This is a genomic window from Photobacterium toruni, assembly GCF_024529955.1.
Lineage (GTDB): Bacteria > Pseudomonadota > Gammaproteobacteria > Enterobacterales > Vibrionaceae > Photobacterium > Photobacterium toruni.
The window spans coordinates 173,015-230,685 of record NZ_AP024855.1 but is presented as its reverse complement, the minus strand read 5'-3'; the positions used below and the strand labels follow the sequence as shown (position 1 = coordinate 230,685).

Sequence of the window (57,671 nt, the reverse complement as noted above, 5' to 3'; positions counted from 1 at the left end):
GCATTTTATATTCTCTCAAAGGAGAAAAAAAAATGTGCAAAATCTATTGATTATTCCAAGGATAGTTTGTGATATATAATTCAATAGGATAGAGGCTATTTCTCTATCGAAGCGATTTTATTTTTTGATTGAATAAAGGCTAAGTACTCGCATGATTATGTCAAGTCAGGTCAAAAAATAATGAGTAATAATGTTACTACAAAAAGCACTTTATTCTACAAATGGTATGAAGAGTAAAGTGCTGTTGATTGTCGACAATTAATTATTTTTATTGTTCCATGTATCGACTAGCTGTGAAATTGATTGCTGTGCTTGTTTCCATTCTCGAGTTTGCATTAATGCATTGAATTCAGGCGTTGGTTTTTTTAATAATGAATCAAGAATAGTGACTTGAGTCTGTGGTAATCCATCTAATGCTTGTACTGCACCTTCACGATTATTACATAGCATAACCATATCACAACCAGATCGTTGAGCAGCTACGGCACGCTCACTATAACTACCTAATATATCAGCACCTTTCATATTTAGATCATCAGAGAAAATAACACCGTTAAAGCCTAAATCATGACGAAGTACTTGTTTTAACCAATATTCAGAGCCACTGGCAGGACGTTCGTCATAAGCATCAAATACAACGTGTGCTGGCATGATCCCTTGAAGTTTATTATTGCTTATTAAATCTGTGAATACGGTCATATCATGTTGCTTGATATTGTCACGTGAGTCATAGGGCGTTTCAAGATGTGAATCTGCAATAACACCGCCATGGCCCGGAAAATGTTTACCTGTTGCAGCCATACCTGCGGTAGTCATACCATCAATAAAAGCTGAAGCATAACGAATAACAGCAGATGGATTGTCAGAAAAAGCACGATCACCAATGGCTTTACAATCAAAACCTAAATCTAACACTGGCGCAAAGCTGATATCAATATCCATTGCCAGTAATTCAGCAGCCATTAGCCATCCTCCGGTTGTTGCAAGTGCTAAACCATTATTTGATTCTGCAAATGCACGAGCAGAAGGCAGTATAGAAAATTGCTCTCTAAAACGCTGAACACGTCCACCTTCTTGATCTACGCCAATAATAAGAGGGCGTTTTGCTGTTTTTCGAATATCTTTTATCAGTGCTCGAAGTTGATCGCGATTATCGTAGTTGCGAGCAAATAAAATAATGCCGCCAACAGTAGGGTGTTGAATAATTTCACGTTCTTCTGCATCAAGTTCATAGCTTGATACATCAAGCATTAAAGGTCCCATCAAGACACTCCAGCAAACAAATAGAACGAATAAATTATCATAGTTTGCTATAACCGCAATTTTTAATCTGGATTTTATTGTATTTTTTGCTTTCTATGATAGAAAATTAGCCAGTGATGTATATCACTTTAAATGGTAACTAAATGTAAGGTTATTTATCTGAATGTGATCTAAATCGTTTTAAGTGCGACTCAGGTTAATATAGACTACGCATCATTAAAAATTGATGTGGGATCAATAATGTCTTTACTTATTGCTATTGCTTTAACAACAGGTATTCTTTCTGGAATATGGGGCTGGGTTGCTGTTTCTTTGGGGTTACTCAGTTGGGGTGGCTTCTTAGGATGTACAACATATTTTGCTTTACAGCGTGATGGTCTTAAAGGGGTTGGGTTAAGTATTGCAACTAACCTTAGTGGTGTTTTTTGGGCAATGGTGATTATTAAATTATCAGCAATGATTCATTTAGAAATTATTGGCTACATCATTACAGCGTTTGTGGCATTTATGATGTGTGCGCAAGCAAAAAAACACTGGTTAAGCTTTATCCCTGGAACATTCATTGGTTCTTGTGCAACATTTGCAGCTGCTGGTAATTGGCAACTGGTTATTCCATCTCTTATTGTTGGTGTCATCTTTGGTTATTTAATGAAAACAACAGGCATATGGTTGCATGCAAAATTATCACCGAATTACGAACAAATAAATAGCTAAAATATATGCAGTGAATAAGTATTGATAATAAAAACGCAGAGCTTCGGTTCTGCGTTTTTAGTTTTGGATTAAAGTCTTTCAGCTGAAGATAGGAACAAAAATTCCCTGATGACTGGCACAGTATTTTTTAATACCAGGGCGGTGATTATCTTTGGTCGCCAGTATGCAAACTCGAATACCTTTTTGCACAAGATTTTCAGTGAGTGCTTGAATATTTTTGTGATTACAGCTTTCACGATCAGCATCGCGTCGACATAAATCAATAAATACATCCGCTACATCATCATGGTATAGAACATATTCTGATTGTTGCATTAATCGTAATGCTTTAAGGCTGAGTAATTCAGGATCATGACCGGTTTCAATAAGATATATATTACCATTACAATGATTCTGTTCAGTTAATAGTTGTTGAAATGCTACTTCTAATTCTTCAATTGAGTGTGCATTTTCGACTGCACTTAATCTGAAAAATTGTTCCCAAAATTTACGTCGTTCATCTACGGTTGTGAATTGTTGCTTAACGCGTTGGCGCTGTTGACCTGAGAATGAAGCAAGTAAATTTAGATTTTGAGGTAAATAAGTCTCTAAACGTTCACGTAAGTAACGCACTAATACTGGAGATGCACCACCGCTAGAGATCGCGACTTGAATGGGTGAGCGATCGACCATTGACGGCGTAATAAAATCACAAAATGTTGGATCATCCACAACATTAGTCCAAATTTTTAATGCATTAGCATCATGATAAATTTGATGATTAAGTGTCGAAGAATCCGTTGTTGCCCATACTTGGTCTGCCCCCTCTAGTTGTGATGCGTGATAAGGCTGATTAATATGCTTAATTAACTGTCGTTCAAGTAATATTTGTAAGTGTGGATGCAGTTGCGGTGAGACAACTGTAACGTTAGCATGCGCTTTTAGTAATAAATCCACTTTTCGACAAGCAACTTCACCGCCACCAATAACTAAAATTTGTTTATGATTTACTTTTAGAAATATCGGAAAGAAATCCATTTAATAATATCCATTCTAAATATCAACGTGAGCCTATTATTACGTAATACTGATTGATGGCAATATTGTATTTATTATTATTCATAAATAGATAGTTGTTGTTAATATTTATTACAAATTGATTCTTCTTCGGGATAAAGCAATTGTTATAAGTATAGCTAAAACTGTTAATGGTATATTTCCAGCTGTTTGTGGCTGAGTTGAAACTAATAATAAATTAAGATCTTGGTTTTGAGGATAATCATCGGCGATATCAAATGGATCATTGTTGTAATTAGGTGAATTATAGTGTGTGGCTAAGGAAAAATGAGGCAGGTTATCATATTGTTTTATAGAATTTTCAATCCAAGTACGTAATGATGCCAATTCAGTATATTGGCCGTGTAATTGTTGGTATTGTTGCGTTGGATTACGAAGTCTATGCTCACACAGAGCGCCGTTACTAACGATGCCAACGACTCGTAGACCAAAGTCACTATCGGCAACATGCTGTGGGTTTTGCCAAATTAACGGGCCACCTGAGTCGCCACTACACACATCTTTAATTAGACCATCTATATTGGAATCAGCACAAATAATTAGTGATTTGTTGGCTTGTAAGCCATTGCAATATTGATCAGGAACACCTGCTAAGGTTACTAGTTGTAATTGATTAGGGTAGTTGATATTAGTGTTATTATTTGATTTTCCCCAACCTGATGCAATAAGATTGGCTTTTGAGTTTTGATGTATTACCCAGCTATTATTGCAATATTGATCAGGAACACCTGCTAAGGTTACTAGTTGTAATTGATTAGGGTAGTTGATATTAGTGTTATTATTTGATTTTCCCCAACCTGATGCAATAAGATTGGCTTTTGAGTTTTGATGTATTACCCAGCTATTATCAAAAATATTATTAGCTGTTATCTGTTCATTGACTGATGCGATAATAATTGGTTTAGCGACGGTAAATAAAGATCGATTAACTCGGATAAGTGCAATGTCATTAGCAAATATTTCCTTATTATAATGAGGGTTATTTATTATATGGGTAATAGTGAATTTATATTTATCACCAAGTTGTTGTGTGTTTCGTTGAGGAACTGATGATGTTCCTGCAATAATATGTCGAATATAATTTTTGGTGCAATGAGCAGCAGTTATTAACCAATATTCATCAATAACAACGGCACCACATAATACAGCGGTTATATTTGATGATGTTATTGCTGCTTGCCAGGGTAATAATAATGGCGCATAAAGGGTGGCAGGATTACTGTTTATTGCTTTTGATGTTGATTCTGTGGCGAGAACAGCTGAATGATGAGAGCTTGTTATTATAAGAAGAAATAGTAATAAATAACGAATTGTATTTTTTTGTATATATAAACGCATTATTCTTCCCTATCTTACCTTATCCATTATTTTCAGTGTAGTTAGCTGATGATTATCTAGCCTTTAAAACTGTGATTAATGTTGAATCAAAAATGAGAATTCTGTGTATTTAGTCTTAATAATTGTTAACTTGATAACGGAAAATAGATGTATTTTTGATTATTATAAGAAATTATTTTTTATTTATTGATGGATAAATCGTGTTTAATCAATATATTGGTTTCGGTGTTGCAGGTAATTTTGCGGGGCATTTAGAACAAGCTGGTGAAGCGGCTGATTTTAGTACTGTTGCAGTAAAAGAAGTTACTCAACCTAAAGCTATTTTTCCTTTTTATTTACCGAATATTGATAGCGGGTTATTAGCAATATATCCATTGTCATCAACAAGTATTACGCCTCCTAACGATGCGGATAATCTTCAAATTGAACCTGAAGTAGCGCTTGTTTGTGATGTGGTATATACGGCTAGTGCTGATAATAGCCGTCAAATAGTATCAGCTTTAATTCCACGTCAATTTGGTGCTTATAACGATTGTTCAATTCGAAAACCTCAGGCAAAAAAAATCAGTGAAAAGAAAAACTGGGGGGTAAATAGTAAAGGAATCAGTGATCACCTTATTGGTATCGATCATCTTACTGCTGGTGGTGTTTTAGATAGCTACCGCATCGCGAGTTTTCATTGTCGTAATGACGAAGTGCATCGTTATGGTGAAGACAGTGCCGTGATTGATTACAGTTATTTTCATAAGACACTATTAGAGTGGATTATTGAACGAATGAATCACCAGCAAGATGCTGGACCCACTGAAAATATTGCTGAGTTATTAGCGCAAAGTCAGTATCCAACGCAAGCTGTGATCAGTATTGGAGCAACACGTTATACTCCGTATGGTGAAACCCATTTTCTACAAGCAGGTGATACAAGCATCGTCGTTGTTTATGATGGTAATCGCTATAATGCTGAAGAAATTATGCAAATGGCAATGACTCATGATTTGGCTAGTGGTGATGGTATGTCAGTATTAATTCAACAGGTTGTTACGTTGTAACGTATTGTTATTTATCAATCAAGATACCAACAAGGATCTCAATATATATGGCTGATTTAGTCGCAAATACTGCTGCCGTTATAGAAGCTGATCCTTTTAGAATGGCCTGTTTGCGTGCAGTGAAAAGCTTGCACTTACCTGATTGGTTTATTGCTGCGGGGTTTGTTCGTAATGCTATTTGGGATCACTTACATCATTTTCCAATGACAACTCTTAATGATGTTGATGTGGTGTATTTTGATCCTAATGATTGCTCATTAACGACTGAAGCGTATTACACTGCATTACTACAACAGCAACTCCCGATGGTTAATTGGGAAGTTAAAAACCAAGCAAGAATGCACTTAAAGCATCAGCATTTACCTTATAAGAATAGTGCTGAGGCAATTTCTCGTTGGGTTGAAATCCCTACATGTGTGGGCGTGCAGTTAACGGCTGATAATCACTTAATTTTTACAGCGGCGTATGGATTAGAGCATAACTGGTCATTACATGTTAGCATCAATCCACATTACCCAAGACCTGCCGTTTATCAACAGCGTATTCGAGATAAAAAGTGGCAGGTGTTGTGGCCAAGGTTAATGATTTTAACTGCGGAGTCTTTCTAAGGATTTTTTATGGTATCGCTTGTAAATAATATAGTTTCTGCTACATGGCTTAATCAGCAATTACGTGATAGTTCATTAGCTGCATCAATAGTGGTGTTAGATGCCAGCGCATTTATGCCTGATGTACCTCGTGATCCTCAACAAGAGTTTATAGATATTCGAATTCCAACGGCACGTTTTTTTGATTTTAATCATCAAATAGCAGCGCCAAATACTGATTTGCCCCACATGTTGCCATCAGCTGAATTATTCACTAAAGAAGTAGCACAATTAGGCGTGAATAATAGTAGTCATGTTGTTATTTATGATAGCCAAGGAATGTTTTCAGCACCGCGCGGCTGGTGGATGTTCAAGGCCATGGGGCATGATAATGTCTCAGTACTTGATGGCGGTTTTCCTGCTTGGCTCGCTGCAGGTTATGCAACACAATCAGGCGTACCTGCTGCTAATGTGGCTGGAGATTTTTGTGCTAACTATCGACCTAGTTGGGTGATTGATGCAGATACATTGTGCCAAAGGCTTGATGATACACGTATTCAAATTATTGATGCGCGTCCAACTGCACGATTTTTAGCAACTGTTAAAGAGCCACGAGTTGGGCTTCGTAGTGGTCATATGCCAAATGCGAAAAGTTTACCTTTTGGTGAGTTATTGGTAGATGGTCATTTTTTGCCTGTTAAGCAATTACAGCAGAAGTTTGATGCATTAAGTTCATCTGAACAACAGCTTATCTTTAGTTGTGGTTCTGGTGTTACGGCTTGTATTTTAGCTTTAGCTGCTCAATGCTGTGGTCGTGACAACCTTACTGTTTATGATGGTTCATGGACTGAATGGGGTGCGAATGAAAACTATCCGGTGGTTAAATAATCGGTTGTTTTTCAAATTGCAGCAGAAATAGCTGTGATTTAAATGGGCTTTTAGCGAGAATTTTCTGACTAAAAGCCTTTTTTGTATCTTAGCGAGTATTTCTGGGATTAATTTAAAATTTAGCGCTTGAAATTAAGCTGTTAAAACTAAGGTCTCAGTAATAAAACCATTATTGCTAATATAAAATTAAATTGTCGTTTTATTAACAAAACTTTCGTTAAGCAGTTCTTAATATAATATTAAGAAAAAGTAAAAGATAAGTACAATTAAGAGAAAAATAGTTCTTGCAATAAAATTATTAGTATATTCATGTATTCATTGAGTTATATACTAATAATTGATGAATAATTAACGTTGATATCCCTCTTTATTGTTAAAAGTCTGTATAAGATGTATCACCACATAAAATCATGATATAACGGTAATAAGACAGCAACGTATCGGTGTTATTTTACATAATTAATCACCATTTACGGTATGCCATGTATGGTAGGATAAAAATTCAAGGTTGGATATATGCTTACAGTAGCAACAGCAGTACCGAATAAAGCCATTTTGTCAGAGCGTATTCAAAAGCTAATTAACGGGCTTTCTAATGGGGTTTATGAACGTGAAGAAACCATTAAATTATGCTTACTTGCCGCATTGGCAGGTGAAAGTGTGTTTTTATTAGGTCCACCAGGTATCGCTAAAAGTTTAATAGCTAAAAGACTAATTCAAGCATTTGATAATAGTCGTTTTTTTGACTATTTAATGACGCGATTTTCAACGCCAGAAGAAGTGTTTGGGCCATTATCAATTCAAGAGTTAAAAGATAACGGTAAATATGTTCGTTTGATTGATGGCTATTTGCCTACAGCTCAAGTCGTTTTCCTCGATGAAATCTGGAAAGCGGGCCCCGCTATATTAAATACCTTACTGACTGTTGTTAACGAACGGACCTTTAAAAATGGTCAAGATATTCTACCAATACCAATGCGGTTGTTGATTACTGCATCAAATGAATTACCTGACGCAGATAGTGGTTTAGATGCGTTATATGATCGAATGCTTGTGCGCGTATTTGTTAATCGTATTCAGGAAAAACGCAATTTTAAATCAATGTTAATGGGCGATGGTGGAGCGTTAACTGCTATTGATCCCGCGTTAACCATTAAAGATGATGAATACCATAGCTGGCAAGCTCATATTGAAGATGTAACATTAACTGAACCTCTTTTTGAAAAAATATATCAGCTAAAATCAATGATAGAAGACCGTTCAGGAGAAAGCATTAAGCAAACAACAGATAGCGAGCTTTATATTTCAGATCGTCGCTGGAAAAAATCTGTGCGGTTACTTAAAGCCAGTGCTTTCTTTAATGGTCGAGATCAGATCAATCCGTTAGATTTATTACTATTACAAGATTGTTTATGGCATAGCCCTGAGTCACGTAATGTGATTGCTAGTATTATGAAAGAGTTTGCGACTAAGCATGCTTTTAATCAACAAGATGCTATTGCTGATGCTAAAGAAGCCCATGTCATTATTGATGATATAAATCAAGATATCTGTACCCAATTAGTTGTCACCTTTACTCGTGAAAGTACGATGCGTAAAGAATGGTTTAAATATAACTTTGCGACAGCAACGCGTTTCAATATCAATAACAATCCACGCATGATCAAGCTTGTTATGCTGCAATCGAATACATCAGTGTCAGAGCAAGAATTGGGTGATAGCCGGTGGGTGTATGTTGACGGTGATGAGTTTGATAAAAAAATTCGTACTGGAAAATGTGATATTTATGGCTTTGTTAATAAAAACAAAAAGCTATGTCGATTGCAATTTGAAATAAATGCAGAGAACCAATTGGTGATTAAAGATATTGCAAATCGTCCGGTTTTAGTTGGTGTGGCAGGTAATAAAGGTTTAACAGCCTCACAGCAGCAACAATGGCGACAAATGGTTGATCAAGCCATGGCTAAAATTACCGATTCTGAACATAATGTGATTAAAGCTCGTACTTCGTTCCATGGCGCATTACCGCATAATTTTATTAGTGGGGATTTTCCAGCATTGATAGAGCAGAGCCTTAATGATTGTATTGATAAAGTGGCAGATCTTAAATTAAGTACTGAAAGAAGTGCCTTTAGAATAACTCACATGGATGAGTATTTTTCTAAACAATGAGTGCTGGAATAAGAAAATACCGATGTATTGCTATGTGTGACGATAAATAAAGTAAAGGATTGATGCTTATGCCAGTATCGGAAGGGTTAAATTTTGCTTTGATGCTTGCAGAGTCAGGTATTATTGATACAGCAGTACATGAAATAATGGTTAGGCCGCAAATACTTATGGCAGCAGAAGCCAGTCCCGGTGTTAAAACGGCCATGAAAAATCAAATCATGAAATGGCGTGGTCAAATGATCACTAAAACAGCCAAGGGCACTGTTGTTGAGCAGTTTAGTGACGAGATTAATTTATATCAACAAGTCTGTACATGGAATAAAGAGTATTTTTTTTCCCATTCAGAACAAATCGTTAAGCAATTAGAAGGGCAATCTGCCTTTTATTTCAAAGCAAAAAGTTTATTAGCAAAAGAGCAGAATAAGCATAACCCTATGTTTCAGCGTTTTTTTTGTGATAAATGGTATGAATACCTAGCGCATGCATTGCGAGAGGCACAAGAGTCTGAAGTTGAAGAGCAGAAAGATCAGCTGTTAAAAGACTTATATCAACGTATTGAAACCATGAAAAAAATGGCGACAGTAACTGATGCTGGCGATGTCAGTAAAGCAGGACGTTTGTGGGATATGGCACAAGCCAAACTGACCAAAACAGATGTTGATGTAATGAAAAAAATCGCTGCATTCTTAAAAAAGAATGATGGTCTGCAAGAAATAGCCGAAAAATTAGGTCGTATGGCCAATGAAGTTGATGATCCGAATAAAGAGCGTGTAAAAGCCGAACACATGAAGCTGGTGGAAGAAATCAGTGACAATGTCACCGATGATATTGTCGGGATCCATGAAAGTGATGATTTAACCAAGTTATTACCTAATGAAGCGATGTTCTTAGCTTATCCTGAACTTGAGGTGGTTTTCTATAAGCACTTAGCGGATAAGCGGTTAATGAACTATCGTATGCAAGGTACTCAGCGTAAATTACGAAAAGTAAAAGCGTATCAGCGCCAAACTAAACAGGTTGATCAGCCGAAAGGTCCTTTTATTGTTTGTATCGATGCCTCTGGATCAATGTCAGGCTTTCCTGAAAATTGTGCTAAAGCATTAGCATATGGTTTAATGCAAATAGCACTTGTAGAAGAGCGCGACTGCTTTGTGATTATGTTTTCAACTCAGCAAATTACTTATGAATTGACGAAACAAGATGGTTTACATGAAGTGGTTAACTTTTTGTCATATTCCTTTCATGGGGGGACTGATCTTGGACCAGTATTGGATCAGTCAATTGATCTTATGGCTGAAGGGAAATACAAAAATGCCGATTTGGTTGTTTTGTCGGATTTTATTGCTCCTAGTCAGCCAGAAGCGATGCTAACGCGAGTACAAAAGTTAAAACAGCAGAAAAACCGCTTTCATGCTGTTAATTTGTCTAAATATGGTAACCCTGAGTTATTGGATTTGTTTGATCATTGTTGGTCGTATCATCCATCCACTTTAAGTCAACTTGGACGGTTGTTTAAACGACGCTAAGTGTATTTATTATTAGATATAAAAAGGAGTACCTCTATACTCCTTTTTCTTATTTAAGTGTATTTTTAATTATAAAGATTATTGTCGTATTATTTGATTTTAAAATATTCAGTTAACGCTTTTTTCCATTGGTTACTTTTACGAAATTGTAATAGTTCTCGGTTTATTTCTTCATCATAAGGACTGTTTTCACTAAGGACTATTCCGTAATTTTGTTTTTCAAACTGATAGGGTAATACTTCCAGTTGCTGAAAATTACCTTGGCTTTTGGCCATTTTTATTTGATATCTTAAAATAGCATCGTCATCGACAATCGCATTGATCTCGCCTTTATCTAAAGCGATTAGCATTGCCGCAACGGTGGCATAGGTTTTATGGCTAATACTATGGTTTGTTAAAAAGTCTGAAGACGTTGATGATTGTTTTGCACCTGTGATGACATTGTCTAAATCGTTAGGGCTTTTAATATCACTGGTAATAAGACCTAATGTGAATGAGCTTGCAAGTACCGCTGTAATACTTGCAATAAATAACGTTGTAAAGACTGCTAATAAAACGGTGATAACACGACCCGTTAATGTTCTGAATTCGTAATAGTTAAAAGGTCCTTTAGTAATAAATAATAACCCTAAAATAAAACCTTCAACTAATCGTGCAGATCGTGATTGCATTGAATAAAGCTTATCATTAACACGATGCTCAAGTAGATAATAAATACCACCCACTGTGGCTGCGGCAATTGAGACTATTAATAAAATTTGTAAGAGTTTTTTATTAAAAAGAAGGTGGGTAAAGGTATCCCAATGACTTTTTTGTTTTACGGCAATAGCGAGATTTGTCTCATAAAATGAGTGTGAAAAATCTAATATTTCTTCACGCTCAGGTGTTATGGAAATACAAGATAACCCAATATCTAGCTTATTATTGGCGACTTCTGCAAGTAGATCTTTAAGTGGTAAGACTTTAATGGTGTATTTAATATTGAGTTCAGTGGCAATATTATCCCACAGTAAAAATGTTAATCCTTGGTAATTATTAGGCTCATCCATTATCACAAAAGGTGGACAGGAATATGTTCCCACGCGCAATGTTTTACTGTTAATTGACGTGTCAGCATATGCATTAGAGCAAGAAAAGAGAAGTAAAACACCAAACGCTGTCAATAATAATGATAAAAAAGGAGAGTGAGGTGGCTTAGATGATGGGGAGATAGTTGTCATAACATCAATCCTAGCAAAGTGAGAATATACTGTAAGTATAAGTGCTTCTTTAAGAATAATAGATATTACAATGAGCGGCTTAATAGGATGTTTCGAGTCGGCCTAACATAATGAGGCGATATTTTTATAGGAAATATCGCTGTTAATTGTAATGTTAATCGCCCATATGATGATTGTGCGCTGCAATTGTGCGTTTTTTATGCGGTTGGTCATTAAGATGCTAAGGTTATTAGTGTTTAGCATGTACAATGCTGCGCTCAATTGTATTTGATTCCTGCGAGTAGCAAAGATGACCCAAAAGAAAGCCGCACAGCCTAAACAAGGCCTACATCCACGTAACCCACACCGTGCGCGTTATGATTTTGCGACACTAACCCAATCTACACCTGAGTTGGCACAATATGTTAGTGAAAATGCTTATGGTGATCTTTCCGTAAACTTCTCTGATCCTCTCGCAGTAAAAACCTTAAATAAAGCGCTGCTAAAGCATTTTTATCAAGTTGATTACTGGGATATTCCAGCGGGTTTTTTGTGCCCACCGATCCCTGGCCGTGCTGATTACATTCATTATATTGCCGATCTATTAGCACAATCTAATGGTGGTGCTGTTCCACAAGGTAAAGGTGTTCGTGGTTTAGATATCGGTATCGGCGCTAACTGTGTGTATCCGATCATTGGTCATCGTGTTTACGGCTGGCAGTTTGTTGGCTCTGAAATTGATAAGTTAGCCGTTAAGTCAGCTAAATTTATTGCGGCTAATAACACAAGCTTAAAGGGTGCGATTCAGATTCGTCTGCAAAATAATGTTGATAATATCTTTACTGATATGATCAATGAAGAAGAAGTGTTTGATTTTACCATGTGTAATCCGCCGTTCCACGGCTCAGAAGCGGAAGCAATGGCTGGTTCAGAACGTAAAGTGCGTAACCTTGCCTCTAACTCAAGCAAAAAGCGCCAAGCACATGGTCGTAGTAATAAGCTTTCGGCATTTAATGCCAAATCAGAATCTACAACGCCAGTGCTTAACTTTGGTGGTCAGAGAGCCGAGTTGTGGTGTACAGGTGGCGAAGTTGGTTTCATTAAAAAGATGATCAACCAAAGTGCGACCAAAGCGACACAGTGTTTCTGGTTCACAACACTGGTTTCTAAGAAAGAAAATCTTGGTGTTATCTACAAGCAGCTTGAAAAAGTCAGCGCATTCCAAGTAAAAACCATTGAAATGTCACAAGGGCAGAAAATCTCGCGTGTTGTTGCATGGACATTCTTAAACGAAGAACAGCAAGCAGAATGGCAAGCAGAACGTTGGGCGTAATGTTTCAGTAATATAAATCAGTATTGATAATAAGCGACCTTGATGGTCGCTTTTTTTATGGCTGCTATTTAGTCATGTTTCATGAACTAGAAACGTCTTTGAGGAAACTTATTTTGATGTCGTTGTATAGAGTAAATCGATAAGTTCATTTTCTGTTTCTGGTATTTTATGTAGTTCAAATTGAGGTGAGTCTCCCCCTTTAAGCATGTAAGCCGTTGTTGTTCCATGATCGTGATGGAACCATTTACCATTTAGACAAATATCTGTATAGCATTTAGGATCTTGTTTTAATTTCATAATACCTCCGTCTTATGGTGTTACTAAATTAACAGTAGGAGAGTATTCACTGGCATGTAATGATTTAGATCAATATGTTGCGACAATGTTAATTTTATGGTGTTTATTTTTTATTGTTTCTTTGAATTCGATGCGGACTTATACAGAAAATAAAGTTGTACAACGTTATTTTATTGGCTACATTTATTGTACAACATTTAACAATTGTACAACCTTAGTGTGGGGTTTGGAGGCGACATGGGGATTCCTGTTGGTATTAGTGCTTGTGTTTTAGGGCAGAAAGTTCGTTTTGACGGTGGGCATAAACAAAGTCGTTTTGCTGTTGAAGAGTTAAGTGAATATTTTGATTTCACGCCAGTATGTCCTGAGGTTGGTATTGGAATGTCGGTACCTCGGCCCGTGATCCGTTTACTTGATAATGGCATTGATGTCCGTCTGGTTGATAGTAAAGATAATAGTATCGATTATACCGATAAAATGATGACGTTTAGTGATGCCAAAATCCAAAGTTTTCAATCACTTTGTGGGTATATTGTCTGTGCTAAATCACCGACATGCGGTATGGAAAGAGTCAAATTATATCTTGAAAACGGTAATACGGTTCCAGGGGGAAGTGTTGGCGTCTTTACTCAACAATTAATGTTGAAAATGCCTTGGTTGCCAATAGAAGAAGATGGCCGTTTACAAGATCCTGTTTTACGTGAGAATTTTATTTTCCGTATCTATGCGCTTGATGATTTATACCGCTCTACAGCGAAGGGTATAACTCGCGATAATATTATTAAATTCCATTCACGTTATAAGTTGTGCCTGATGGCAAATGATCCGCAGGCTTATCGTTCATTAGGGCGTTTTGTTTCTGATATCTATAAATGGGATGATTTGAATGCTTTTTTTGTTGAATATCGCCTGTTATTTATGGATGCATTAAAGCAAAGAGCCAGCCGTAAAAATAACACTAATGTATTAATGCATATTCAAGGTTATTTTAAACGTGATTTGGATAAGCCTCAAAAAGCAGAGCTACGTGATGTGATTATGCGGTATCGCGAAGGTCTCTTACCATTAATTGCTCCTTTAACGTTGATTAATCATCATTTGGCTGTTTATCCTGACAACTATTTAGCTAATCAAGCATATTTAGAACTTTACCCTGAAAGTTTGAAGTTACGTTATGCATTATAAGTAGTGAAATATTCTTTATTTTTTAATTGTTATTTTAGAGAGGCTTTATGGAAAACCTTACTGACACTAAATTATTTGCTATCAGTGAGGTTTCTGAAATAACAGGGGTCAATGCGGTAACATTAAGAGCATGGCAACGACGTTATGGGCTTTTAGTTCCTCAACGGACACCTAAAGGCCACCGTTTATACACTGAGGCTGATATAGCCAAGATCCATCTGATTCTCGATTGGTTAGCAAAAGGGGTTTCTATTGGCAAGGTGAAACCGTTATTGGTGGGTGGTTGCGATCCTGTATTACAACAATCACAACCATTAGATATAACGGCTGATATTATTTGTGCGGTGCAAGTATTAAATGGCTTTAAATTAGAAAGATTGATCAATGAAGCATTGAAAATATATCCGTATAAGGTCATTCAACAGCGTTTATTACCAGAAGTGAGTGCTGTGATTGAACATCAAGATAATCCGTTAATTACGGTGCAAAAAAGCTTGTGGTCATCAGTTTTAACTGTTTGTTTTATTAACGTTATTACCAAGATTAACGATGAAAAAAAACTGAAATGTTTGTTGATAAGTTTTGATCAACAGACTGACCATAGTATTTGGCAGCAAGGATTAGCATGGTGCTATAAAGGTGACGGCGTCACTATTATGACCAATTTATCAGGTCGATTAACGGGCATTTCAGCTTGTATCCGTGAACGAAATATTAAAGATTTAGTGGTGGTGGGCGAGACAAAATTAAGCCGTCATCAATTAGCCGATATCGAAATGGTAGAACAAGAAACAGGCGTGACGTTACATTTTGTGGGCAGTATAAAAATGATCCATGGGCAATAATGAGTGATAGCTATAAATAAGCTATGAATACAATCAATACAATCAGAGTCGTCATTAATAGAACCATTAATCGAACGGAAGAATTGTACCGAAGGAGACAGCAATGAATCTTGCGCCTCAATCAACGACGCCCGCCGTCGAGCATGCACTGTTATGGCTACGCGCTGATTTGCGTGTTACTGACAATACCGCTTTAAATCGTGCGATAGCATCAGGTTTACCCGTGATTGCGGCTCATATTGCAACGCCAATGCAGTGGTATCAACACCATATTTCAGGGCGACAGATTGATTTAATTGAACGACGGTTAAGGGTTGTCAAACAACAGCTTAAAGATATCAATATTCCTTTGTTAACCCTTGAATGTGACGATTTTCAAGCAGTGCCAGACACTATTATAAACCTGTGTCAGCAGTATCAAATTAAGGCCGTTTATTGTAATCGTCAGCATCCTTGGAATGAAAAGCAGCGTGATCGTGCAGTAGAGCAAGCGTTAATAGCACAAGATAAACAATGGCATTGCAGTGATGACTATTGCGTTTTACCACCAGGCAGCGTGTTAACAAAGCAGCAAGAAATGTATAAGGTATTTACGCCATACCGTAATGCGTGGCTAAAACAATTTTTAAGTAATAATTATCAGCCCGTTACAAATAGTAATAAAGTAATACTGAGTCAACAGTGTTTGAGGTTACTTAACGATAACATTGATACTAACAGTAAGATTCATGCCTTCAATTATAACAAACAAGACAGTGTTTTATGGCCTGTCGATGATAGTGCTATTCATCAACGGTTACAGATGTTTTGTGAGGACAAAGCTGAGTATTATCAACAGCAACGTGATTTTCCTGCTATTGATGGCACCAGTTGTCTTTCACCCTATTTAGCTATTGGTGCAATATCTGCTCGTCAATGTCTAGCTACTTTGATCGAAATGTTACCGCAATCTATTGAAATAAATAAAGATAATGGTGCTTTTGTCTGGTTAAGTGAATTAGTGTGGCGTGAGTTTTATAACCATTTGTTAGATAGTGATGATCGTTTAAGTAAAAATCAGCCTTTTCAACTATATACTGATAATGTGCAGTGGGTAGAAAATCGAACTCATGTGAATGCTTGGCAACAAGGTCACACCGGTTTTCCGATTGTTGATGCAGCAATGCGACAGTTAGCAACAACGGGGTGGATGCACAATCGGTTGCGGATGATAACAGCCAGTTTTTTAACTAAGGATATGTTGTGTGATTGGCGGGTTGGTGAACAGTGGTTTATGCAACAGCTAATTGATGGTGAGTTGGCATCCAATAATGGCGGTTGGCAATGGGCTGCATCAACGGGAACAGATGCGCAACCGTATTTTCGTGTATTTAATCCTTCCACACAAAGTGAACGATTTGATCCAAAGGGTGAATTTATTCGTCAATGGATCCCTGAACTTGAATCTGTTCCTGATAAATATATCCATACACCTTCATTATGGTCTGGTTTTGATTGTGTGGATTATCCATTACCGATTGTTGATCATAAACAGATGCGACTATTGGCTATCGACAGTTATAAGCAAGCGAAAATCAGCTATGACAGTCAGCAAGAGGAATAAACAAACATTATTATATAGGTGAGGGCATCGTCATGGTTACGACTAATAACGCGGTGATCAATACGTTTATTGAGGTTTATTGCCAGTTAAATAAAGAGAACTTATCACTGCTTGATGGTGTTTATCATACTGATATTGTGTTTGAAGATCCTGCTCATAACATTGTGGGTATTGAGGCATTACATCATTATTTCAAAACGCTTTATAGCAATATTAATTATTGTCATTTCACGATTAATCACGCCGTTGTTGAGGATAATAATGCGTTTTTGCAATGGACAATGACTTTTTCACATCCACGCCTTCAGCAAGGCCAACAGCGAACCTTAGAAGGGTGTACCCAACTCACTATTGAGCAACAACGTATTATCTATCATCGTGATTTTTTTGATTTAGGGGCGATGTTATATGAAGGGTTACCCGTTATTGGCCAAGTAATTAAGCACATTAAAGCGAGGTTAGGCCAATGAAAAAAGTACTTATTACTGGTGCAAGCTCAGGCATTGGTCGGCAATTAGCAATTGATTATGCTAATAATGGCTGGCAAGTTTATGCCTGTGGACAAAACCAGCAGCGGCTTGAACAGTTAGTTATGGAGTGCGTAATGACTGCTGGTGGAGAAATTATCCCATTAGTCTTTGATGTCACTAATACCAAACAAACTCAACAAGTCTTAGCTCACATTGACGCTTTACCGAATCTTATTATTTTAAATGCGGGAACGTGTGAATATATCGACAATGGCGTGATTGATAGTCAGTTATTTAAGCGTGTATTTGACGTTAATTTTTTTGGCATTATTCACTGTTTAGATGCGATGCAAGATCGCTTTACTCCTCAAACGCATTTGGTCTTTATTAGTTCATCCGCGGCTTATACCGCTTTGCCTCGCGCTGAAGCATATGGCGCTTCAAAAGCGGCGTTATCTTATTTAGCAAATGGGTTAGCAATTGATTTAAAAGATAAAATCAATACCGTTACTTTAGTTAATCCCGGGTTTGTTGCTACACCTCTGACAAATAAAAATGACTTTCCAATGCCAATGATTGTCAGTTGTGACTATGCCTCACTTAAAATACGCCAAGGGGTTGATAAGCAACAAGCAGAAATACATTTTCCAATAAAATTTACCTTATTATTGAAAGCAATTGCTTTATTACCTCTATCTGCTCAACGGATTATTATTCAACGAATGACAAGGAACGCGTCATGAAAATAGCAATTATAGGATCGGGTATATCAGGGTTAACCTCTGCATGGTATTTACGTCATCAACACAATATTACGTTGTTTGAAGCCAATGATTATGTTGGAGGACATACTGCAACGGTTGATGTGGAAGTCAGCAGTGGTCAATATGCGATTGATACGGGATTTATTGTATTTAATGATCGCACATACCCTAATTTTGAGCAGTTATTAGCAGAACTTGATATTCAAGGGCAAGCGAGTGAGATGAGCTTTAGTGTTCATAATGAAAATAATGATCTGGAGTATAACGGGAATAATTTGAGCTCTCTATTTGCTCAAAAAAAGAATCTATTTAATCCTCAATTTTTCTATTTTTTGTATGAAATTACTAAGTTTAATCGGCTGGCAAAAAAGACGGCTAATGAAGATATAGAGCAACAGCAGACGTTAGGTGAGTTTCTGCAACAGCATCAACTGAGTGAGTATTTTACTGAGAATTATATTTTACCGATGGGGGCTGCGATTTGGTCATCATCATTGGCAGATATGCGTAATATACCGTTAGGGTTCTTTCTGCGTTTTTTCTTAAATCATGGTTTGCTTGATATTGTTAATCGTCCACAGTGGTATGTGATCCCTGGTGGTTCACGTGAATATGTAAGACGGATGTTGGTAGAGATAGCACCATTGGTTCGATTAAATTCTTCTGTACAGCAGGTGAGTCGTATTAATGGGAAAATACAGATTACGGTTAACGATAGTGTAGATGTTTTTGACCATGTTATTTTTGCATGTCATAGCGATCAAGCATTAGCACTACTAGCGGATAGTACCGTTAATGAACAACAGATATTATCAGCCATGGCGTATCAAGATAATGAGGTTGTTTTGCATACAGATGCCAGTATTTTACCTGAGACTCAAGCCGCGTGGGCTGCATGGAATTACCATTTACCGCGTACTAATAATGATTCATACCATCAACTTCCTGCTTTGACTTATAACATGAACATTTTACAAGGGATTGATGCCCCAGAGACTTTTTGTGTAACGTTAAATCAAACGCAAGCAATCGACCCGAGTAAAATTTTACGCCAATTTACCTATGCTCATCCAGTGTTTAACCTTAATAGTATTAAGGCTCAACAACAACGACACTTGATTAATGGTCTCGAGAACACATGGTTTTGTGGCGCTTATTGGTATAACGGTTTTCATGAAGACGGTGTAAAAAGTGCACTGGATGTTATTGAGGCTATTATTCATATCGGTTCTGTTAGTCAGGCATCATCTAGAAAAACAACACCTATTGAAGCCGTAGATATGGCGGTTAATCGTGGGCAAGATTATGCACACTGATAATAGTGGTATTTATAGTGGTCATGTTCGGCATCGACGTTTTACTCCAGTATTGCACCGTTTTCGCTATTCAATGTTTATGGTGTACCTCGATGTCGATGAAATTGATGCGTTGTGTGACAAGGTAACGGGATTTGGACGGTCATGGTTTCATTTTGCTCGTTTTCGTCGGCAAGACTACATTGGTGGTGCTGATAATATTAATCTCGCGGTTGAGAATAAAATCTATGCATTAACTGGTGAGCGTATCAGCGGTAAGGTCAGTATGTTGTGTCACTTACGCTATGGTGGATTATATTTTAGTCCGTTGAATATGTATTACGTTTTTGATCAGCAAGGTTGTTGGCAATATGTTTTGGCAGAAGTGAGTAATACGCCTTGGAATCAACGTCATTATTATGCAATCCCTGCTAAGCAATATTGGCAACAAAAGCATTTTACTGATGATAAGGCATTTCATGTTTCACCGTTTAATCCAATGGATCAGGATTATGTTTGGCAATTATCTGTCCCTGATAGCATTGTGAAGATTCATTTAGAGGTGCATTCTAAAAAAGATAGCTTTCATCGAGAGGGTGAAAATGCGATTGATGAAAATGGCAATCATAAAGAAGATATTCCAATAAAGGTCTTTGACGCCACATTAGCAATGCAAAAGCAGCCATTTACTACCGCAATATTATTACGACATTTGTTGGTGACACCAATAATGACGATTAAAGTCATCGTTGGAATATATTGGCAAGCCTTTAAATTGTGGCGTAAAGGAGCACCCATTTATGATCACCCTCATCATGACAATAAATAGTAAGGGAATAAACTATGCTTAGAAGTGAGTTAGAACCAACAACATCAGCCCGTTTATTTAGCCATGATCGATCGCGTCGATTAATCTTTAGTTTATTGCAGCAATTATCAAATGTCGGTTTAACGCTGTCTGAGCATGGCGGAGAGACCCATTTCTTTGGTGATAAACAGGCAAGTTTGCAGGCCAGCTTAACCGTTATTAATCCATATTTTTATAAACGTTTATTAACAGATGGCAGTATTGGTGCCGGTGAAGCTTATATTGATGGCTGGTGGGATAGCCCTGATTTAACCAATGTAATACGTATTCTTGCACGTAATATGGTTATGCTGGATAAAATAGAAGCTAAAGTCGGTTGGATAACCCATTTAATCGAACAGCTTAAGCATTTTTCTCGAAGAAATAATCTTACCAATGCTAAAGATAATATTTCAGCGCATTATGATTTAGGTAATGATTTATATCGTCATTTTCTTGATGACAAGATGTTGTATTCCGCGGGTATCTATTTATCGGCATCAGATACGCTTGCTCAGGCTCAAATCAATAAAATGGCAAGATTATGTGATCAATTACAACTGACTGAACACGATCACTTATTAGAGATTGGCACTGGCTGGGGAGGAATGGCAATTTATGCTGCCGAGCATTACGGCTGTCATGTCACTACGACCACTATTTCTGAGCAACAATATTTATGGGCGCAAGAGAAAGTAAAACAAGCAGGTCTTGAACATAAGATCACCTTGCTACTTGAAGATTACCGCGATTTAACGGGTCAATATGACAAGTTAGTATCGATTGAAATGATTGAAGCCGTCGGTAAGCAGTATCTATCTACCTATATTAAAAAGTGTCAGTTATTACTTAAACCCAATGGACTCTTTGCTATTCAAGCAATCACCATTGCAGATCAACGCTATGAAAACTACAGCAAAAATGTTGATTTTATTCAAAAACATATTTTCCCAGGTGGTTTCTTACCATCAATAAGTGCATTGCAAGCGCAGTTAACATCTTATAGTGATTTTGTAACACGAGATATTAAAGATATTGGTTTAGATTATGCGAAAACATTAGCTGATTGGCACGTTATGTTTAATCAAAATAGTGAGGCTTTAAACCATTATGGTTATGACGAGCGGTTTATGCGTATGTGGCGCTATTATTTCTGTTATTGCGAAGGGGGATTTTTAGAGCGCAGTATCAGTACTATTCAGTTACTTGCTAGCCGTCCTCAGTGGCGTGAGTAATGAAATATATCGCGATAGGCCTCGGGTTCAATCTATTTTGGTTGTTAGCGGTATGGGGGCAATACCAGTATGTAGGTATATTAATCGCACTCTTAATCGGCTGCTGGCTGTTTTATCATCGAAGTTGTCCGTTTGCGTTAATGGCAAGTGTTGTCGGTATCTGTGGTGACTATGTACTGTGTCAAATGGGTGTAATGCAATTTCCGTTATCACCCAATCCATTATTTGCCCCTTTTAGCTATTTTATACCTTTATGGCTAATCTTATTATGGTTTGGGTTTACCTCAATGGTGTGGATTATGCGTGAGCAACTACAACGACTGCCTATATGGAGCGTTGTTATCGGCGGTAGTCTTGGCGGTGGATTAAGTTACTGGACAGGACAAACGCTAGGTGCAGTTATATGGCCTCATGGAGAGCTTATTACCTTTATGGGTATTACCATGGTTTGGAGTCTTTATAGTGGTTATTTGCTGTGGTTATTGCAGCTAATGAGTAAACGAGGAACAACATGAAAGCTTACTGCATCTTATTACTGTTTGTTATCACGTTTTCTACTTCACAGGTACAGGCATCATCATGGTTTACATGGCCAACAGTTGGTGAATCCACCTTAAAATGGGGCTGGTGGAAGATCTATATTGCTCAACTTAAAACACCGTCTGGAAAATATGCTGCAAGTGATCCCAATTTGGCGCTGATTATTCGTTATTTGCGTGATATTGATAAAGAAGATCTTCTTTCGGCAACGGATAAGCAATGGCAACATTTAGGTATTCCATCACAACAACGGCAGCAATGGCTAAGTGAGTTAGCGCAACAATGGCCAAATGTGAAGCAAGGCGATAGATTGGTTTTTGTAAAAAATGCTACAGAGGGACGTTTCTATCAAAAAGATAAGCTATTAGGAAAACCATTGTCTTTGGCATTAAGTAACGCCTTTATCGCTATTTGGTTATCAACGAACACTGCATACCCTAAGTTACGGTTGCAATTAATTGGTCAGTAAGAATTGGTCAATAACAAATAAGATACGATCGTAAGTATTATTCTAAAACGTTAAAGAGGAACATATTATGTATTCTCATTGTATTTATCAGGCTAAGTATAAAACATTACAGTGGTTACTTGGCTGTATCTTGGTATTACTATTAAACGGTTGTACTGCATCAATTGATGATTATGAACACACAGAGCCTAAGTTTGATTTATTTCAATTCTTTGAAGGGCAAAGTCACGCATGGGGAATGGTGCAAGATTATAAAGGTCGGCAAGTACGTCGGTTTGATGTAGAACTTAATGGTGTTATTACAGGAAACCAACTTGTTCTTACTGAAGATTTTATTTTTGATAATCAACAAACGCAACAGCGAGTATGGACGATTACTAAACAAGATGATGGTCGTTATTTTGGTACAGCTGATGATGTTGTAGGTAAAGCTGTTGGTTATGAAAAAGGTAACGCATTATATTGGCAATATGTATTGACCGTAGATATTGATGGATCACCATACCATATTAATTTTGAGGATTGGATGTTCTATCAACAGGACGGTCAATTATTTAATGTCGCCAAAATGAAAAAATGGGGTATTACTGTTGGTAGTGTGACGCTATTTTTTCAAAAGTAATTATCGTATTGAATAACGTATTTATCTATAAAATAGGTAAATATGGATGATCAAGATCCATTAAATGATCCCTCTAGCCATTATCATCACTCTTTTTAACACCCAACGAATTAATAACGGCATTTTGTCAGAGTCAGCTTCTCGAGTATATTTTACAATGGCAAGCGCAACATCGGGTTTGGCGTGTTTTTTTAAGGCGCGATAAATAATTTTTCGAATGGGCATTTGATCATTATTTGAAATATTAGCAAGTTGACGAAATAAGGGTTCATAACCTTTTTTAAAGAGGAAGTGTTCAATATCTTTTGCAGGAAGTACGGTTAAACGCTCACGTTCACTGTCATTATTTAATAATGTTCTGACTTTATCGGCATATTTTCGCCCAGCAGGATCGCCATCAGCCACGAGATGCCATTCAATTCCTAATAAACGGGCAAGTTTAATCAATGGCTTAATACCGCTTTGTGCAAATTCAATTACATGGATACCTTCAGCTGCAAGATTGTAGCCGATAAGATGTGCCATCTCATTAAATAACCATACTTCAGTTTCACCTTCAACTAACAGCCACACACGGGCATAAAACGCACTAGGACGATGCATACGAACATGAAAAGTGACTTTACGAATATCATCTTTGTTTAATTCACCATTATTGACTCCATGGACAACGGTTTTCTGTGGTGTACGTTGTAGACGTTTAATTGCAGTAAGTGGAACAACGCTTAATAATTCAGGGCTATTGGTCGTTAATATTTTTTGCATTGGCATATTTTGTATAAACGCCCATGCTTGATGAAGCATAATGGGATGTAAACGACCTTCTGGATTTTCTAAAATTATAATTGGTCGTGAAATACGTTTTAGTTCAACAGGACCGCGAGCACGAATATAAGCATTTAATAACCCCATTAAAATCAATTTTGCTTGTTTGGACATTTTTGGCTGTACAAGTTGATCAAACGGGTTCAGGCATTGATCGTCGTATTGGTTGTGTTGAGGGTAATAGGCATGAGATCGCGCTTTTGTACGAGTGTGTGGCGTAAAAGCAAAGTAATGATCAACTAATGAACGCAATGTATTGATGCTACTTTTTATTTCAGCTGCGCTAACATGCCCTGGCTGTGTCATTAAACGACGACAAGTATTATCAAGACGGCGTTGAATTCGCGTTGATTCAGTGATCTTGGCTGGTGGCACTATTGACGTATTATGCTGAGTTGTCGCTTTAGGTTGTTCATATTCTAATTGGCGAGCATCTTGAATTCTAACGATAGGGTGTAATACCATTAATTGGCGTAAAAATTTATTCGTATCAGGATGTTCAATAATATGGCCGTCAGCATGTAAAAAATGGCGATGGGTGATTATTTTATCATTTTCGATATAACTATTAATTTGGGTATAAAGATGTTTTAAATTATCTTGTTCTATCCAGAAAGGATCAAAAGCTCGATAACGTCGCGCGCGATATTCACCAGAATAATCTTCATGCCAGCGTAACACTATTTGTAGTGAAGATGTGCGTTGATGACCAATAGCATGATCAATATGAAAGTCTGAGAACTTTATTTCGTAAAAATCAGCGCTTGGACACAACGCTAAACTTAGTGCATCAAGTAGTGATGATTTTCCCCATGCATTTTCTCCAATAAGAACAGTTAATTCATCAAATGACAGTGATAGTCGTTTGATACCTCGAAATCCTGCGACCTCTATGCGTTCTAAATGCATGAACTTTCCTCATTCTTTCTTTACAACATAGCGTAGAGACTATAAGAAAGGGATCGTTTCGCTCACATTATTGATACAATGTTTAAATTAAAAAAGTTACTATACCGAGCATGAATATTTAACGAAAACAATTATAAAGGATAATCCTATGGCTAAAATTATTCATTCAATGATTCGTGTTATTGATCTTGACGCATCATTAAAATTTTATAAACAAGCATTAAATTTAGATATTGCAGAACGACTTGATTTTGATGGTTTCAGTTTGGTTTATTTACGTAATGACGAAAATGATATGGAACTTGAATTAACATGGAATCAAGGAACGACAGAACCTTATACTCACGGTACAGGTTATGGGCATATTGCTATTGCTGTTGATGATCTTGACGCTGAATATCAAAAATTAGTTGAGCTTCAATATAATCCAGCAGAGATTAAAGAATTTTTTCGTGAAGGCGTACTATTGGCTAAATTCTTCTTTGTTCAAGATCCAGATGGTTACAAAATAGAATTTTTACAACGTCATGGTCGCTATCAATAATGCGCAAATAGTATAATATCTACTGAGTGAGATTTTCGTTAGGGTGTTAATGAGATATTCACTCAGTAATTTTATTTAAAAGAGGTGTATTTAATAGAGATCTCATTTTTATGTCGTTTTATGTAATCTTGTTTCTTATTTAATGACGATCTTTATTTTTGTAATGCAGCGAGCGTTATAAATCAGTCGTTAGTTGATCCCGATGGTTCTGGAGGAACTGAAATTATTATGACTGTTAATCACGCAGCAACAATCACTTTTGCTCATATCAATGATACACACTCAAACTTTGAGCCTTCTGCGATTTCTTTATCACTCTCGCCCAATGTATTAAATACTGAAACATCGGTTTATGCCAGTTGTGGTGGTTTTTCTCGTATTTGTACAGCAGTAAATGATGTTAAACATGACGCTTTATCTCATAAGCGTGAATTTATGTTTTTACATGCGGGTGATTGTTTTCAAGGCACATTGTATTTTTCTCTATACAAAGGGATGGCTAATGCGGTTTTACTGAATGCTATTGGTGTAGAAGCAATGGCATTAGGTAATCATGAGCTTGATATGGGCAATGATATTGTTGCTGATTTTCTTGATCACACAACATTTCCACTATTAGCGGGCAATTGGGATTTATCGCAAGAAGATCAAACTAAACGTAATCCATTGCGAAATAAAATCAATATTTATGCTTATGATAACGTAACCCAATCAGCTCACTATTTGATCAAAAATGTTCATGGTGAGCCGATCGCTATTTTTGGATTAGCGATTGAAAATATGGCTGGTATAGCAAGTCCCGATCCTGATACGTCTTTTCATAATGTTGTTACGGTAACAAAAAATACGATCGCACTTCTTAAAACGAAAGGCATTAATAAAGTTGTTGTTTTAAGTCACTTAGGTTACGACAGAGACCTATTATTAGCACAAGAAGTTAATGGTATCGGTGCTATTATTGGTGGACATTCACATACCATGCAAGGTGATTTTACAAATATTGGTTATGGTAAAACTGATACTTATGCCCAGATGGTTAACAATACTTGTGTGGTGCAAGCGGGCTGCAATGCATTAGCGCTTGGTCAACTAACTTTAGTCTTTAATGCTGGTGGCTATGTGGAAAGTGCAACTGGGTGTAATCAATTATTACTTGGGCGTAAATTTACGATTGATGCAGGACGTACTCAATATCTTGATCATGATAATCATAACAAAGTCCGTGATTATTTACAGAGTCAGCAGAACATTCGGTTTGTGATGAAAGACCCGCATATAGAAGATATTCTTAACCAACACTATCGTCCCGCAGTACGGGCATTACAAACGGATAAAATTGCGCGTATTAATGAACCGTTGCGTCATATTCGAGTGCCGGATGCAAAAGGGGCAAGTGATATTGCACCATGGGTGGTAAAAAGCTTTGTTTGGCAAGCAAGAGAATTAGGCCACCATATTGATTTTGGTATTCATAATGCTGGTGGCGTAAGGTGCTCATTTAATCCAGGAGAGATCACTCCAGCAGATGTATCCGGACGGTTATTGCCGTTTGCTATTGGTATTATGATGTATAGCGTAAAAGGATTGCGTATTCGTCAAGCATTAGAAGGCGCGATCGATAATGCAACGAATAATGATATTGAAGGGACGGGAGACGGTAGTTTTCCTTATGTGGCAGATTTGCGTTATGTGTATCGTTGTGGCGCACCAAGTGGGCAACGGATTGAAAAGTTAGAATATTACACTAATGGGCAATGGATGATGGTTAAAGATGATGATATTTATACCTCTGTATCATCAGGATATACCGCAACAGGAAAGGAAGGTTACGCACCGTTACTTGATTATGTAAAAGAACCTCAAGCATTAAACGTAACAATGGCTGATGCTTTTGAAGCCTTTGCAAAGCAACATGGTGACTTTAATAAGCCAAGTGAAAATCTCACTGTTTTTCTTCCATGTGATAGCGACAAAAGCTGATTTTTAGGATTAGGTTATCTAATCCTAGTCGCTAAATAATGTCATTATTCATGATGGTTAATGTTACGTTATCATACATAAAATCTTATGAGTAACGGCTTAATCCAAAGAGGCAATATGGCACAGGTATTTGATTTCGATTCGATTCCAACATCAGTAATGAATGATAAAAAAACATACTCGTTGACGTTTACAGGTCTACTCGTTCATGCTCGTGATATTCTACTTAGTCGTTCAGTTTCAAAGTCAAAAGTGCGTAATATCTCTGATTTACCGTTACATATTCAAAAAGATATCGGTTTTTATCGTTAATATCATTGAGATAGCAGTTTACCGATAAGATAACAAACCAGCCAATGTGCTGGTTTTTTTATGCCTGTAACAATGGCATATCACGATAATTAACGTTCTAATTTGATGATGAAGTATATTTTGCTTTAATCCTTAATATAAGATGGTGTTATTTTTATAAAGCAATTTATTACCGTAAGAAAAACAGATAATATTGATATTTTTGGTATTAATGTAACTTATTAATAAATGTATTAAATAGTATTAAGCAAAGACACTATCAAGCTGATGCTATGAATGAATAAGATGAGGCGATAATGGGATTATTTTCTTGGATTTTTGGTAATAAATCAGTGGTTGAGACTGCGACAGTTGAACCTGTTGAATATAAGGGTTATTTGATTTATCCCGAACCGCAAAAGGAAGGCGGGCAATTTCGTATTGCGGGACGGATATGTAAAAAAACGGATGACATAATGCAAACACATCACTTTATACGTTCTGATATTTTACCATCTCGCATTGATGCTGAAACATTTATGCTTAAAAAAGCACAAATGTTCATCGATCAAACAGGCGATCGAATGTTTAAATAAATGCAGATATACAACATATTTCATTGCAATCGTGTTGTTTGCTGGGTATCTTAATTTAGGACTAAAAATCACCAGTTAAATGTTGTGTTTTTGTTAATTTATAAGTGTTTTGAATATATTTAAATTAATATTGATGAAAATATTAACTGAGTTATTTTTTGTGTTTAGTTACTATAACTAACTTTTTGTAATACATGTTTTTTTAACCTCTTTGTCACGGATGAAAAGGTGTTTATATTTCAATATAAAATGACGGTAATGTTATTTATTAATGAAATTTGTAGAATTTTTTGCTTTTAACTGTAAAAAGCTTGCTATTGCTTTTAAGGTTAGATACAAAATATTCATCTATAGCCAATGTTCAGGGAATAATAATGCAGATTGGTGTACCAAAAGAGGTCCTCGCGAATGAAACGCGAGTTGCTGCCACACCTAAAACGGTTGAGCAGTTATTAAAAATGGGGTTCAGCGTTGTTGTTGAGCAGGGAGCTGGCGTATTAGCAAGTTTTGATGATGCTGCCTTTGAAGCTGCAGGCGCAGAAGTTGCGACGACTGAAGTTGTATGGCAAGCCGATCTTATTTTAAAAGTCAATGCTCCACAGGTAAACCCTGTAACGGGTGTTGACGAATTTGAATTAATTAAAGATGGCGCGAGCTTAGTGAGTTTTATTTGGCCGGCACAAAATGCTGAGCTATTAGCTAAACTAGCCACAAAAAATATTAATGTAATGGCAATGGATTCTGTGCCGCGTATTTCACGTGCACAAGCCTTAGATGCATTAAGCTCAATGGCGAATATTGCAGGTTATCGTGCTGTTGTTGAAGCAGCACATGAGTTTGGTCGTTTCTTTACTGGGCAAATTACCGCTGCAGGTAAAGTACCACCGGCTAAAGTTTTAGTTGCGGGTGCGGGTGTGGCTGGTTTAGCTGCTATCGGTGCTGCGGGTAGCTTAGGTGCTATTGTTCGCTCGTTTGATGTTCGCCCTGAGGTGAAAGAACAAGTTGAATCAATGGGCGCTGAATTCCTTGAAGTAGATTTTAAAGAAGATACCTCAACCGGTGATGGCTACGCGAAAGAAATGTCAGATGAATTCAACCAAGCGGCTGAGCGTTTATATGCAGAGCAAGCAAAAGATGTTGATATTATCATTACAACGGCACTTATTCCTGGTCGTCCTGCGCCTAAATTGATCACTAAAGAAATGGTTGACTCAATGAAGTCGGGCAGTGTTATTGTCGATTTAGCAGCAGCTAACGGCGGTAACTGTGCTTACACTGAAGCTGATAAAGTGATCACCACAGCTAACGGCGTGAAAATCATTGGTTACACCGATATGGTTGGACGTTTACCGACTCAAGCTTCACAGCTTTACGGTACTAACCTGGTTAATTTATTAAAGCTGCTGTGTAAAGAAAAAGACGGCAACATTGATATTAACTTTGATGATGAAGTACTACGTGGCTTAACGGTGATCAAAGCCGGTGAAGTTACGTGGCCTGCGCCACCAATAAAAGTTTCAGCTGTTGCTCAGAAACCTAAAGCAGTAGAAAAAGTACAGCCTAAAAAAGCAGAGCCAATGTCACCGATTAAGAAATACGGCATGATGGCGGCTGGCATAGCATTATTTGCTTGGGTTGGTCATTACTCTCCGCCTGAATTCCTTGCTCACTTTACGGTATTTGTACTGTCATGTGTGGTTGGTTACTACGTAGTATGGAATGTTAGTCACTCTTTGCATACACCACTTATGTCAGTAACAAATGCAATTTCAGGCATCATTATTGTAGGCGCATTACTCCAAATAGGACAAGGCTCCGGTATTGTTTCCGTGTTGGCTTTTGTTGCTGTTCTCATTGCTAGTATCAATATTTTTGGTGGTTTTACTGTCACTAAACGCATGCTAGAAATGTTTCGTAAAGATAAATAAGGAGTAATACATGTCTGCAGGAATCGTACAAGCGGCATACATTGTTGCTGCCGTATTGTTTATCATGTCACTTGCTGGGTTGTCCAAGCAAGAAACCGCACGAAAAGGTAACTATTTCGGTATTGCGGGTATGGCTATCGCACTGATTGCAACCATTTTTGGACCTGAATCACAAGCGACAGTTTGGATCATTCTAGCGATGATCATTGGTGGCGCAATTGGTATTTTCTACGCTAAAAAAGTAGAAATGACAGAGATGCCAGAGTTAGTTGCAATGCTTCACAGTTTCGTGGGTATGGCAGCGGTACTGGTTGGTTTTAATACATTTTTACATCATCAACCGTTAGAAGGCGCACTATTAAACATTCATTTAGTGGAAGTTTTCCTTGGTGTATTCATCGGTGCAGTAACCTTTACAGGCTCACTTGTTGCTTTTGCTAAATTGCGAGGTCTGGTGTCATCATCAGCACTACAATTACCACATCGTCATAAACTTAACCTTGTCGCATTACTTGTTTCTGTCGCATTGTTAGTATGGTTCGTGAAAGCTGAAGGCTCAATGGCAGCATTGATTCTAGTAACACTGATTGCATTTGCATTTGGTTACCACTTAGTTGCTTCTATTGGTGGTGCTGATATGCCAGTGGTGGTGTCTATGCTTAACTCATACTCAGGTTGGGCAGCAGCGGCCGCTGGTTTCATGCTTGCAAATGACCTTCTGATAGTAACGGGTGCTTTAGTTGGTTCTTCTGGTGCAATTCTGTCTTACATTATGTGTAAAGCAATGAATCGTTCATTTGTTAGTGTTATTGCCGGTGGATTTGGTTCAGATGGTGCAGCTCCTGCATCAGATGAAGAGTATGGCGAGCACCGAGAGACAACGGCAGCAGAAGTCGCTGAATTATTAAAAGATGCGAAGTCTGTGATTATCACTCCAGGATACGGTATGGCTGTTGCACAAGCGCAATATCCAGTGCATGAAATTACGGATAAATTACGAGCACAAGGCATAGACGTTCGATTTGGTATTCATCCTGTTGCAGGTCGTTTACCAGGTCATATGAATGTATTACTTGCTGAAGCAAAAGTGCCATACGATATCGTATTAGAGATGGATGAAATTAATGATGATTTCCCTAAAACTGATGTGGTGTTAGTTATTGGTGCTAATGACACCGTAAACCCAGCCGCGATGGAAGATCCAAATAGTCCAATTGCTGGCATGCCTGTTCTTGAAGTATGGAATGCAAGTAATGTTATTGTATTTAAGCGTTCAATGAATACTGGTTATGCTGGTGTCCAAAACCCATTGTTCTTTAAAGAGAATAGCCAAATGTTGTTTGGCGATGCGAAAGCATCATGTTTATCTATTCTTGAACATTTATAAAAAGATAAGTAGTATCAATAAAGCCACTCAAGTTTGAGTGGCTTTTTTTTTCGATGAACAATAAATGTATTTTTTAATTTAAATGTCACAGCTAAAGACTCTTGATTCAAGTAATTGTCACTCTGACATTTTATTGACAAAACACTGTTCTATAATGTTAAGCTACGAGCATGAAAACGTATGTGTTAGTCTTGTCTTTATTCTTTTCTGCAGCATCATTTGCAGAAGCTCAAACATTTCCAGAGCGGTTAAATGCGGTTCGTTCTGATTTGTTGAAACATAAGTCTTTAGCAACATATGATTTTCGTAAGCTTCAGAGTTCATATCCGGGGCCGCTATTAGAGCCTGAAACGTTATTGCCACAAACCGATGAATATCCTCTGGATGCATTACGTCAGTTGTACCATAATTCGTTAAACTGTAAAGGACCATGGCCGTTATCACCATTGGTGACTCAACCAGTTGTATTTACTCGTGCTATTTGTTTTAAAACAACCTTACCGCCAAGTTGGTTTGTGCGTTCAGGATATATTCATCCTGGTGGTGGTAGTTATGCATATCGCTATATTCAAAAACATCCGGATATGGCGGAGAAATACAGTAATTATTTGCATATAAAAGAGCGTCCGATTGCTGCTGCAACAACGATTTTAGGACGATTGCAGCGAATGAATAATGTTGAAATTCATGCGTTTATTTCAGGTGCTCAATTTTTCATATCAAATAGTGAGCTTTGGATTCGTAATGATAATGAATACCGTGTTTTTGATAAAATAACATGGATGGCAACATTTGAACGCTATCAGTTACATTTTAAACGTTTAGAGAAAAATGATTTCTGTTTGGCAAAAAATGGCAATATATGTTGGCGTGAAAATAATAAATCTCATATAACTTATTATTTATTAATAGGTTTGCTTGTAACGAATGCTGGTTTGTTATTAAGTTGGATTATTTATCGATACCAGATCCGTCGTCGTACGATGGAAGAGCGAATGTTAGTATTACAAATATTAACGCATGAATTGCGAACACCAATCGCTAGTTTAGCCATGACGGTGGAAGGTTTTCGACGTCATTTCGATGAATTACCAGAAGAATTATATGATGAATTTCGTCGTTTAACTGATGACTCTCGTCGGTTACGTCAATTGGCTGAAGCAAGTAAAGATTATCTTCAAGCAAATCAACAACAGTTAAGTGTTCAAAACGTTGAATCGCTCAATGAATGGCTTGGTTATCTTACTGAAAAATATGACGTTATACTAAAGTTGGAAGATGACAGGAGTATTTTAGTTAATATTTATTGGCTTGGTACTTGTATTGATAATCTGCTGTCAAATGCGCATAAATATGGCGTAGTGCCAGTTAGCTTATCAGCATCGTATAAAAATGGAACGTTGAAGTTGGTGATTCAAGATGAAGGGCAACTTAGTGCCAAAGATTGGTCACGTTTAAGAAAACCATTTGTTAGCTCTCAAGGCTTAGGTCTGGGTTTGACAATTGTTGAATCAATGATTCATAGAATGGGGGGACGAATGAAACTCATTGGTCCACCTACAACATTTATTTTGGAGATTCCGTGTGAATCAAACTCTGCTACTGGTTGAAGATGACCGTAACCTTGCTGATGGTTTACTCGATAGCTTAAAGCAAGCCGGATATAATTGTTTATATGCTGATTGTGCTACTAAAGTAGGCGCTTTATGGCGAGATGCCGATCTTGTTGTTCTGGATCGTCAATTACCTGAAGGTGATTCACTTGATTACTTATCCGGTTGGTTAAAAAAGAAATATGTTCCTGTTATTTTATTGACAGCGATGGTTTCAATTAACGATAAAGTGATCGGGTTAGATTCTGGGGCAAAAGACTATTTAACGAAGCCTTTTGCTGAAGAAGAGCTATTAGCTCGTGTTCGAGTACACTTGCGTGGCGAAGATGGTGATATAGCTGCCATTAATATTATTACTGTCGGTAATATTATGATTAATCAAGAAAGCCGTGAAGTTTTCCATGGCAGCGATAGTGTGACCTTGACACGAACAGAGTTTGAATTGCTGGTATTTTTAGCTAAAAATGCTGGTCGTGTATTTACTCGTGATGAACTATTAGATCAAGTGTGGGGTTACAACCATTACCCAACAACGCGTACTGTTGATACTCATATTTTGCAATTACGTCAAAAATTGCCAGATATTGAGATTGAAACATTGCGTGGTGTTGGATACCGCATGAAGCCATAAGGTTTAGGTACTGTATTCCATGAGAATAAACAAGCCCAAACGTTGGCTTATGGGATTATTGTTAGTGCACTCGACGTTATTTTCTTCGAGTGCATTTGCATCATCTGATTGGTTTATATCTAAAGATCTTTATACGATGGCGCATAAAGAATTACTTGAAGATGACACTGCTGCTGTTTTTCAAACGATTATTCAAGCATGGCAACAATCCCCTAATAGCGTAAAAGCTAACAACCTCAATCAACTACTTAATTTAGCTGTTCGTGAAGATTGTGGACATAGTCTTGAGCGTAAAGTCTTACCTCGCTGGCTACCAAAATTATCGATTGAGCGTCAAGTAGAGCAGAATCTTAATCAGCAACTATTGAAGATTTCTGTTGTTGGCCTTACGCGTAGCAATATTACGAATATTAGTCTGACAAAGTGGCCTAATAAACCGTTATTACAAGGCACACCATTTATTGATGATGGTGGTTTTTTTTCTGTTGAAACCCAGCATTTAGACAAGCCGGTTTCTGCTGGGTTGTATAAGCTTTCAATTACAGCAGATAACAAACCACCTTGGGTTGATTGGATAGTTTTAACTGCCCCCGTAGATAAACAAGAGATTAGCTGGAAAGATAGCAAAACGTGGCGTATTGATAATATTAGAAAAAATAGCGGTAATTGTCCCTCTCCAATATTAAATATAAAATTGTATGATCTTAAAGATGCAATATGGCGTGTTATCTGGAGTCAAGATTTTGATTCAGATTGGCCAACAACATTGCCCAAATTAAACGTTTCAGATGGGCGTTATTGGCTCAGTGTTGGTGTAGTAAAAACACGTTGGCAAGGTGAGATTTCGATTTTAGATATTCAACGTATAACGCGCTCTGTTGATTATATTGGTGATTATAATTAGATCATTCATAAAAAATGGCTATCACATTATTTTTATTTTTTTGATTAAAATAATGTGATAGCCATTTTTTTCTTTAAATTCATGTAAATAAAACTAATTCTAGAAAATATAGAAATAGCGCCATAAACATGTATAATTTATGTATGTTTATGGTGAGGTAATATGATGCAAATTATAGATCGAGCAAAAGAAGAAAAAATTCCCCCGTTATTTCGACTCGCATTTCGTCCGTTTTTCATTGGTGCAGCGGTTTATGCCGTTATTGCAATAGCATTGTGGGGCTTGTTTTGGGCTGGCAATACGCATATTAGTCAATTTATGTATGGTAATCCGCTATGGTGGCATAGCCATGAGATGCTATTTGGATTTGCAGGAGCAGTTATTGTTGGTTTTTTATTGACGGCAGTACAAACGTGGACAGGCCAAACTGGAGTAAAAGGGGGCAAATTGGCTTTCTTATTTAGCCTATGGCTTATTGCTCGTTTAGGACTGATATTTGCTACACCAAGTTATTTATGGATGGTTATTGATTGTGCTTGGATCGTTGCCGCAACGATTTTTTTAGCGATACCTATCATTAAAGTTAAGCAATGGCGTAATATGTTTTTCGTGCCCGTTCTTATCCTGTTTATGCTATTAAATGTTAAATATCACTTAATGGTACTTAAAGTGATTCCTTATGACTTAAAAGCCACAGCATTAACAACACTAACCATTATTGCTGCAGTAGTGTTAGTTGTCGGTGGAAGAGTGATTCCATTTTTTACCTCACGAGGCACGCAGACGGCAACGATATCGCGTATTCCAATGCTTGAATATGCTGCATTGATACCTATTTGGATTTTACTAATACTGACTATTTTTCCGATTACCATTTCAGCAAACGTATTAGCGATCATCTATCTTATTGCTGCTATAACTAATTTAGGTCGCTTATGTCGCTGGCGTAGCCATAAAACAATAACTGTGCCGTTATTATGGTCATTACACGGGGCTTATTTATCAATGATCATTGGTTTAGCTTGGCTTGGTGGAAGCTATATTAATCATAATATGAGTTCAACTATTGGTATTCATCTTATCGCCATTGGTGGTATTGGTGCGATGATCCTTGCAATGATGGCACGAGTTTCATTAGGGCATACCGGTCGTAAATTACAAGTCGGACGCTGGATGATTATTGCATTTATCAGTTTGTTTGGTTCATTATTAGCACGCACATTATTGGTTGTTATGATGCCCGTTGCTACCGTTGATGCTTATATTATTTCTGCGGTTTTATGGGTGATCGCATTTAGTATTTTCACAGTAGTGTATTTCCCTGTATTGACGAAAGCACGTGTTGATGGGCATCCGGGCTAATTTATATTCAGTGTGGATAAACAGTGACTTTGTATCACTTTACTTCTAAAATACTTACCCGTTTACGAGTTAAGAAGAATGATATGTATAATCACACGCCGACATTAACGCACTCAGAGCAACAAGAAGCAGCAGAGCGTATTCATGATCTTATGGCTAATGGCATCAGCAGCGGTGAAGCTATCATGATTGTCGCTAATGAGATTCGTGAAGCGGATATGAAGCGTCGTCAAGCAGAGGGTGAACTTTCGGCTGATGAAGAAGAATAACCCAGAGTTATCATTCGTAACTATCTAATAAATAAAAAGAGCTGAAAGGCTCTTTTTTTATTTTTGAATAATTTTATTTCAAATAAATGACTAGTAACAAGGAATGTATTACTTCTACAATGAACCAATATAATAAGAAAGTGTTGAGGAAATATTAATGGATAGTCGTTATTTAGCTGCACAAGAATTTGCAAAAAAACGTCATGGTGAGCAGAAATATGGCGACCAGTCTTATGCGGTACACCTTAATACTGTTGCAAATCTTGCTCAACCTTTTGGTACTGATGCCATGATTGTTGCTCAATTACATGATGTTATTGAAGATACCGATACGACTTTTAATGAATTAGCTGATCGGTTTGGTTTTATTATCGCTGATGCTGTTAATTATGTAACTGATGTAAAATTAGAAGATCGCGCTAAGCGGAAATTAGAAATTAACCATCGGTTAGCTGCTTTAAGTGTAAAAGAAGATGCTGCACGTCTCGCATTAACTGTAAAAGTTTGTGATCGTTTAGCCAATGTACGCTCAAGTAGTGAAAGCTCACCACGCCATTATAAAATGTATCAACATGAGCATTCTGCATTTAGAGAGGCAGTATACCGTCCTGGTCTTTGTGATGATTTATGGAGAGAGTTAGATGCACTCATTATTGGTCAACCTGAAGCAATATTATGTAAGTAACGTTTTTACTTTACGAAAAAATAGAGGCCTAACATTGCGTTAGGCCTTTTATTTTTCATCCCTACAGAGCATCTTGGGGTATTGAATCAGTCGATATCATAAATTGTCGGGATAGGTTGGCGTTTATGCTGTGTTACACGATAAATACTGACTAGACGTTCACGAACAAAATCATCAACAGGTTTGCCTTCAAGGAAATCATCGATTTGATCATAAGTGACCAATAATGCTTCTTCATCGGCTTTTTGTGGTGCTAGCTCTTCTAAATCTGCAGTAGGAACTTTAGCTACAAGGTGTTCAGGTGCGCCTAAGTGGGCTGCAATACTACGAATTTGACGCTTATTTAACCCAAAAAGAGGAGCAAGATCACAGGCGCCATCACCAAATTTAGTATAAAACCCCGTAATATTTTCAGCTGAATGATCTGTACCAATAACAAGCCCGCCCACTAATCCGGCTATTTCATATTGGGCGATCATACGTGCGCGTGCTTTAACATTGCCTTTTACAAAATCAACTTTAGCTGCATTGGTTGGCATTAATGTTGTGCTTTCTAGTCCTAGTAACGCACTGTTATGTAACCCATCAACGCCAGCTTTGATATTAACGCTTACAGATTGGCTCGGTTGAATAAATTGTAAAGCGTGTTGTGCCTCATCTTCATCTTGTTGCTCTCCATAAGGGAGACGAACTGCGATAAACTGATAATCATTACTTGATGTTGTTGTATTTAAATCATTGATAGCAAGTTGTGCTAAACGGCCACAAGTTGTTGAATCAACACCTCCGCTAATGCCAAGCACTAAAGATTTACAACCAGATTGCTGAAGTTTTTTCTGGATGAAAGCAATACGGCGCTGGATTTCAAATTCAACATTGATAGTTGGAAGTACACGCATCTGTTCACGGATAAGTTGTTCCATGGGTCATGAATCCTTAAGGCTTTTGCCCAAATATTAATCATTTAAAACGACATAACGGAAAAATGAGAACTCAGCCATTACACCTTTATCAAAATCATGCGATAACTCTAACTAAGGATCAATGCTCAAGTATAAATTTATTTAAAATAATGCCGTTTTAGCGTAAAAACAGTACGATACTAAAGAATATCGCTTAAACAAGGTTATATATTTAAACAGTTTGCAATAAGAGGTTAGTGATTGAAAAATGAAACAGACTCTGGCAGTTTTTGGTAGTGCATTTAATCCTCCGAGTTTAGGCCATTGCTCGGTGTTAGAGCGATTAGGTCAGTTTGATAAGGTGTTATTGCTTCCAAGTTATCAACACGCATGGGGGAAAGTGATGCTTGATTATGAAGCTCGTTGTGATCTTGTTCGTGCATTTATCAGCGATATTGGACAAGCTAACCTAGAATTATCTACATTAGAACAGAAAATTGCTATTGGTGATAATGCAGTCACAACATTTGCAGTACTTGAAGCGTTACAATTAGAGTATCCAGATACCAATATTACTTTTGTTATTGGTCCGGATAATTTTTTAAAATTTAATCAATTCTATAACGCAGAACATATTTTAAAACGCTGGCAGATTATGGCATGTCCAGAAACTGTTCCAGTACGAAGTACTTTAATACGTGAAGCATTAGCAAGTAATAATGATATTAGTCAGTATACGACGCCAACGGTTAAATTCATGCTAATGAACGATGAACGCTTTCTTTTTACTCATTAATGTATGGATATTCGACATTGCGTATGAATAAAATTAACGCCTTGATACTTATCATTATGAGTAACTTAATTTATTCATCGTGTGCTTATGCTCTTCCATGCGATTTGACGTCAAATTATACGATAAACACTGATAATCAATTATTTCAGTTTAATGCTTCCACATGCCAATTATCGAATAATATTGATAGCATTCCTTTCATACACATTAAAAATGACGCTTACTCTCAAACTCAACGGTTTAATGATTGGAAGCAAGATCAGGTTGATAATGGTGGTGAGTTTTGGAGTCATTGGAGCGATGACTTTGCTGATCCGCCTGTTTTAACTGAATATAATGATTCAATGTATTATGGATTGGGATTTTGGTTACCAAGAAAATATGATAATGACGATGTTGAAAATGTGCTGAGTGCAGAGCAGTGGGTGCTAAATCACGGTGTTCAAATGAGCTTAGGTTTTGGTGATCCTAATAGTAATAGTACTCGTGTACGGTTAGATTATCGTTGGCATACCAAGAGTGATGTTGATGATGGTATTTCATTACAGGTACATGTGCCGCTTAATTAGAAAGGAAGCTGTTGCCAGCTAAGATCAAACTAAAATATGCCCATATTAACAATGGGCATTATTGAGAGTAACGGGCTTATTGTTGAAAGGACTGGCCTAAAATAGGAATCGCAAGCGCATCAAGCAGCACTTCTGATGTATTTAGTTGTGCTGCGATTTGCGGTAATTTTCTTCCAGAGCGAATTAACTTTATCGCTTCTCGCATGATAAGGCAGGATTCAAATTCTTTTAATGTCATGCACAATACTGGCTCTATTGCTTGAATCGCTGACGTATCAGTTACTTTATGACCATTAAGCAATAAAGCTAGTGCACTATGATATTGTTTGCTAATTGCAGGTGATAACGATTGGGTCGAGGCTGATAAGTTTGATACTTGATCTGCTATGACTTTGAGTAAGCGTCCTTCTACACCATCCCAATCATGATTTTCAATAGGTTGTTTTTCAAGTTCAACCAATAAAGCATTAAGTAGTGGTGTAACGATAAAAAAGCCAGCATCATGGCATAATGGTTGTCGCAGACGAATTGAAAACGCGACTTTGAAAAAATGTGTGCCCGGTAAAATGGTTACGGCATGTAAGCAATCAAAGGGAACCCAAAAGCCATGCCCTTTGGACACTAAATGCTCATGTTTACCTAGCCGTATTAATATGCTGCCGCTAGTAACAACAATAAAGTAGGCGTTGTGGCTTTTACGACGAGAACCAACGGAAAGAAAAGGGTGCTCGTTTTTAGAAAACTCAATGGCTTGTTTCATAATGTCTCTCTAACTCGATATCTCACACATATTCGGCTGTTTTTATTACCTCGTCAACATCACATAGGCGACAATAGTCAAAATCAGTGTATCATTAGTCACTTTTACATTAAATTGTAGTTTTAATAATTAATAGTGGTTGAATTTTCAACAACATAATGTGGTTAGACCTCCAACCATTTCCCTTATCGACGTAGGTTATTTGGTAAAACAATATTTATCAGTAGAATAGCCGAGTTATTTCAAAATGAAGCCTTATTGTGTGTATAGATAACGATATTTATAAAGAAATCCGCCCTTACAACGATAACGAAGTTAAAGGGGCGATTAAACGCCTGATTGATGACAGAGATTTTATCAATGCTATTCTAAAATACCGCTTTCCTCATGCTTCAGGTATGTTTGGTTGGCTGCTTATCCCGTTAATAAAACGTATTCTTGTTAAAAAATGGTCAAATGTGACTAGCGTTAAAGACGTGCAAGATTATGTCGCTAAATATATGCGCGCAACCATTGATCATTCATGTGATGGTGTAACAACAACGGGGTTGAATAATCTTGATCCAAATAAAGCCTATTTATTTGTATCGAATCATCGTGATATCGCAATGGATCCAGCAATGGTAAATTGGTGTTTATTCAATGATCACTTTAGTACTGTTCGTATTGCGATAGGTGATAATTTACTTAAAAAACCCTGTGCGACTGAATTGATGCGTTTGAACAAGAGTTTTATTGTTAAACGATCATCAAAAGGTCCTCGTGAGTTAATGAAGTCATTAGGCTTACTTTCTAGCTATATTTCACATTCTTTAATGACTGGAAACAATATTTGGATAGCACAGAAAGAAGGGCGAGCAAAAGATGGTAACGATAAAACTGATCCTGCTATTTTAAAAATGTTTTTTATGGAAGGGCGTAAGCAGAAAGTACCATTTGCTGAGTTTATGAGTGGTTTAAATATCGTTCCTGTTGCAATTTCATACGAAAATGATCCTTGTGATTTAGCGAAAGCACAAGAGCTTTATCAAAAAGAAACTACAGGTACATATGAAAAGTCCGAATTTGAAGATATTGAAAGTATCGTTCAAGGTATTGTCGGTCAAAAACGTCGTATTCATATTAGCTTTGGTGATGTGATCACCGACGCGCCTGAAACACCAGATGAATTAGCTGCAATGATTGATAAGCAAATAACTGAAAATTATCATTTATTCCCATCTAATTATATTGCGGCAAATATTGAATCTGATCAAATAACGGCAGAAGAAGAGCAATTATTTGCAGAAAAACTAGCTGATCATCCGCAAGGTGTGCAAACAATTTTACGCCAAATGTATGCTTTTCCTGCTCAGAAAAAGCAGCATCTAGAATAAATGAAACGCATTTGTTTTAAGACCAATAACGCGGTAATGACTACCGCGTTGTTGTTTTTGATTATAACTGCGGTGATTTATAGGGTGCTTGTGCCATACGCTCTGCCATAAAATCAATAAAGCAACGCACTTTAGGGGCGAGGTATTTTCTACGTGGATAAACCGCATAAATGGGTAAATCAACGGTTGTTTTCCATTCGGGGAGTAGCTGAATTAATTTATGACTTTCAAGTTCATCAGTCATTAGGTAGGTTGATAAATAAGCAATACCTAAGCCACTGACTGCCGCATCTAACACGGCAGGTGCATTATCTATGCGGTAATTACCCCGAACACGAATTGATTGCTGTACACCATCACGAGAGAAAGCCCAGTTAACATACTTACGTTCTCGGCTTTGGTAAGTAATGCAATTATGGTGGCGTAAATCACTGGGTGTTTCTAGCTGGCCATGCTGAGCAATATAATCAGGTGATGCAACGACGATAAAGTCACAATTTGCTAATTTTCTTGCCACCATACCTTCCGGTGGATGTTCATGAATCGCTATCCAACAATCAAATCCTTCCTCTAATAAATTAGGCCGATGATCAAATAGACTAATTTCTAACTCTAGTTCAGGATTACTTTTTTGAAATTCAGCTAAAGCCGATGTGATGTGGATATTGCCAAAAGATTGAGCAATTCCAATTCTTAGCACCCCTTTGATTTCATTGCGATAACCTGCCACCATTGCTTCAGCTTCATTAACAGTATCAAGTAGTTGTTGACCATAATCGGCATATTGTAAACCAATTTCAGTTAAAACGACGGTCCGTGTACTACGCTGAACTAATTGACAACCTAAGCGTTCTTCTAAATAGCGTACTTGCTTACTTACTTGAGATTTAGATATACCTAATCGCTCTGCTGCTCGAGTAAAATTTTGTTCATGGCCTATTGCTGCCAAGATGACCATTTGTTGAAGATTTTCTAACATAAGCATCGACTCTGAAGAGAAAAGCAAAGTAGAAAAACGGTATATGACTTTGCTTGTTATTACATAAGAAGAATATGATTTCTATGATAGAGGATTATGTTCATTATGAAAATGAGAGAGTGTAATAAAGCGATGAATCATCGATATTAATAATAATGTATATCTGTACAAACGATTTTAGTAATAGTGTAATAGTCATTACAATCAGGTCTTCACTATAGGAGATGTGATTAATGGTAACGGTTTTTTGGCAGTTTTTAATGCTAGGGATGTGTAGTTTTGGCGGCCCAGCGGCACACATAGGTTATTTTCAGCAAGCATTTATTATAAAAAGAAAATGGCTTACTGATGAAGATTTTACACAAGCTATTGCGTTATGTCAGTTTTTACCCGGACCTGCAAGTAGTCAACTGGGTATGTATATTGGTTATAAAAAAGCAGGTTATTTAGGTTCGATTGCAGCTTTTATCGGTTTTACATTACCGTCTTTTGTTTTATTAACTTTTCTCGCCGTTGCAAATAATGAATTTGGTCATGCAGTTATTGTTGAGTATATTATTATAGCTGCGAAATTATTAGCTGTAGTGGTTGTTACAGATGCATTGTGGGGAATGATAAAAAAGAATTTAACGTCAATTACAACTGTTATCACGGCATTATTAACAATGGTATGGTTAATATTTAGTGATGGCTTATTGGGACAAATAGTTCCTATTATTATAGCGAGTATTATTGGGTATTTATGGTCATTTAAAACACAACCAGTACTTAATCAACAGCTAATAAAACCCATTCGACCTCATAGTGGATTACTCGTTACTTTTTTGAGTTTATTTGTCTTATTACCATTCATTGTAACTGCAAATGGTAGTGTGAATTTATTTACTATTTTCTATCAAGCGGGCAGTTTTGTTTTTGGCGGTGGTCATGTGGTATTGCCATTATTACAACCAATGCTCGATGGGATGATTACGGATAATACTTTTTTAAGTGCTTATGCTTCTGCGCAGTTAGTACCTGGGCCAATGTTTACTATGGCGAGTTATTTGGGGGCTTCGGCAATGCCCTCTACGCCTCTTTGGGGAAGTTTAGTTGCGACCGTTGCTGTTTTTCTTCCAGGTAGTTTACTCTTATTCGCTTTTCTTCCTGCGTGGAAAGCGTTATTTACTCATCCTCGATTAACTTACGCAATTTTATTAATAAATGCTTGTGTCGTTGGTTTATTAGGCAGTGCATTTATTAATCCGGTAATAACAAGTTCAATTAAATCAGTTTCAGATGTTATAGCAATTGTTGCTGGATATATTTTAATCAAAAAATGGCGATGCCCTGTATGGATGTTAGCGATCGTGTTGTTTATATATGTTCTGATAATCAAGTTATAACTAAATAGAGCGTAATGCTCTATTTTTTAAAATCACTAACGCACTATAACTTTATAATTGTAATAAAAATAACCACCACTCACACAATTAAAATTAAGTAAGGTTAAATTCAGAAATGCTTGCTAAAATAAATACTTTTATTAATTGAATGGGTAAGATGGATACAAACCAAAGAGTACGTTCAAACATCACAAACTATGATGTATTACGGGCGGTAAAAGCTGAAATTAAACAAAGTGAACGTCGTATTACTCGACGGATATATACTGTTGCGATTTTATCCGTTGCAACGATTATATTTGTACTAATGCTGATTATTAGTAGTCAAACGCCAACAACAAGAGATTATGCGGCAGAAGCCATGAAACGATCTTTTGAGGCAGAAAGGGCTGTAAAAATGATGAATGAGACAGTTAATCCCCATTATTTAGAGCAATCAAAAGATAGCCAATAAAAAGCTCTTATAAAAAGAGCTTTTTATGTAACACGGCTATTTATTACCAATCTAAAACTAATCGATGATTTTTAATTACTAATTCAGGTTTGGTTTTTTTCAGTAATGATTGTTCTATTTCATTATCATTAAGTTTATACACTGGTTTGGTTGATAAGATTTGGCTCAAGAAAGAAACAATAGGGGTGATAACCGGTTTTGTTAATACATTATTTAACCGCTGGGGCGTAACGTCTAATGATTCAATATTGAGATTTTTTAAGTAAATAGCACCTTGCTCTTGGTTATAATAGGGAACAGCACTAAAATTGGCTTTAATTGATATATTTTGGGTGGGTTGTCCCATTAACTCTAAGTCAGCTGTTGCCGTTGCCACGACATTAATTTTATTTTTTGCAACACGTCCAATTCCTACTTTTATATTATCAAATTTACCGGTGGCATAGGCTAGACCTTGAATGCCAACGGAATGATTAAATTGGGTTTCTTTATTTAAGTAAGATTGCATTTCATTTTCAGTTACACCGTAACTAGCACAACCAGTAAAGAATAAGACACAACCTACAATTAATAATAATTTTAAACGCATAACAAGCCTTAACGATGACGATAAAAGAACACTTAATGTTTAGATAATAGCAAAAAATCTATCATGCAGTGTCAGCAAATAGTATCGAGATATCGTAGTTATCGCGCTGTAAATACTTACGAAGTTTTTTTAATGAAATAACTTGTAGTTGGCGGACTCGTTCACGTGTTAATCCTACTTCATCTGCAACTTCTTGAAGGGTTTGTGATTCATGCCCGAGCAGACCAAAACGACGGCAAATAATTTCTTTATCACGAGAAGGTAAGCTGTCTAACATAGAAGATGTTATATGGTTAATCGTCATCGCATCTAAATAGGCATCAGGCTGAAGTTCTTTATCGTTTGTTAAGAAGGCAGAAAATGATTGTGAATTAGCATCATCATTAACGGTTTGATCATAAGATATAACAGGAGCATCGTAAGCTAAAATAGTCGTAATACTATTAATATCTCGGTTTAATGCTTTTGCTACATCGTCATTTTTAGGTTCTTTATTTTGAGTAGAAGTAATTTTTTATGTGTTCGTAGGATAGTATTAATTTCTTTTGATACATGTACAGGTAAACGAATGGTACGACTTTGATTATGGATAGCACGCTCTATTGTTTGTTTGATCCACCATGTTGCATATGTTGCATATGTTGAAAATCGAAAACCTTTTTCTGGATCAAACTTATCAACCGCGGTCATAAGACCAATATTTCCTTCATCAATAAGATCACTAAATTGAAGAGAGCTACTGCGATAATGCTTAGCAATATTAACAACTAAACGTAAATTACTCTCAATCATGATCTTCTTTGCGTTTTTATCTCCCGTTAATGATTTACGACTATAAAGTACTTCTTCTTTTTTAGTGAGAAGTGGTTTTAGTGAAATATCACGAAGATATAATTGAATAACATCAGTTTCAAAAGCTTGTTTCTGATAACTCTCTTTAGCTTCCATATTACATCCCTTTAAACCTATCCGTTTTTTGTCATAATTGTAGCGATGGCATATGCTGTAAAATCTATTATTAATAATAACCTTTGCATAAATATGACTATTTAAAATAGTTAACCATCATTATGCTTAATTAGCGCTTACCTTTAGTGTTTTAAATTCACTAAAGCTATATAAAACAACAAAACGACAATATCGATTTTTTTAAAAATATAAAACAAAATAATAGTTATTATTGATAAGCGATCACAAATTTTTAAATAAATGGATATTTTCCACTATTTGTTAGATAGCTTGGAGCTATTGTTTGTTGGTTATCCATAACTGTAACCTTAGCTGTCATTTATGAATATCTAAATGATATTGATTATCATTTAGATATTCAGTAGAGTAGACTCAAAACAAAGGAGTCACTTATGAATAGAGCAGTTATTGCAGTTGATATGCAGCCAATCCCATTTAATTTAAAATTAAAAAAGAAATTACTTTTATTAGGCCCTGCATTCATTGCTGCTATTGGCTATATTGATCCCGGCAATTTTGCGACAAATATTGAGTCAGGATCTGCCTTTGGATACCAACTTTTATGGGTGGTATTATGGGCAAATTTAATGGCGATGTTGATTCAATATCTCTCTGCTAAATTAGGGATAGTAACAGGCAAAAACTTAGCAGAACACTTACGTGATCATCTTCCTAAATGGGCGATAGGCCCTTATTGGATACAAGCTGAAATCATAGCTATGGCGACTGATCTTGCTGAATTCATTGGTGCAGCCGTTGGTTTCCAATTATTATTTAATATTAGTTTAATGGAAGGTGCTGTTATTACAGCTATCGTTACAATAATGATACTGATGCTTAATAATAAAAGTCAAAAACCACTCGAGATTGTTATTGGTACTTTATTATTATTAGTTGCTGTAATTTATATTTTTGAATTATTCATTGCACCGCCAGCATCTCATGCTCTGATGACTGGATTGATTGTTCCCACATTGAATAGTCCACACCAAATATATTTAGCCGCGGGTATTCTTGGTGCTACGGTAATGCCGCATGTTATTTACTTACATTCTGCATTATTTAAAAATACTTATGGTGAAAAAGTATCAACACGATTACGTTCAACAAAATATGATGTATTAATTGCAATGGTTATTGCTGGATTTGTAAATATAGCTATTGTTGCAATGGCTGCCGCAGTATTTCATTATTCAGGTAATAAAGATATTGCTGAAATAGAAACGGCATATAAAACATTGACACCATTAGTGGGTAAAGCTGCATCAGTATTGTTTGGTGTTTCATTAGTCGCATCAGGGCTTTCATCAACAGTCGTAGGTACAATGGCTGGACAAGTTGTAATGCAAGGCTTTGTTAAATTTGGTATTCCAATGTGGTTACGTCGTTCAGTTACTATGATTCCATCATTTATTGTTATCGCTTTGGCAGTAAATACAACTGAAATTTTAGTCATGAGCCAAGTTGTTTTAAGCTTTGGTATAGCACTAGCAATTATTCCACTATTATACTTTACTAACAGCAAAGTAATTATGGGTAAATATAAAAACAATAAAATAGTTTCAATATTAGGATTAATCATTATTGCTATCGTTCTTGCTCTAAATTTATATTTAAGTTATACATTACTCGTTTAAATAAATAATATATTACTCCTTATAAAATTCAGATAATTCAAAATGATATTATCTGAATTTTCTTTTATGACATTTTTTTTGTTTATATAAATTATGTAGTGCTTTATATTCATTTTTTAGATTGGATTTTTCTTTTTTTGAAGCATTAGATAGCATCATTGTTATTCTTTTTTCAAAGCTATTAATTTTAGTTTCTAATCCAGTACAAGGTAATAAAGCATGTTTTTGTGTGTATTGATTAATTGTCAATGCATAGCTAGATGTATGAAATGTAATTAATAATAGCAGTAATAATGTCCGTATAAATATCAACATAATAATCCTTTGTTGTTGTTTTTTATACGATACCATTCATCTAAAGAGATAGCAGAATATAATACAACTATTATACTTATGTTCTATTTTTAACAACAAACATTGAAACTAACTGTTATATAGTGTGATGTATTAACGGCCCGGTGTGACTCCTTGTAATTCATCATCTGTTCGGCGGTCATAACGTTGGGTCGTTGTAATACTGCTGTGCCCCATAAACTTGCTGACTAATAGTAAATCATAACCTGAGCGTAATAAATTTGTTGCTACCGAGTGGCGAAAATCATGGGGTGATATTTGACGTGAAAACCCCAATTGATGAATATGCTTACAAAGATCATTTAACGTTTGAGTTGTTAAACGTTGTGATGTTAGTTGCTGATAACGATTGACACCACAAAAGAAACTCGATATTTGTTGTGGATGTTGAGAACGGACGATAAGCCATTGTTCAATTGCAGCATAAAGATCACTACTCTTTGAGAAGGGAACATAACGCTCTTTATTACCTTTACCCATAACGCGTATTTTACATAAATAAAGATCAATATCACTGATATCAAGCCCAATAACTTCCGCGCGTCGTAAGCCAGATTCATACATTAACCAAAAAATAGCATTATCTCTCAATGCTTTAATCTTATTTGATTGTGCTAAAGTTAGTGCCGATATTCGGTCAACATCTGAATAACTTAAATATCTTCCACTTGATTGTCGTGAGCCTCGCGGTAGTTTTATGGCCTTAATTCGTTGTAAGGTTTCAATCGAAATAGATTCTGATAACCAAGCATGGTGAGCAACACCCCGTAACATTCTTAATAAGTTATCAGCAGTGGCTGGGGCATAATCTTGTTTTCTATCACTACTTTTCATGGTTAAGCGAGATGATAAAAACGATTGCATTGATGTTTGTAATACTGGAGCATAAAGAACGCTATACCAATCCATCCTTTCAATACAAGGTCTTATACAAAAACAACTGAATGCTTCAAGCATAATTTTAGCTTGTGATGTTAATTCAATCGCTAACTTTTGTTCTGTATAAATTGGAGGTAGCCAACCTTGTTCTAATTCAGTTGCAGATTGATGATGAACTGAAAATTGTTCGATAGCATTTTTCCAATCCACATGCTGAGATAATGAAATCTGTCGTTGCTGATAAAAATAATCACTGACAATTAATAACGCTTTCTTTAATGGATTAATATGTAAATTCTTCAGTGAACGCTGTGGATCATAAAATAATCCTTTCATCTTTGCTTTAGTTTTTGCTCGATGAATTAAAAAAGCCGCCATTGCTTTTTCAATAAGAGAAGGGGTTGTTAATAGCACAATCCAATCAATTTTATCAAATGTTGATGTCAGTAGAAATCGGCTAAAACGCTCTAATGTATAACGCGCATTTGCTTGACCACCAGTGGTATCTGTTGCTGCAAGTGAATTAATATAGGCCAGTGCGGGATTAGCAATAAAATGATCTCGTTGACGGGTTTGCTGACTAACCGCAGTTTGTTGACGCAACGTTCCTGGTCTAAGATTAAACTCGTTATGTATTAAAGCGTTTGATGGTTCGATCGTCATTACTTTTAGTCTTTATTATTGATCTGCTATAAGAGATATTATATAAGACTGAAAAATTAAAGCTATATAATTCATGTATTTATGAAAAATAAAAGATCAAGATTGAGATCGCATTTGGGTCACCAATAATGCAAAAAATGGTCAAATAATCACTAACAATAAACGTCTTAATTTTAATTGTCGGGTATAATCTGTCGTTAGTTATTAAATAATTAAATTGTTACCGCGTCACTTTTTGTAAGTAAATACTATTACGAGTAGATATGATTGAGTTTGATGATGGACATTAATGGCGAATTTTTTTGTCATTGATAATAAAAAAGAGAGCAATAATGCTCTCTTTCTATTGGTCGATTAGATTAATAATTAGTGAATCAATTGCCGCCATGTGCCTTTATGTTGCTTTAGTAAAATACTATGAATAATTAAAGAAATTATAATTATTACGCCATAGACTAATCGAGTCCAAAAACCAGCTAGCCCAGCACTGATAATACCAGCTTCTAAAATACCGATAATACAAGCACCAAAAAAGGTACCTAAAAGTGTGCCACGTCCACCAAGTACTGATGTACCACCGATAAAAACGGAAGCAAAAACCAAAAGCATGTAGCCTTGCCCCTGATTTGGCCACCAACTGCTCATTTCAAGACTAACAAAAATACCGACAATCGCAGACATTAATCCCATTAAAATAAACAATAATAATCGCGTACGAGCAACAGGCACGCCCATCATTTCTGCCGCTTTGGGATTGTCACCAATAAAATTAATGTTATCACCAAAGACATGTCGTGATAGCAGTAACCATAATAACGCTAAAATGATGATACACCATATAGCTTGTGCAGGGATAACATCCGCAATTCTCCCAACCATTATGGTATGAAACCAGCTATCACGAATTTCAGGCAAGCTTAATGCCAATCCATCAGCAATAACCGTTGTTAAACCACCGATAAAAAATTGACTGCCAATAGTAGCTATAATTGAAGGGATATTAAAACAGACCACTAAAAGACCATTTAATATGCCACATAAAATACCAACGATGGCTGCAGCAGTAAAGGCAAGCAGGGGAGATTGTGTTGCTTGAAATGTAGCAGAAAAAACGTAGCCTCCAAGCGCAATAATCGATGGAAAACTCATATCAATTTCACGAGCAATGACTAATAATGTTAAGCAAAAGGCTAACATTGCAGTGAAAGGGATCGTTGACATGAATGAAGTATAAATACGAATATGGGTAAATGTTTGTGGGCTATAAATGGTAAATAATAACCATAAGCTTACCAACATTAGGCTGGTAATGATTGGTGCTCGATGACGAACAAAAGCGGAAATCATGCAGCACCTCGACCAACAGCAGCAAGAAGTGCTTGTTGTAGTGATTGTTGATCCATTTCCGTTTTATTATATTCTGCAACAATCGCCCCGCGATCCATAACAACAAAACGATCTGCGACACGGTAAGCGTCATTTATGTTGTGAGTAATGAGTAAACAAGCACGATGTTGTGATTTTAATGTTTCGATAAAGTGCAATACCTTCTCAACTTCACCCAGTGATAATGCTGTTGTTGGCTCATCAAGTATAACCAATTTCGCATCAAATAACATTGCGCGGCCAATCGCTAAACCTTGACATTCTCCGCCTGAAAGCTGTGAAATACAACTTTCAATATTAGCGCCTACACCCCGAAAGTCGAGTTTTTGTAGTAACTGTTGTGCTTGCTGACGTTCTTGTTTTTGGTCAATAAATCCTAATTTGGTTCGAATGTGGCGGCCTAAGAATAAGTTACGCCATACTGATTGTTGTTCTCCTAATGATCCTGATTGATAAACCGTTTCAATACCTAATTTGCGGGCTGTTTTTACATTATGACCTTTCTTATCAATAGATTTTCCTTGAATGCTTATACAGCCAGAATCAAACGATTCAACACCGGCGATAAGTTTAATTAGTGTTGATTTTCCTGCACCATTGTCACCAAGTAGCGCAATAATCTCACCTTTATTAATATTCAAGTTTATATTGCGTAGCGCGTGAATCGATCCAAACCATTTATTAATATCAGTAAGTACTAATGCTTTAGTGCACATTAACGAATACCTTTTGCTGCTAATGGTGCAATATAATCAATATTATTGAGATCAATAAAACCAGCACCCGTATTAATATTTAAACCTGAAAAACCATAACGTTTACTTAGCACTGTTTGTACAACTGATAAATACCCCATCAGGTAAGGTTGACTATCAGCCACTAATTGTACGTAGTTACTACGAATAGCATCGGCGGTTGCAGGGGATAAGCTAAACCCTGCCACAAAGATCTCTTTAGGTCTTACACCTGCATTACGCAAAAAATTAGCCATTTGCGAAGTAAGTGAACCATGATCAACTAAGATCAATGTGGTTGTCATATGACTAGCAAGATATGAAGTAATTGCTGCAGTACCTAAAGATGGGTCTTTATCTGTTTCTGGTGAAATTTGAAGAAAATCAACGGTTAATCCTGCTTGCTCTAATGTTTTTATCATACCTCGTGTAGATTTACTACGCTCAGCAATATCTTTTATTCCCCAGACTAACGCACGATCACCTGCTTTAAATTTACCTCGACGTAATGCTTCAGCTGCGAGTTTTATACCGCGTTTTGCATTACTTACCCCAACATAACCAAAGCCTTTATTTTGCATTGCATTCATACTTGCAGGAAGTGCAGTATCAATAGCTGTAACATTAATACCTTTACTTTCAGCTTCCATAATTAAAGGTTGATAGGCGCTATCACCAGGATGACCCATGATAATAATACCGGATGGGTCAGCAGAAACCGCTTGTTTGAAATTTTCGATCATCTTTTGAGGTTGCCAGTCAGAATAAACAACCCGTAAATTAGCATCAAGATCTTCCGCTGCTTGCTTTGCTCCATTTTGAATAACAGTGGCATAAGGGCCGCCAACAGGTCCACCAACATCAATCCAAATTGACATGTCTTTGCCTGAAGGTATAGCGTGTGCACAGGTAGAAGCTAATGCGAGACTTGCCAGCATTAGTGTTGAGAATTTTTTAGATAAATGTTTCATTTTTACACCAGCAAATTGAATTCTATCGATATTTAGTAAAGCATTTTATCGCTATTTGTTAAAAATGCTAACTATTAATAATATCTACTCTGCTAATGGCTATTTTTATTTATGGCGTAAATTAGTGCGAAAATATTACAAGACACAATTATCAAGAAAAAGATGAGCTACTTTAAATAGCATAACAATATAAAATCTAAATAAATTTATAAAATTAAAAGCATATTTATATTAGGCTTGAATATAATCAATCCGATAGCCACAGATACATATAATAGTATTTTTACCTTCTAGATATTCAGATTTTCCACATTTTGGACATATGAAATTTTTTATTGAAGTAATCATAAACACACCATATATTTAACATATGTTTAATATATAGAATATTAAGTTATTGAGTCAGAACCATGGCAAGAACATGCGATAAAAGCCGCAAAATAAAAATAAATCATACACTTTCATACTTATTAATTGTTTATCTTTCCAAGAATAAACAGTTAACAAAGCAAAAAAAAACTTCCACATTGGAGGTGGAAGTTTTTGGAATACACGGTATTAGCAATTACTTATCGGTTTCAAAACCAAATGTTTTATTTTGAATATATACCATGTCACAATCTGCAGTGTATACCACACTATGAATACGATTAGCTTTAATATAACCCGTTTGACCAGCGGTTAAGATCATTGGTTCGCCATCGTTAACTAGTTCCCCGTTGATACGAAGATAGAATTGAATTGCGATTTCGCCAGTAACGATAATTGACATATCATCATGTGGGTGGTGATGAGGATCTTCGATTGTACCGGCTTGCCAACGTTCAAGTAATGCCGTTACACAATTAGCATTACTTTCATCAGTATCTCGAAAACTAAATCCAGGAAATTCAGGATCAGCAGTAAAATCAGACCAAATGTCTTTTGAAATAAACGTGCTCATAATAAAGATTACCAATAAATAACAATACTTATAGTATAAACACCTATCAGCAACTTAATCAGTATTAAATTAGCAAGCTCAATATGCAATTATAACGTACTACATATCATAACTGGGTTGTTCTAACCAATCTTCAGATTCATTAAACATCGCTTCAAGTTCTGCTTCAATTTGTAGTTTATCTTCTTTTAAAGCACCTAAGACATTCAACTCATTGGCTCCGCCTAAACGTACTCGTACCAATGCATTTGGCCAAGAGATTTCCATACGACGAGTAAACTCAGATTCAACCTGATAAAAAACATCGTTAGGTACGTTATTTTTATTAACCATTAATTCAATACGCATATAAGTCCATCTATTATACTGGATAAAATAACAGTGATTATAAATACAGTTTTAATAGGTATCCAATTTAATCTCTTCATGGTATTGAGTGGTAATCTTTATTGAGAATATATATGTTTAATAATAGGGCTATAGTTAAATAAAATTATCAGTAAAAACATTAAGGGTCATAAATGCTATTATTAGCCGAATTATTGGCACTTAAAGGAGAAAAATTTTAGTGGAAACTCGTATAGTAATAACATAACGATTAATAAGAGAATATGATCATGACAACATTTACAATGACAAGTAACAGTATTGCTGAAGAGCAGCACTACGATAAGCGTTTTTCATTTAATAGCTTTGGTAACGATGGTGATAATATTTCCCCTCAACTTGCATGGGAAAATGCGCCTGAAGGTACAAAAAGCTTCGCTGTAACATGTTTCGATCCTGATGCACCAACTGATTGTGGTTTTTGGCATTGGCAAGTTATTAATATTCCAGCATCAACACATGAATTAGCTGAGGGAGCATCTGATCATCTTGCTGCTGGTTTAGAAATGCGTAATGACTACGGCTTTAATGGTTACGGCGGCGCATGTCCTCCAGAAGGTCATGGTGTTCACCGTTATGTATTCACAGTATGGGCATTGCCTTGTGAAAAAATGGAAGTTCCTGATGACGCATCATGTGCACTAGTAAGTTACATGCTTAATGGCACAGCTTTAGCTAAATCAACGATCACTGCGCATTATCAACGTTAATAACGTTATAGCAGTACAAAAGAAAAGCCTCATTAATAGTTACCTATTATGAGGCTTTCTTTTTTTGGTAGTATAATATGTCATTTTAGATTAAAAAAGGGAACAGTATGTCGGCGATTATTCAGTGCATCCATTATACGGGGCAAAAATCACAGCAACTACGTAATGTCCCTTTTATTTATCCATCACTTGTTTGGGTACAAACTGGAGTGAAGAAATTACAGTGGCAAAATGATTGGATAAATATCGATGCTAAAAATTGGTTATTAACAGCAGGGCATTCACAACAAACGTTTATTAATCAACCATCACACACCGTATTTTCATCATTACAATTGTGTTTCTTTACCAAACCAACCGCAGCACTCATTAATCGTTCACGTCATCATGCAGAGAAGCATATCACGCCAGATTACTCCTTTGATCAGGATGGTGAATATCTTTTTATGAATTTAATCAATATGCCAAAATCGTTACCACGTAACGTTCAAGAGTGCATGGTCAATGCTCTATTTGAATATTTAGCCAATGTGGGAAGGTTGCATCTTCTTTTTAGTTATCAAGATTTATCATGGCGTGACAAATTAGTAGAATTGTTTAGGCAGCAGCCAGGTGAGCATCATAGTATTGAATCAGCTTGTCAGCATTTTGGGTTAAGTAAATCAACATTAATCCGTCGACTGCGCGAGGAATCAACTCAATTTAGAGAAGTTTTAGCTGAATTAAGAATGGGTTATGCATTAACCTTATTACAACAGCAGCATTATACTCAATTGGATTTAGCCCAACTTTGTGGTTATCAGTCAGAAACACGGTTTGCACAGCGGTTTAAAAAGCAATTTGGTTTATCACTCAAAGAATATCAAAATACAATGAGTGTTAGTAAAGGGACAAAAATGGCATAGAAGCAAACACCACTCTAGATATGTCAAAAAAGTATTATTTGTTGTAAATGTTGTTTTGTTTGTCCGATTGCAGCACAAGCAAGTGAAAATTATATCTCAGTAGGTGCAACACATTTAAGTGGTAATGATGTGAGTGCTTCTGGTGCAGGTTTACAACTAGACATTCCAACAACAAATATATATACCGAATTTAATATAAAAAGAGTTATGGGTGATTTTAATAAAACCAATATGTACTTTGGTGTTGGTTACCATTTATCTAATACCTTTGATTAATTTCTCTCCCAATAATTTTAATATACTAAAGTAGTTTTATTCATTGCTTTAGTATATTAAAGATCATCATTTCATTTAACGTAATAACTTAAAAGTATAATTGATAAAATTTAAATTATGATTTACTCTAATTATTATAATTTTTTGTAATGATAGTTAGAGTAAAGCATGATTAATCCTCAATGGTTAATGACATTTAAAACATTAATAGAAACAGGGCATTTTACTCAGACAGCCGAGTTGTTACATATGACACAACCAGGTGTTAGCCAACACATTAAAAAATTAGAACAAGCTTGTGGCTATCCGCTTATTACACGTTATAACAAACAGTTTGAAATGACAGAACAAGGGCGACTTGTCTATCAATATTCCGAGCAGCAAACACATCAATATCAAAAATTAATTAATAACTTACAAACGGATAGCGCTTATGAAGGTACGTGTAAAATCGCGTGTTCTGGGTCCTTTGCATTATCGTTATATCCTCAGTTATTACACTTACAACACCAATACCCAAAATTACATTTTCATCTAGAAGCCGCACCTAATAATAAAATTTTAGATAGCATTGAAAATAATACTATTGATATGGGAATAGTAACTCAATCACCTATCAATGATTTATTTGACACCACCATAATAGGGCAAGAACGATTATGCTTAGTTTTTCCTCTTCAATATGAAAATAATAATATTAATAGCGATCTTCTAACAACATGTGGCTTAATTGATCATCCTGATGCTCAGTATTATCTCTCTAAATATTTTAAAGATTGTGGTTCTCATAATTTAGTCGATATTAAAATTGAACAATTACCGATTACTAGCTATATCAATCAACTGAACCAAATTTTAATTGCTGTCGCTGAAGGTATTGGTTTTACCGTATTGCCTCAAAGTGCTATTGATCATTTTGAGAATAAAGATAAATTATATATTGCAACACCAATAACTGCCGTTACTGAACAATTATTTATTATTCAAAAAAGATACCGCCATTTACCAAAACGTTATCAAACCGTGACCTCATTATTAGCATCATTGTGCCGATAATCGATTAAATCGGTGATTAAACAAGCAATAACGTATTTGTTTTCTTACTTAATTTGATCTTATCTATAAAATGGGTTTTAAATAGATCATAAATCAGTGCTTTACTGAGGAGGGACGCCCATGAAAAAGTCAACAAAATCTGCCTTGATCGTATTAGGTGGAATAGTAATTTGTAGCTTTGCGTTTACAATGCTCAAAAGTGATCAAACCAAAAATAATAATACGACAACTCAACAAGTCACACCTGCAACACTAATAAAAGATAAGCCATATAAATGCAGCGATTTTGACCCAAAAACAGGGGGCTTAAAAGGGTGGACAGCTGATATGGGAATCGGCCCTGCAATCCCAGAACAATTACTTCCTAAAGATTGCCCAGCACTTCAACAGTAATATTTATACGAACAACAGCCTTCAACGTTATTGTATATAACAATGCAGGGCTTATTTTAATGAAAAACTTATTTACTTTTATATCAATAAGATAGCCATTAAATTACCTTTATCCGATAAACATCTCTTAATATTAAGTTGCGTTTTATTATAAAAGCTCAATAATACAGTTTGAAAAATTAAAAATAAAAGAGTCAATATGTCAGGTAAAAACCGTTCAAATATCCACGTTGGTTTAGATGTACAAATCGTATTAAAACAAGATCAACGCAGCGGTAAACTTACATCGGGTACAGTTGAAAAAATCCTCACAAACTCGCCAAACCATCCACATGGTATCAAAGTCCGTTTAACAACCGGTGATGTAGGTCGAGTAA

60 protein-coding genes (1 of these 60 cut by a window edge) are annotated in these 57,671 nt (G+C 36.3%); 42 read left to right on the top strand and 18 right to left on the bottom strand.

Annotation, left to right across the window (positions count from 1 at the left end):
* Positions 1-258: 258 nt before the first annotated feature.
* Positions 259-1,263 (bottom strand): beta-N-acetylhexosaminidase, encoded by a 1,005-nt coding sequence (nagZ, locus tag OC457_RS15245; protein WP_080174176.1) that lies wholly within the window; start codon positions 1,261-1,263, stop codon positions 259-261.
* Positions 1,264-1,503: 240 nt separating this feature from the next.
* Between nagZ and OC457_RS15240 the strand changes: the two genes are divergently transcribed.
* Positions 1,504-1,977: a DUF1097 domain-containing protein gene (locus tag OC457_RS15240; RefSeq protein ID WP_080174175.1), complete on the top strand. Its 474-nt coding sequence runs from the start codon at positions 1,504-1,506 to the stop codon at positions 1,975-1,977.
* Positions 1,978-2,055: 78 nt separating this feature from the next.
* Here OC457_RS15240 and OC457_RS15235 read toward each other — a convergent pair whose 3' ends face one another.
* Positions 2,056-2,994, bottom strand: a complete 939-nt coding sequence (locus tag OC457_RS15235) for an NAD(P)-dependent oxidoreductase (protein ID WP_080174174.1) — start codon at positions 2,992-2,994, stop codon at positions 2,056-2,058.
* 111 nt (positions 2,995-3,105) lie between these two features.
* Entirely contained in the window at positions 3,106-4,371 is a 1,266-nt protein-coding gene (locus OC457_RS15230; protein WP_262054084.1) for a trypsin-like serine protease, read from the bottom strand.
* 197 nt (positions 4,372-4,568) lie between these two features.
* Between OC457_RS15230 and OC457_RS15225 the strand changes: the two genes are divergently transcribed.
* The 5 genes from OC457_RS15225 (at position 4,569) to viaA (ending at position 10,593) form a co-directional block, all read left to right on the top strand.
* On the top strand, positions 4,569-5,420 hold the full coding sequence (locus OC457_RS15225) for a DUF5718 family protein (RefSeq protein ID WP_370737962.1): 852 nt from the start codon (positions 4,569-4,571) through the stop codon (positions 5,418-5,420).
* A 47-nt stretch (positions 5,421-5,467) separates the two neighbouring features.
* On the top strand, positions 5,468-6,028 hold the full coding sequence (locus OC457_RS15220) for a nucleotidyltransferase family protein (RefSeq protein WP_235866918.1): 561 nt from the start codon (positions 5,468-5,470) through the stop codon (positions 6,026-6,028).
* 9 nt (positions 6,029-6,037) lie between these two features.
* Positions 6,038-6,895, top strand: coding sequence for a sulfurtransferase (locus OC457_RS15215; protein WP_080174171.1), 858 nt, complete (start codon positions 6,038-6,040; stop codon positions 6,893-6,895).
* Between the two features lie 516 nt (positions 6,896-7,411).
* Complete coding sequence (locus OC457_RS15210) at positions 7,412-9,067, top strand: ATPase RavA domain-containing protein (RefSeq protein ID WP_080174170.1); 1,656 nt, start codon at positions 7,412-7,414, stop codon at positions 9,065-9,067.
* A gap of 68 nt (positions 9,068-9,135) precedes the next feature.
* On the top strand, positions 9,136-10,593 hold the full coding sequence (gene viaA / locus OC457_RS15205) for an ATPase RavA stimulator ViaA (protein WP_080174169.1): 1,458 nt from the start codon (positions 9,136-9,138) through the stop codon (positions 10,591-10,593).
* An 89-nt stretch (positions 10,594-10,682) separates the two neighbouring features.
* Here the strand turns inward: viaA and OC457_RS15200 are convergent, their stop codons facing one another.
* On the bottom strand, positions 10,683-11,813 hold the full coding sequence (locus tag OC457_RS15200) for a transporter substrate-binding domain-containing protein (RefSeq protein ID WP_080174168.1): 1,131 nt from the start codon (positions 11,811-11,813) through the stop codon (positions 10,683-10,685).
* Between the two features lie 289 nt (positions 11,814-12,102).
* On the opposite strand from OC457_RS15200, the gene rlmF reads away from it, so the two are divergent.
* On the top strand, positions 12,103-13,125 hold the full coding sequence (gene rlmF, locus OC457_RS15195) for a 23S rRNA (adenine(1618)-N(6))-methyltransferase RlmF (RefSeq protein WP_080174167.1): 1,023 nt from the start codon (positions 12,103-12,105) through the stop codon (positions 13,123-13,125).
* A 108-nt stretch (positions 13,126-13,233) separates the two neighbouring features.
* Here the strand turns inward: rlmF and OC457_RS15190 are convergent, their stop codons facing one another.
* Positions 13,234-13,422, bottom strand: a complete 189-nt coding sequence (locus OC457_RS15190; RefSeq protein ID WP_080174166.1) for a hypothetical protein — start codon at positions 13,420-13,422, stop codon at positions 13,234-13,236.
* A gap of 237 nt (positions 13,423-13,659) precedes the next feature.
* Here OC457_RS15190 and OC457_RS15185 point away from each other — a divergent pair, with 237 nt between their 5' ends.
* The 11 genes from OC457_RS15185 to OC457_RS15135 all read left to right on the top strand — a co-directional run bounded on the left by OC457_RS15185 (position 13,660) and on the right by OC457_RS15135 (position 23,297).
* Entirely contained in the window at positions 13,660-14,607 is a 948-nt protein-coding gene (locus tag OC457_RS15185; protein WP_080174165.1) for a YbgA family protein, read from the top strand.
* Positions 14,608-14,654: 47 nt separating this feature from the next.
* On the top strand, positions 14,655-15,452 hold the full coding sequence (locus OC457_RS15180) for a MerR family transcriptional regulator (RefSeq protein ID WP_080174164.1): 798 nt from the start codon (positions 14,655-14,657) through the stop codon (positions 15,450-15,452).
* 103 nt (positions 15,453-15,555) lie between these two features.
* Positions 15,556-17,055, top strand: coding sequence for a deoxyribodipyrimidine photo-lyase (phrB, locus tag OC457_RS15175; protein WP_080174163.1), 1,500 nt, complete (start codon positions 15,556-15,558; stop codon positions 17,053-17,055).
* 32 nt (positions 17,056-17,087) lie between these two features.
* A complete protein-coding gene (locus OC457_RS15170; RefSeq protein ID WP_080174162.1) occupies positions 17,088-17,525 on the top strand; it encodes a nuclear transport factor 2 family protein in 438 nt (145 codons plus the stop codon).
* Positions 17,522-18,268 carry an SDR family NAD(P)-dependent oxidoreductase gene (locus OC457_RS15165; protein WP_080174161.1) on the top strand — a complete coding sequence of 249 codons (747 nt, stop codon included), beginning with the start codon at positions 17,522-17,524 and terminating at the stop codon, positions 18,266-18,268. Before OC457_RS15170 ends, OC457_RS15165 begins: the two co-directional genes overlap by 4 nt.
* Complete coding sequence (locus OC457_RS15160; protein ID WP_080174160.1) at positions 18,265-19,605, top strand: NAD(P)/FAD-dependent oxidoreductase; 1,341 nt, start codon at positions 18,265-18,267, stop codon at positions 19,603-19,605. Before OC457_RS15165 ends, OC457_RS15160 begins: the two co-directional genes overlap by 4 nt.
* Complete coding sequence (locus tag OC457_RS15155) at positions 19,595-20,413, top strand: DUF1365 domain-containing protein (protein ID WP_080174159.1); 819 nt, start codon at positions 19,595-19,597, stop codon at positions 20,411-20,413. Before OC457_RS15160 ends, OC457_RS15155 begins: the two co-directional genes overlap by 11 nt.
* 14 nt (positions 20,414-20,427) lie before the next feature.
* A complete protein-coding gene (locus OC457_RS15150; RefSeq protein WP_080174158.1) occupies positions 20,428-21,666 on the top strand; it encodes an SAM-dependent methyltransferase in 1,239 nt (412 codons plus the stop codon).
* Complete coding sequence (locus OC457_RS15145) at positions 21,666-22,181, top strand: DUF2878 family protein (protein ID WP_080174157.1); 516 nt, start codon at positions 21,666-21,668, stop codon at positions 22,179-22,181. Before OC457_RS15150 ends, OC457_RS15145 begins: the two co-directional genes overlap by 1 nt.
* Positions 22,178-22,675, top strand: coding sequence for a hypothetical protein (locus OC457_RS15140; RefSeq protein ID WP_080174156.1), 498 nt, complete (start codon positions 22,178-22,180; stop codon positions 22,673-22,675). The genes OC457_RS15145 and OC457_RS15140 overlap by 4 nt, the downstream gene beginning before the upstream one ends.
* A gap of 67 nt (positions 22,676-22,742) precedes the next feature.
* Positions 22,743-23,297 (top strand): DUF3833 domain-containing protein, encoded by a 555-nt coding sequence (locus OC457_RS15135; protein ID WP_080174155.1) that lies wholly within the window; start codon positions 22,743-22,745, stop codon positions 23,295-23,297.
* Between the two features lie 60 nt (positions 23,298-23,357).
* Here OC457_RS15135 and OC457_RS15130 read toward each other — a convergent pair whose 3' ends face one another.
* Positions 23,358-25,031 carry a DUF2813 domain-containing protein gene (locus OC457_RS15130; protein WP_080174154.1) on the bottom strand — a complete coding sequence of 558 codons (1,674 nt, stop codon included), beginning with the start codon at positions 25,029-25,031 and terminating at the stop codon, positions 23,358-23,360.
* Between the two features lie 148 nt (positions 25,032-25,179).
* Here OC457_RS15130 and OC457_RS15125 point away from each other — a divergent pair, with 148 nt between their 5' ends.
* The 12 genes from OC457_RS15125 (at position 25,180) to OC457_RS15070 (ending at position 37,221) form a co-directional block, all read left to right on the top strand.
* On the top strand, positions 25,180-25,575 hold the full coding sequence (locus tag OC457_RS15125) for a VOC family protein (protein WP_080174153.1): 396 nt from the start codon (positions 25,180-25,182) through the stop codon (positions 25,573-25,575).
* A 228-nt stretch (positions 25,576-25,803) separates the two neighbouring features.
* Complete coding sequence (locus OC457_RS15120) at positions 25,804-27,555, top strand: bifunctional metallophosphatase/5'-nucleotidase (RefSeq protein ID WP_080174152.1); 1,752 nt, start codon at positions 25,804-25,806, stop codon at positions 27,553-27,555.
* A 117-nt stretch (positions 27,556-27,672) separates the two neighbouring features.
* Complete coding sequence (locus OC457_RS15115) at positions 27,673-27,867, top strand: hypothetical protein (RefSeq protein WP_080174151.1); 195 nt, start codon at positions 27,673-27,675, stop codon at positions 27,865-27,867.
* 296 nt (positions 27,868-28,163) lie between these two features.
* Positions 28,164-28,442 (top strand): HlyU family transcriptional regulator, encoded by a 279-nt coding sequence (locus tag OC457_RS15110; protein ID WP_080174150.1) that lies wholly within the window; start codon positions 28,164-28,166, stop codon positions 28,440-28,442.
* Positions 28,443-28,816: 374 nt separating this feature from the next.
* Positions 28,817-30,370: a Re/Si-specific NAD(P)(+) transhydrogenase subunit alpha gene (locus OC457_RS15105; protein ID WP_080174149.1), complete on the top strand. Its 1,554-nt coding sequence runs from the start codon at positions 28,817-28,819 to the stop codon at positions 30,368-30,370.
* A gap of 10 nt (positions 30,371-30,380) precedes the next feature.
* Positions 30,381-31,757, top strand: coding sequence for a Re/Si-specific NAD(P)(+) transhydrogenase subunit beta (gene pntB / locus OC457_RS15100; RefSeq protein WP_080174148.1), 1,377 nt, complete (start codon positions 30,381-30,383; stop codon positions 31,755-31,757).
* 170 nt (positions 31,758-31,927) lie between these two features.
* Positions 31,928-33,367, top strand: a complete 1,440-nt coding sequence (gene vxrA, locus OC457_RS15095) for a sensor histidine kinase VxrA (protein ID WP_080174147.1) — start codon at positions 31,928-31,930, stop codon at positions 33,365-33,367.
* The gene (locus tag OC457_RS15090) at positions 33,342-34,001 is read left to right on the top strand and encodes a response regulator transcription factor (protein ID WP_080174146.1); all 660 of its coding nucleotides are present in this window, start codon (positions 33,342-33,344) and stop codon (positions 33,999-34,001) included. The genes vxrA and OC457_RS15090 overlap by 26 nt, the downstream gene beginning before the upstream one ends.
* Positions 34,002-34,020: 19 nt before the next feature.
* Positions 34,021-34,905, top strand: a complete 885-nt coding sequence (locus OC457_RS15085) for a DUF2861 family protein (protein WP_096777826.1) — start codon at positions 34,021-34,023, stop codon at positions 34,903-34,905.
* Positions 34,906-35,067: 162 nt separating this feature from the next.
* On the top strand, positions 35,068-36,267 hold the full coding sequence (locus OC457_RS15080) for an NnrS family protein (RefSeq protein WP_306341385.1): 1,200 nt from the start codon (positions 35,068-35,070) through the stop codon (positions 36,265-36,267).
* A gap of 83 nt (positions 36,268-36,350) precedes the next feature.
* Positions 36,351-36,536, top strand: a complete 186-nt coding sequence (locus OC457_RS15075; protein WP_080174145.1) for a YoaH family protein — start codon at positions 36,351-36,353, stop codon at positions 36,534-36,536.
* A 157-nt stretch (positions 36,537-36,693) separates the two neighbouring features.
* On the top strand, positions 36,694-37,221 hold the full coding sequence (locus OC457_RS15070; RefSeq protein ID WP_080174144.1) for an HD domain-containing protein: 528 nt from the start codon (positions 36,694-36,696) through the stop codon (positions 37,219-37,221).
* Positions 37,222-37,307: 86 nt separating this feature from the next.
* Here OC457_RS15070 and nadE read toward each other — a convergent pair whose 3' ends face one another.
* A complete protein-coding gene (gene nadE / locus OC457_RS15065) occupies positions 37,308-38,144 on the bottom strand; it encodes an ammonia-dependent NAD(+) synthetase (protein WP_080174143.1) in 837 nt (278 codons plus the stop codon).
* Between the two features lie 247 nt (positions 38,145-38,391).
* Here nadE and OC457_RS15060 point away from each other — a divergent pair, with 247 nt between their 5' ends.
* Both OC457_RS15060 and OC457_RS15055 read left to right on the top strand, forming a co-directional pair.
* Positions 38,392-38,919, top strand: coding sequence for a nicotinate-nicotinamide nucleotide adenylyltransferase (locus OC457_RS15060; protein ID WP_080174142.1), 528 nt, complete (start codon positions 38,392-38,394; stop codon positions 38,917-38,919).
* 56 nt (positions 38,920-38,975) lie between these two features.
* Entirely contained in the window at positions 38,976-39,488 is a 513-nt protein-coding gene (locus OC457_RS15055; RefSeq protein ID WP_144379586.1) for a hypothetical protein, read from the top strand.
* A gap of 76 nt (positions 39,489-39,564) precedes the next feature.
* Here the strand turns inward: OC457_RS15055 and OC457_RS15050 are convergent, their stop codons facing one another.
* Positions 39,565-40,248, bottom strand: a complete 684-nt coding sequence (locus OC457_RS15050) for an AraC family ligand binding domain-containing protein (RefSeq protein WP_080174140.1) — start codon at positions 40,246-40,248, stop codon at positions 39,565-39,567.
* Positions 40,249-40,508: 260 nt separating this feature from the next.
* On the opposite strand from OC457_RS15050, the gene OC457_RS15045 reads away from it, so the two are divergent.
* Entirely contained in the window at positions 40,509-41,624 is a 1,116-nt protein-coding gene (locus tag OC457_RS15045) for a 1-acyl-sn-glycerol-3-phosphate acyltransferase (RefSeq protein ID WP_080174139.1), read from the top strand.
* A 61-nt stretch (positions 41,625-41,685) separates the two neighbouring features.
* On the opposite strand, the gene OC457_RS15040 is transcribed toward OC457_RS15045, so the two are convergent.
* Entirely contained in the window at positions 41,686-42,603 is a 918-nt protein-coding gene (locus tag OC457_RS15040; protein ID WP_080174138.1) for a LysR family transcriptional regulator, read from the bottom strand.
* A gap of 233 nt (positions 42,604-42,836) precedes the next feature.
* Between OC457_RS15040 and chrA the strand changes: the two genes are divergently transcribed.
* Both chrA and OC457_RS15030 read left to right on the top strand, forming a co-directional pair.
* Positions 42,837-43,988, top strand: coding sequence for a chromate efflux transporter (chrA, locus tag OC457_RS15035; RefSeq protein ID WP_080174137.1), 1,152 nt, complete (start codon positions 42,837-42,839; stop codon positions 43,986-43,988).
* A 157-nt stretch (positions 43,989-44,145) separates the two neighbouring features.
* Positions 44,146-44,442, top strand: coding sequence for a hypothetical protein (locus OC457_RS15030; RefSeq protein WP_080174136.1), 297 nt, complete (start codon positions 44,146-44,148; stop codon positions 44,440-44,442).
* A gap of 43 nt (positions 44,443-44,485) precedes the next feature.
* On the opposite strand, the gene OC457_RS15025 is transcribed toward OC457_RS15030, so the two are convergent.
* From OC457_RS15025 to OC457_RS20880, 3 genes are all read right to left on the bottom strand, one after another.
* Entirely contained in the window at positions 44,486-45,031 is a 546-nt protein-coding gene (locus tag OC457_RS15025) for a DUF1439 domain-containing protein (RefSeq protein WP_080174135.1), read from the bottom strand.
* A 61-nt stretch (positions 45,032-45,092) separates the two neighbouring features.
* Complete coding sequence (locus OC457_RS20885) at positions 45,093-45,335, bottom strand: sigma factor-like helix-turn-helix DNA-binding protein (RefSeq protein ID WP_306341384.1); 243 nt, start codon at positions 45,333-45,335, stop codon at positions 45,093-45,095.
* A gap of 164 nt (positions 45,336-45,499) precedes the next feature.
* Complete coding sequence (locus OC457_RS20880; protein ID WP_306341383.1) at positions 45,500-45,979, bottom strand: sigma-70 family RNA polymerase sigma factor; 480 nt, start codon at positions 45,977-45,979, stop codon at positions 45,500-45,502.
* A 413-nt stretch (positions 45,980-46,392) separates the two neighbouring features.
* On the opposite strand from OC457_RS20880, the gene OC457_RS15015 reads away from it, so the two are divergent.
* Complete coding sequence (locus tag OC457_RS15015; protein ID WP_370737961.1) at positions 46,393-47,637, top strand: Nramp family divalent metal transporter; 1,245 nt, start codon at positions 46,393-46,395, stop codon at positions 47,635-47,637.
* Between the two features lie 447 nt (positions 47,638-48,084).
* Here OC457_RS15015 and OC457_RS15010 read toward each other — a convergent pair whose 3' ends face one another.
* From OC457_RS15010 to OC457_RS14985, 6 genes are all read right to left on the bottom strand, one after another.
* Positions 48,085-49,533: a tyrosine-type recombinase/integrase gene (locus tag OC457_RS15010; RefSeq protein WP_080174133.1), complete on the bottom strand. Its 1,449-nt coding sequence runs from the start codon at positions 49,531-49,533 to the stop codon at positions 48,085-48,087.
* 366 nt (positions 49,534-49,899) lie between these two features.
* The gene (locus OC457_RS15005) at positions 49,900-50,880 is read right to left on the bottom strand and encodes an ABC transporter permease (protein ID WP_080174132.1); all 981 of its coding nucleotides are present in this window, start codon (positions 50,878-50,880) and stop codon (positions 49,900-49,902) included.
* Entirely contained in the window at positions 50,877-51,635 is a 759-nt protein-coding gene (locus OC457_RS15000; RefSeq protein ID WP_080174131.1) for an ATP-binding cassette domain-containing protein, read from the bottom strand. Before OC457_RS15000 ends, OC457_RS15005 begins: the two co-directional genes overlap by 4 nt.
* Positions 51,635-52,624, bottom strand: coding sequence for a sugar ABC transporter substrate-binding protein (locus OC457_RS14995; protein ID WP_235866917.1), 990 nt, complete (start codon positions 52,622-52,624; stop codon positions 51,635-51,637). Before OC457_RS14995 ends, OC457_RS15000 begins: the two co-directional genes overlap by 1 nt.
* A gap of 565 nt (positions 52,625-53,189) precedes the next feature.
* On the bottom strand, positions 53,190-53,567 hold the full coding sequence (locus OC457_RS14990) for a cupin domain-containing protein (RefSeq protein WP_080174130.1): 378 nt from the start codon (positions 53,565-53,567) through the stop codon (positions 53,190-53,192).
* 99 nt (positions 53,568-53,666) lie between these two features.
* Positions 53,667-53,915, bottom strand: a complete 249-nt coding sequence (locus tag OC457_RS14985) for a DinI-like family protein (protein ID WP_080174129.1) — start codon at positions 53,913-53,915, stop codon at positions 53,667-53,669.
* Between the two features lie 269 nt (positions 53,916-54,184).
* On the opposite strand from OC457_RS14985, the gene OC457_RS14980 reads away from it, so the two are divergent.
* The 6 genes from OC457_RS14980 to OC457_RS14955 form a co-directional block, all read left to right on the top strand.
* Positions 54,185-54,664, top strand: coding sequence for a YbhB/YbcL family Raf kinase inhibitor-like protein (locus OC457_RS14980; RefSeq protein ID WP_080174128.1), 480 nt, complete (start codon positions 54,185-54,187; stop codon positions 54,662-54,664).
* 107 nt (positions 54,665-54,771) lie between these two features.
* Positions 54,772-55,569, top strand: coding sequence for a helix-turn-helix transcriptional regulator (locus OC457_RS14975; protein WP_080174127.1), 798 nt, complete (start codon positions 54,772-54,774; stop codon positions 55,567-55,569).
* Positions 55,570-55,698: 129 nt separating this feature from the next.
* Positions 55,699-55,845, top strand: coding sequence for a hypothetical protein (locus tag OC457_RS14970; protein ID WP_159447843.1), 147 nt, complete (start codon positions 55,699-55,701; stop codon positions 55,843-55,845).
* Positions 55,846-56,013: 168 nt separating this feature from the next.
* Positions 56,014-56,901, top strand: a complete 888-nt coding sequence (locus tag OC457_RS14965; RefSeq protein ID WP_080174126.1) for a LysR family transcriptional regulator — start codon at positions 56,014-56,016, stop codon at positions 56,899-56,901.
* 120 nt (positions 56,902-57,021) lie between these two features.
* Positions 57,022-57,294, top strand: a complete 273-nt coding sequence (locus OC457_RS14960; RefSeq protein ID WP_080174125.1) for a hypothetical protein — start codon at positions 57,022-57,024, stop codon at positions 57,292-57,294.
* Between the two features lie 199 nt (positions 57,295-57,493).
* Positions 57,494-57,671: the 5' portion of a YwbE family protein gene (locus OC457_RS14955; RefSeq protein ID WP_080174124.1), read on the top strand. Its footprint extends 20 nt past the window's final position; the window shows 178 of its 198 coding nt (coding positions 1-178); its start codon is at positions 57,494-57,496; the stop codon falls past the right edge of the window.

What these genes read in the sequence shown, in the direction of transcription:
- nagZ (WP_080174176.1), bottom strand. Translation starts at nt 1,263, where the DNA reads ATGGGACCTTTAATGCTTGATGTATCAAGCTATGAACTTGATGCAGAA.
- OC457_RS15240 (WP_080174175.1), top strand. Translation starts at nt 1,504, where the DNA reads ATGTCTTTACTTATTGCTATTGCTTTAACAACAGGTATTCTTTCTGGA.
- OC457_RS15235 (WP_080174174.1), bottom strand. Translation starts at nt 2,994, where the DNA reads ATGGATTTCTTTCCGATATTTCTAAAAGTAAATCATAAACAAATTTTA.
- OC457_RS15230 (WP_262054084.1), bottom strand. Translation starts at nt 4,371, where the DNA reads ATGCGTTTATATATACAAAAAAATACAATTCGTTATTTATTACTATTT.
- OC457_RS15220 (WP_235866918.1), top strand. Translation starts at nt 5,468, where the DNA reads ATGGCTGATTTAGTCGCAAATACTGCTGCCGTTATAGAAGCTGATCCT.
- OC457_RS15215 (WP_080174171.1), top strand. Translation starts at nt 6,038, where the DNA reads ATGGTATCGCTTGTAAATAATATAGTTTCTGCTACATGGCTTAATCAG.
- OC457_RS15210 (WP_080174170.1), top strand. Translation starts at nt 7,412, where the DNA reads ATGCTTACAGTAGCAACAGCAGTACCGAATAAAGCCATTTTGTCAGAG.
- viaA (WP_080174169.1), top strand. Translation starts at nt 9,136, where the DNA reads ATGCCAGTATCGGAAGGGTTAAATTTTGCTTTGATGCTTGCAGAGTCA.
- OC457_RS15200 (WP_080174168.1), bottom strand. Translation starts at nt 11,813, where the DNA reads ATGACAACTATCTCCCCATCATCTAAGCCACCTCACTCTCCTTTTTTA.
- rlmF (WP_080174167.1), top strand. Translation starts at nt 12,103, where the DNA reads ATGACCCAAAAGAAAGCCGCACAGCCTAAACAAGGCCTACATCCACGT.
- OC457_RS15190 (WP_080174166.1), bottom strand. Translation starts at nt 13,422, where the DNA reads ATGAAATTAAAACAAGATCCTAAATGCTATACAGATATTTGTCTAAAT.
- OC457_RS15185 (WP_080174165.1), top strand. Translation starts at nt 13,660, where the DNA reads ATGGGGATTCCTGTTGGTATTAGTGCTTGTGTTTTAGGGCAGAAAGTT.
- OC457_RS15180 (WP_080174164.1), top strand. Translation starts at nt 14,655, where the DNA reads ATGGAAAACCTTACTGACACTAAATTATTTGCTATCAGTGAGGTTTCT.
- phrB (WP_080174163.1), top strand. Translation starts at nt 15,556, where the DNA reads ATGAATCTTGCGCCTCAATCAACGACGCCCGCCGTCGAGCATGCACTG.
- OC457_RS15170 (WP_080174162.1), top strand. Translation starts at nt 17,088, where the DNA reads ATGGTTACGACTAATAACGCGGTGATCAATACGTTTATTGAGGTTTAT.
- OC457_RS15165 (WP_080174161.1), top strand. Translation starts at nt 17,522, where the DNA reads ATGAAAAAAGTACTTATTACTGGTGCAAGCTCAGGCATTGGTCGGCAA.
- OC457_RS15160 (WP_080174160.1), top strand. Translation starts at nt 18,265, where the DNA reads ATGAAAATAGCAATTATAGGATCGGGTATATCAGGGTTAACCTCTGCA.
- OC457_RS15155 (WP_080174159.1), top strand. Translation starts at nt 19,595, where the DNA reads ATGCACACTGATAATAGTGGTATTTATAGTGGTCATGTTCGGCATCGA.
- OC457_RS15150 (WP_080174158.1), top strand. Translation starts at nt 20,428, where the DNA reads ATGCTTAGAAGTGAGTTAGAACCAACAACATCAGCCCGTTTATTTAGC.
- OC457_RS15145 (WP_080174157.1), top strand. Translation starts at nt 21,666, where the DNA reads ATGAAATATATCGCGATAGGCCTCGGGTTCAATCTATTTTGGTTGTTA.
- OC457_RS15140 (WP_080174156.1), top strand. Translation starts at nt 22,178, where the DNA reads ATGAAAGCTTACTGCATCTTATTACTGTTTGTTATCACGTTTTCTACT.
- OC457_RS15135 (WP_080174155.1), top strand. Translation starts at nt 22,743, where the DNA reads ATGTATTCTCATTGTATTTATCAGGCTAAGTATAAAACATTACAGTGG.
- OC457_RS15130 (WP_080174154.1), bottom strand. Translation starts at nt 25,031, where the DNA reads ATGCATTTAGAACGCATAGAGGTCGCAGGATTTCGAGGTATCAAACGA.
- OC457_RS15125 (WP_080174153.1), top strand. Translation starts at nt 25,180, where the DNA reads ATGGCTAAAATTATTCATTCAATGATTCGTGTTATTGATCTTGACGCA.
- OC457_RS15120 (WP_080174152.1), top strand. Translation starts at nt 25,804, where the DNA reads ATGACTGTTAATCACGCAGCAACAATCACTTTTGCTCATATCAATGAT.
- OC457_RS15115 (WP_080174151.1), top strand. Translation starts at nt 27,673, where the DNA reads ATGGCACAGGTATTTGATTTCGATTCGATTCCAACATCAGTAATGAAT.
- OC457_RS15110 (WP_080174150.1), top strand. Translation starts at nt 28,164, where the DNA reads ATGGGATTATTTTCTTGGATTTTTGGTAATAAATCAGTGGTTGAGACT.
- OC457_RS15105 (WP_080174149.1), top strand. Translation starts at nt 28,817, where the DNA reads ATGCAGATTGGTGTACCAAAAGAGGTCCTCGCGAATGAAACGCGAGTT.
- pntB (WP_080174148.1), top strand. Translation starts at nt 30,381, where the DNA reads ATGTCTGCAGGAATCGTACAAGCGGCATACATTGTTGCTGCCGTATTG.
- vxrA (WP_080174147.1), top strand. Translation starts at nt 31,928, where the DNA reads ATGAAAACGTATGTGTTAGTCTTGTCTTTATTCTTTTCTGCAGCATCA.
- OC457_RS15085 (WP_096777826.1), top strand. Translation starts at nt 34,021, where the DNA reads ATGAGAATAAACAAGCCCAAACGTTGGCTTATGGGATTATTGTTAGTG.
- OC457_RS15080 (WP_306341385.1), top strand. Translation starts at nt 35,068, where the DNA reads ATGATGCAAATTATAGATCGAGCAAAAGAAGAAAAAATTCCCCCGTTA.
- OC457_RS15075 (WP_080174145.1), top strand. Translation starts at nt 36,351, where the DNA reads ATGTATAATCACACGCCGACATTAACGCACTCAGAGCAACAAGAAGCA.
- OC457_RS15070 (WP_080174144.1), top strand. Translation starts at nt 36,694, where the DNA reads ATGGATAGTCGTTATTTAGCTGCACAAGAATTTGCAAAAAAACGTCAT.
- nadE (WP_080174143.1), bottom strand. Translation starts at nt 38,144, where the DNA reads ATGGAACAACTTATCCGTGAACAGATGCGTGTACTTCCAACTATCAAT.
- OC457_RS15060 (WP_080174142.1), top strand. Translation starts at nt 38,392, where the DNA reads ATGAAACAGACTCTGGCAGTTTTTGGTAGTGCATTTAATCCTCCGAGT.
- OC457_RS15055 (WP_144379586.1), top strand. Translation starts at nt 38,976, where the DNA reads ATGAGTAACTTAATTTATTCATCGTGTGCTTATGCTCTTCCATGCGAT.
- OC457_RS15050 (WP_080174140.1), bottom strand. Translation starts at nt 40,248, where the DNA reads ATGAAACAAGCCATTGAGTTTTCTAAAAACGAGCACCCTTTTCTTTCC.
- OC457_RS15040 (WP_080174138.1), bottom strand. Translation starts at nt 42,603, where the DNA reads ATGTTAGAAAATCTTCAACAAATGGTCATCTTGGCAGCAATAGGCCAT.
- chrA (WP_080174137.1), top strand. Translation starts at nt 42,837, where the DNA reads ATGGTAACGGTTTTTTGGCAGTTTTTAATGCTAGGGATGTGTAGTTTT.
- OC457_RS15030 (WP_080174136.1), top strand. Translation starts at nt 44,146, where the DNA reads ATGGATACAAACCAAAGAGTACGTTCAAACATCACAAACTATGATGTA.
- OC457_RS15025 (WP_080174135.1), bottom strand. Translation starts at nt 45,031, where the DNA reads ATGCGTTTAAAATTATTATTAATTGTAGGTTGTGTCTTATTCTTTACT.
- OC457_RS20885 (WP_306341384.1), bottom strand. Translation starts at nt 45,335, where the DNA reads ATGACGATTAACCATATAACATCTTCTATGTTAGACAGCTTACCTTCT.
- OC457_RS20880 (WP_306341383.1), bottom strand. Translation starts at nt 45,979, where the DNA reads ATGGAAGCTAAAGAGAGTTATCAGAAACAAGCTTTTGAAACTGATGTT.
- OC457_RS15015 (WP_370737961.1), top strand. Translation starts at nt 46,393, where the DNA reads ATGAATAGAGCAGTTATTGCAGTTGATATGCAGCCAATCCCATTTAAT.
- OC457_RS15010 (WP_080174133.1), bottom strand. Translation starts at nt 49,533, where the DNA reads ATGACGATCGAACCATCAAACGCTTTAATACATAACGAGTTTAATCTT.
- OC457_RS15005 (WP_080174132.1), bottom strand. Translation starts at nt 50,880, where the DNA reads ATGATTTCCGCTTTTGTTCGTCATCGAGCACCAATCATTACCAGCCTA.
- OC457_RS15000 (WP_080174131.1), bottom strand. Translation starts at nt 51,635, where the DNA reads ATGTGCACTAAAGCATTAGTACTTACTGATATTAATAAATGGTTTGGA.
- OC457_RS14995 (WP_235866917.1), bottom strand. Translation starts at nt 52,624, where the DNA reads ATGAAACATTTATCTAAAAAATTCTCAACACTAATGCTGGCAAGTCTC.
- OC457_RS14990 (WP_080174130.1), bottom strand. Translation starts at nt 53,567, where the DNA reads ATGAGCACGTTTATTTCAAAAGACATTTGGTCTGATTTTACTGCTGAT.
- OC457_RS14985 (WP_080174129.1), bottom strand. Translation starts at nt 53,915, where the DNA reads ATGCGTATTGAATTAATGGTTAATAAAAATAACGTACCTAACGATGTT.
- OC457_RS14980 (WP_080174128.1), top strand. Translation starts at nt 54,185, where the DNA reads ATGACAACATTTACAATGACAAGTAACAGTATTGCTGAAGAGCAGCAC.
- OC457_RS14975 (WP_080174127.1), top strand. Translation starts at nt 54,772, where the DNA reads ATGTCGGCGATTATTCAGTGCATCCATTATACGGGGCAAAAATCACAG.
- OC457_RS14965 (WP_080174126.1), top strand. Translation starts at nt 56,014, where the DNA reads ATGATTAATCCTCAATGGTTAATGACATTTAAAACATTAATAGAAACA.
- OC457_RS14960 (WP_080174125.1), top strand. Translation starts at nt 57,022, where the DNA reads ATGAAAAAGTCAACAAAATCTGCCTTGATCGTATTAGGTGGAATAGTA.